The organism is Paenibacillus sp. SZ31, assembly GCF_012912005.1.
Classification (GTDB): domain Bacteria; phylum Bacillota; class Bacilli; order Paenibacillales; family Paenibacillaceae; genus Paenibacillus.
The window spans coordinates 1-57,671 of sequence record NZ_JABBEA010000011.1 but is presented as its reverse complement, the minus strand read 5'-3'; the positions used below and the strand labels follow the sequence as shown (position 1 = coordinate 57,671).

The 57,671-nt window shown below is 46.3% G+C and carries 43 protein-coding genes (1 of these 43 running past the window's edge); 18 read left to right on the top strand and 25 right to left on the bottom strand.

Going from position 1 to position 57,671, the window contains the following annotated elements:
- The 3 genes from desA to HF638_RS19795 form a co-directional block, all read left to right on the top strand.
- A protein-coding gene (gene desA, locus HF638_RS19805; protein WP_169481704.1) for a Delta(5) desaturase DesA crosses the window boundary here: on the top strand, positions 1–7 show its end. 1,052 nt of this gene lie to the left of the window's left edge; 7 of the gene's 1,059 nt are visible here — the last part of the coding sequence; its start codon lies off the left edge, out of view; the stop codon is at positions 5–7.
- A 92-nt stretch (positions 8–99) separates the two neighbouring features.
- Positions 100–1,248, top strand: a complete 1,149-nt coding sequence (locus tag HF638_RS19800; protein WP_169481795.1) for a histidine kinase — start codon at positions 100–102, stop codon at positions 1,246–1,248.
- A complete protein-coding gene (locus HF638_RS19795) occupies positions 1,245–1,844 on the top strand; it encodes a response regulator transcription factor (RefSeq protein WP_169481703.1) in 600 nt (199 codons plus the stop codon). Before HF638_RS19800 ends, HF638_RS19795 begins: the two co-directional genes overlap by 4 nt.
- Positions 1,845–2,026: 182 nt before the next feature.
- Here HF638_RS19795 and HF638_RS19790 read toward each other — a convergent pair whose 3' ends face one another.
- From HF638_RS19790 to HF638_RS19760, 7 genes are all read right to left on the bottom strand, one after another.
- Positions 2,027–2,938 carry a hypothetical protein gene (locus HF638_RS19790; protein WP_169481702.1) on the bottom strand — a complete coding sequence of 304 codons (912 nt, stop codon included), beginning with the start codon at positions 2,936–2,938 and terminating at the stop codon, positions 2,027–2,029.
- 78 nt (positions 2,939–3,016) lie between these two features.
- Positions 3,017–3,757, bottom strand: a complete 741-nt coding sequence (locus HF638_RS19785) for a polysaccharide deacetylase family protein (RefSeq protein WP_169481701.1) — start codon at positions 3,755–3,757, stop codon at positions 3,017–3,019.
- A 418-nt stretch (positions 3,758–4,175) separates the two neighbouring features.
- On the bottom strand, positions 4,176–4,679 hold the full coding sequence (locus HF638_RS19780; RefSeq protein WP_062834066.1) for a ferritin: 504 nt from the start codon (positions 4,677–4,679) through the stop codon (positions 4,176–4,178).
- A 157-nt stretch (positions 4,680–4,836) separates the two neighbouring features.
- Entirely contained in the window at positions 4,837–4,956 is a 120-nt protein-coding gene (locus tag HF638_RS19775; RefSeq protein WP_024631887.1) for a hypothetical protein, read from the bottom strand.
- Positions 4,957–5,056: 100 nt separating this feature from the next.
- The gene (locus tag HF638_RS19770) at positions 5,057–5,314 is read right to left on the bottom strand and encodes a YolD-like family protein (protein WP_036608707.1); all 258 of its coding nucleotides are present in this window, start codon (positions 5,312–5,314) and stop codon (positions 5,057–5,059) included.
- A 154-nt stretch (positions 5,315–5,468) separates the two neighbouring features.
- Positions 5,469–7,160, bottom strand: a complete 1,692-nt coding sequence (locus HF638_RS19765; protein WP_169481700.1) for a DUF11 domain-containing protein — start codon at positions 7,158–7,160, stop codon at positions 5,469–5,471.
- Positions 7,157–13,870, bottom strand: coding sequence for a DUF7507 domain-containing protein (locus HF638_RS19760; RefSeq protein ID WP_169481699.1), 6,714 nt, complete (start codon positions 13,868–13,870; stop codon positions 7,157–7,159). The genes HF638_RS19765 and HF638_RS19760 overlap by 4 nt, the downstream gene beginning before the upstream one ends.
- Positions 13,871–14,103: 233 nt before the next feature.
- On the opposite strand from HF638_RS19760, the gene HF638_RS19755 reads away from it, so the two are divergent.
- On the top strand, positions 14,104–15,234 hold the full coding sequence (locus HF638_RS19755) for a GGDEF domain-containing protein (protein WP_169481698.1): 1,131 nt from the start codon (positions 14,104–14,106) through the stop codon (positions 15,232–15,234).
- A gap of 124 nt (positions 15,235–15,358) precedes the next feature.
- Here the strand turns inward: HF638_RS19755 and HF638_RS19750 are convergent, their stop codons facing one another.
- Positions 15,359–15,880, bottom strand: a complete 522-nt coding sequence (locus tag HF638_RS19750; RefSeq protein WP_169481697.1) for a hypothetical protein — start codon at positions 15,878–15,880, stop codon at positions 15,359–15,361.
- 70 nt (positions 15,881–15,950) lie between these two features.
- Positions 15,951–17,591: a sensor domain-containing diguanylate cyclase gene (locus HF638_RS19745; RefSeq protein ID WP_169481696.1), complete on the bottom strand. Its 1,641-nt coding sequence runs from the start codon at positions 17,589–17,591 to the stop codon at positions 15,951–15,953.
- Between the two features lie 300 nt (positions 17,592–17,891).
- On the opposite strand from HF638_RS19745, the gene HF638_RS19740 reads away from it, so the two are divergent.
- Genes HF638_RS19740 through mnhG form a run of 6 tightly spaced genes read left to right on the top strand, consistent with a single transcriptional unit; the run spans position 17,892 to position 23,800 of the window.
- A complete protein-coding gene (locus HF638_RS19740) occupies positions 17,892–20,846 on the top strand; it encodes a Na+/H+ antiporter subunit A (protein WP_169481695.1) in 2,955 nt (984 codons plus the stop codon).
- A gap of 1 nt (position 20,847) precedes the next feature.
- Positions 20,848–21,186 carry a Na(+)/H(+) antiporter subunit C gene (locus HF638_RS19735; protein ID WP_062834059.1) on the top strand — a complete coding sequence of 113 codons (339 nt, stop codon included), beginning with the start codon at positions 20,848–20,850 and terminating at the stop codon, positions 21,184–21,186.
- Positions 21,179–22,657, top strand: coding sequence for a Na+/H+ antiporter subunit D (locus HF638_RS19730; RefSeq protein WP_062834058.1), 1,479 nt, complete (start codon positions 21,179–21,181; stop codon positions 22,655–22,657). The genes HF638_RS19735 and HF638_RS19730 overlap by 8 nt, the downstream gene beginning before the upstream one ends.
- 6 nt (positions 22,658–22,663) lie before the next feature.
- Entirely contained in the window at positions 22,664–23,140 is a 477-nt protein-coding gene (locus HF638_RS19725; RefSeq protein ID WP_062834057.1) for a Na+/H+ antiporter subunit E, read from the top strand.
- A complete protein-coding gene (locus HF638_RS19720) occupies positions 23,140–23,424 on the top strand; it encodes a Na(+)/H(+) antiporter subunit F1 (RefSeq protein WP_017688855.1) in 285 nt (94 codons plus the stop codon). The genes HF638_RS19725 and HF638_RS19720 overlap by 1 nt, the downstream gene beginning before the upstream one ends.
- Positions 23,408–23,800, top strand: a complete 393-nt coding sequence (mnhG, locus tag HF638_RS19715) for a monovalent cation/H(+) antiporter subunit G (protein ID WP_169481694.1) — start codon at positions 23,408–23,410, stop codon at positions 23,798–23,800. The genes HF638_RS19720 and mnhG overlap by 17 nt, the downstream gene beginning before the upstream one ends.
- 133 nt (positions 23,801–23,933) lie before the next feature.
- On the opposite strand, the gene HF638_RS19710 is transcribed toward mnhG, so the two are convergent.
- The 6 genes from HF638_RS19710 to HF638_RS19685 all read right to left on the bottom strand — a co-directional run bounded on the left by HF638_RS19710 (position 23,934) and on the right by HF638_RS19685 (position 32,056).
- Positions 23,934–25,106, bottom strand: a complete 1,173-nt coding sequence (locus HF638_RS19710; protein ID WP_169481693.1) for a rhamnogalacturonan acetylesterase — start codon at positions 25,104–25,106, stop codon at positions 23,934–23,936.
- A gap of 200 nt (positions 25,107–25,306) precedes the next feature.
- On the bottom strand, positions 25,307–26,326 hold the full coding sequence (locus tag HF638_RS19705) for a dienelactone hydrolase family protein (protein WP_169481692.1): 1,020 nt from the start codon (positions 26,324–26,326) through the stop codon (positions 25,307–25,309).
- Positions 26,327–26,516: 190 nt separating this feature from the next.
- A complete protein-coding gene (locus HF638_RS19700) occupies positions 26,517–28,769 on the bottom strand; it encodes an MMPL family transporter (RefSeq protein ID WP_169481691.1) in 2,253 nt (750 codons plus the stop codon).
- Between the two features lie 108 nt (positions 28,770–28,877).
- Complete coding sequence (locus HF638_RS19695; RefSeq protein ID WP_169481690.1) at positions 28,878–30,032, bottom strand: type III polyketide synthase; 1,155 nt, start codon at positions 30,030–30,032, stop codon at positions 28,878–28,880.
- A gap of 241 nt (positions 30,033–30,273) precedes the next feature.
- Positions 30,274–30,894, bottom strand: coding sequence for a flavin reductase family protein (locus HF638_RS19690; RefSeq protein ID WP_169481689.1), 621 nt, complete (start codon positions 30,892–30,894; stop codon positions 30,274–30,276).
- Between the two features lie 169 nt (positions 30,895–31,063).
- Positions 31,064–32,056 carry an iron-hydroxamate ABC transporter substrate-binding protein gene (locus HF638_RS19685; RefSeq protein WP_348982121.1) on the bottom strand — a complete coding sequence of 331 codons (993 nt, stop codon included), beginning with the start codon at positions 32,054–32,056 and terminating at the stop codon, positions 31,064–31,066.
- Between the two features lie 503 nt (positions 32,057–32,559).
- On the opposite strand from HF638_RS19685, the gene HF638_RS19680 reads away from it, so the two are divergent.
- Positions 32,560–33,168 (top strand): hypothetical protein, encoded by a 609-nt coding sequence (locus HF638_RS19680; RefSeq protein WP_169481688.1) that lies wholly within the window; start codon positions 32,560–32,562, stop codon positions 33,166–33,168.
- Positions 33,169–33,303: 135 nt separating this feature from the next.
- Here HF638_RS19680 and HF638_RS19675 read toward each other — a convergent pair whose 3' ends face one another.
- Positions 33,304–34,539, bottom strand: coding sequence for a multidrug effflux MFS transporter (locus tag HF638_RS19675; RefSeq protein WP_169481687.1), 1,236 nt, complete (start codon positions 34,537–34,539; stop codon positions 33,304–33,306).
- A gap of 6 nt (positions 34,540–34,545) precedes the next feature.
- Positions 34,546–35,289, bottom strand: a complete 744-nt coding sequence (locus HF638_RS19670) for a GTP pyrophosphokinase (protein ID WP_124114270.1) — start codon at positions 35,287–35,289, stop codon at positions 34,546–34,548.
- 244 nt (positions 35,290–35,533) lie between these two features.
- Here HF638_RS19670 and HF638_RS19665 point away from each other — a divergent pair, with 244 nt between their 5' ends.
- Together HF638_RS19665 and HF638_RS19660 are read left to right on the top strand one after the other, a co-directional pair.
- On the top strand, positions 35,534–36,412 hold the full coding sequence (locus tag HF638_RS19665) for a prolyl oligopeptidase family serine peptidase (RefSeq protein ID WP_169481686.1): 879 nt from the start codon (positions 35,534–35,536) through the stop codon (positions 36,410–36,412).
- An 85-nt stretch (positions 36,413–36,497) separates the two neighbouring features.
- Positions 36,498–37,214, top strand: a complete 717-nt coding sequence (locus tag HF638_RS19660) for a YoaK family protein (protein ID WP_169481685.1) — start codon at positions 36,498–36,500, stop codon at positions 37,212–37,214.
- A gap of 51 nt (positions 37,215–37,265) precedes the next feature.
- Here HF638_RS19660 and HF638_RS19655 read toward each other — a convergent pair whose 3' ends face one another.
- A complete protein-coding gene (locus HF638_RS19655; RefSeq protein WP_169481684.1) occupies positions 37,266–38,162 on the bottom strand; it encodes a LysR family transcriptional regulator in 897 nt (298 codons plus the stop codon).
- 139 nt (positions 38,163–38,301) lie between these two features.
- Between HF638_RS19655 and HF638_RS19650 the strand changes: the two genes are divergently transcribed.
- The 3 genes from HF638_RS19650 to HF638_RS19640 all read left to right on the top strand — a co-directional run bounded on the left by HF638_RS19650 (position 38,302) and on the right by HF638_RS19640 (position 41,659).
- Positions 38,302–39,006 carry an O-methyltransferase gene (locus HF638_RS19650; RefSeq protein ID WP_248278206.1) on the top strand — a complete coding sequence of 235 codons (705 nt, stop codon included), beginning with the start codon at positions 38,302–38,304 and terminating at the stop codon, positions 39,004–39,006.
- 77 nt (positions 39,007–39,083) lie between these two features.
- Positions 39,084–40,394, top strand: coding sequence for an MFS transporter (locus HF638_RS19645; protein ID WP_169481683.1), 1,311 nt, complete (start codon positions 39,084–39,086; stop codon positions 40,392–40,394).
- Positions 40,395–40,543: 149 nt separating this feature from the next.
- Positions 40,544–41,659 (top strand): AbrB family transcriptional regulator, encoded by a 1,116-nt coding sequence (locus tag HF638_RS19640; protein ID WP_248278205.1) that lies wholly within the window; start codon positions 40,544–40,546, stop codon positions 41,657–41,659.
- Positions 41,660–41,758: 99 nt separating this feature from the next.
- Here HF638_RS19640 and HF638_RS19635 read toward each other — a convergent pair whose 3' ends face one another.
- Positions 41,759–42,022 carry a YkgJ family cysteine cluster protein gene (locus tag HF638_RS19635; RefSeq protein WP_169481682.1) on the bottom strand — a complete coding sequence of 88 codons (264 nt, stop codon included), beginning with the start codon at positions 42,020–42,022 and terminating at the stop codon, positions 41,759–41,761.
- Positions 42,023–42,124: 102 nt separating this feature from the next.
- The gene (locus HF638_RS19630) at positions 42,125–42,973 is read right to left on the bottom strand and encodes a chemotaxis protein (RefSeq protein WP_169481681.1); all 849 of its coding nucleotides are present in this window, start codon (positions 42,971–42,973) and stop codon (positions 42,125–42,127) included.
- A 918-nt stretch (positions 42,974–43,891) separates the two neighbouring features.
- Here HF638_RS19630 and HF638_RS19625 point away from each other — a divergent pair.
- Positions 43,892–44,446 (top strand): hypothetical protein, encoded by a 555-nt coding sequence (locus tag HF638_RS19625; RefSeq protein WP_169481680.1) that lies wholly within the window; start codon positions 43,892–43,894, stop codon positions 44,444–44,446.
- 832 nt (positions 44,447–45,278) lie between these two features.
- Entirely contained in the window at positions 45,279–46,409 is a 1,131-nt protein-coding gene (locus HF638_RS19620; RefSeq protein WP_169481679.1) for an IS4 family transposase, read from the top strand.
- Here the strand turns inward: HF638_RS19620 and HF638_RS29070 are convergent.
- The 5 genes from HF638_RS29070 to HF638_RS19595 all read right to left on the bottom strand — a co-directional run bounded on the left by HF638_RS29070 (position 46,406) and on the right by HF638_RS19595 (position 57,507).
- The gene (locus HF638_RS29070) at positions 46,406–46,537 is read right to left on the bottom strand and encodes a polymorphic toxin-type HINT domain-containing protein (protein ID WP_169481678.1); all 132 of its coding nucleotides are present in this window, start codon (positions 46,535–46,537) and stop codon (positions 46,406–46,408) included. The genes HF638_RS19620 and HF638_RS29070 overlap by 4 nt on opposite strands.
- The gene (locus tag HF638_RS19610; protein WP_348982120.1) at positions 46,498–47,784 is read right to left on the bottom strand and encodes an RHS repeat-associated core domain-containing protein; all 1,287 of its coding nucleotides are present in this window, start codon (positions 47,782–47,784) and stop codon (positions 46,498–46,500) included. The genes HF638_RS29070 and HF638_RS19610 overlap by 40 nt, the downstream gene beginning before the upstream one ends.
- 926 nt (positions 47,785–48,710) lie before the next feature.
- Complete coding sequence (locus HF638_RS19605; protein WP_169481676.1) at positions 48,711–49,148, bottom strand: Imm8 family immunity protein; 438 nt, start codon at positions 49,146–49,148, stop codon at positions 48,711–48,713.
- A gap of 22 nt (positions 49,149–49,170) precedes the next feature.
- Positions 49,171–55,968 (bottom strand): polymorphic toxin-type HINT domain-containing protein, encoded by a 6,798-nt coding sequence (locus HF638_RS19600; RefSeq protein WP_169481675.1) that lies wholly within the window; start codon positions 55,966–55,968, stop codon positions 49,171–49,173.
- A 48-nt stretch (positions 55,969–56,016) separates the two neighbouring features.
- Positions 56,017–57,507: a fibronectin type III domain-containing protein gene (locus tag HF638_RS19595; RefSeq protein WP_169481674.1), complete on the bottom strand. Its 1,491-nt coding sequence runs from the start codon at positions 57,505–57,507 to the stop codon at positions 56,017–56,019.
- Positions 57,508–57,671: the final 164 nt, after the last annotated feature.

The window sequence follows — 57,671 nt, the reverse complement described above, 5'->3', positions numbered from 1 at the left end:
GCCTTAACTCTGTCGGATTCGTTTTCTTGTATTCAGGCTAAAGTCGTGCTACAGTCAGGCTAAGTTTGAGTACATTGCAAGTTGAGGAGGAGAATTTCCATTCAAAAGTGGATGCAGATTTTTTATAAAAATACAGGGTTGAACCCTTATGTATGGCTTGTCTTTTTCATCCTGCCCTTCTATTACATTTCACAATATTCCAAATTATGGACAATGGTAACTGGCATTGTAATCATTCTCGTCTTTTTCGTCTGTTATTTGCTCGCCTTCATCACCAAGGGTTGGCAAGTGTACATGTGGATTGGACTGCTCATTGCGATATCCATTACGATGACGATCGCCTATGATTATGCCTATTTCTCATTGTTTCTTGCTTTTTTTATTGGCAATATTAAAAATAAAGCCGGTTTCTTCACCCTCTATTCGGTGAATTTGGGAGCCAGCTTCCTAACCATTAATTATGGTTTTATCAATCAGAGTTCATTGCTCGTGAGTCAGTTCCCGTTTGTATTCATCAGCTTAATGGCGTCCATCCTGCTTCCAATCAGTACGTATAATAAAAATAAGACTGAGCAATTGGAAGGCCAATTGGAGAATGCCAACAAACGACTCGATGATCTCGTAAAAATGGAAGAACGTCAACGTATTGCTCGTGACCTGCACGATACGCTTGGACAGAAACTCTCTCTAATCGGGCTCAAAACCGATCTCGCAAAGCGGCTGCTCCGCAGTAATCCCGATCAAGCCGAGATCGAATTGAACGACCTCAGACAAACGGCAAGCACAGCTCTGAAGGAAGTACGCGAAATGGTAACGACCATGCGTGGTACGCAATTGGTCGATGAACTGTTCCGAGCGGAGCAGATTCTGAAGGCCGCTTCGATTGAATTTGCGCTGGAAGGCAATCCTAAGCTGCAAGACACGTCACAATTGAATGAAAATGTGCTCGGCATGTGTTTGAAAGAAGCCGTCACCAATGTCGTTAAACACAGTCAGGCAACAACATGTACCATCATAATTGAAGAGACACCCGCCGATAATGTCCTAACTGTACAGGATAATGGCGTTGGGATAGAACGAACTCGTAAACAAGAACGACGTGGAACGGGAATCTTGGGAATGAAAGAACGACTTGAATTCGTCAATGGTTGTCTGGATATTCGATCTAATACAAACATCGAGGGTACAGCCATCATTATTCATGTTCCCAAGCTCGTCCGCAAACCGATAAAGGAGGCAGAATCATGATTAGAATTGTAATCGCAGAAGATCAGCGCATGATGCTCGGTGCCTTGTCTTCCCTGCTTAATCTGGAGGAAGATATGGAAGTTGTCGGACGTGCCAGCAATGGCCAGGAAGCCCTTTCCCTTGTCCAAGAGCTTACACCCGACATCTGTCTGATGGATATAGAAATGCCCGTGAAGAGCGGCCTCGAAGCGGCAGAAGAACTCAAAGGAATGAGCTGCAAGGTCATTATTCTGACCACTTTTGCCCGGACCGGTTATTTTGAACGTGCCCTGAAGGGTGGTGTCCGTGGCTACCTGCTTAAAGACAGTCCTATTGAAGAACTTGCCGAGGCGATCCGCCAAGTCATGAATGGCAGACGCATCTTCGCTCCCGACTTGGTCGATGAGGCTTATGTCGAAGAGAATCCGCTGACTGAACGGGAGAACGCCGTACTCGGCCTCATGGCAGACGGGAAGAACACAAAGGAAATTGCCGGACATCTGTTCATCACAACGGGTACGGTGCGTAACTACATCTCCATCATTCTCAACAAGTTAAATGCCAGTAACCGCATTGAAGCCATCACGCGTTCCAAGGAAAAAGGGTGGTTCAAATGAAAGTACCGCTTTAACCCATTGAAACATAAATAAGCATGTAGCTCGGCTGCACAAGTCAGTCGTAATAACATGCTCGAAATAAAAGCTTGGCCCAGGAAAACACTTCTTGGGCCAAGCTTTTTATGTTTATTATAATAATCTGATATTCACTTCTTGTATATTTCAGAATATCAATGAGATGCTCAAGATTTCACAGATACAGCCATACCAAGGGCTTCTAGTGGCACTTGATCGGTCTTGAGCTGGTGAATTTGATGACCGTCCTGCCATGAGATCGTTACACGAACAGACTTTCCTCCACTTGGGTATTCCACGTTGATATACCCTTTATCTTTCGGTACAGGCAATGTATGTGACTCCAGATACTCCACTATTTTCTTCGCAATACCTGGATTATTCATTTTATCTTCGGAAACCGAGCGAATCTGTAATGTCCATCTTCCTTCTTGCCAAGTCAGATATTTACTGCCTGCCGCACCTTCACTCATGCCTTTAATCCCATGTCCCAGATCCACAGCCATGTCTGTTCGAATATCTTTCAGGTCCGTCTCAGGGAAAATTTCTGTCTGATTCGGGTCCTTGTAGGTCTTCACTTCATAGGAAGCTAGTACAGGTATCTTACTGTCGGATGCAGTTAAAGATTGATCATTAATGGCAACAGACTGAGTGGTAGCGTAAAAGTTCACCTTAAATGCATCAGCAGTGTTGGACGGTATTACCGCACCCAAATATTCGCCCTTCTCTAACGTAAAAGATGTGGGTAAAGATACATTCTTCATCGTCAACTGGTTACGAACTTGCTGGATTACCTCATTCACACCCACCTGACCATTGGTAGCTTGGTTGTCATTCGCCTTAGATCCTGATGTTTCTTCACCATCTGTTGTGCTCGTGTTTTCTTTGCTTCCCCCTTCATTTTCGTTAGAAAAATCAGCACCACCGCTTCCGGTCTGGGTCTGTTCACCCACTGTCGTTGTTGGAGAAGAGCCATTATCTGATGATGCATTATTCGAATCCGGTTCGCCACACCCTGCTAGAGCGAGTAACAAGGCTGTCGTTACCGGAATGGTGATCCACAATGGTTGTTTCTTCATGATGTGTACCTCCTTGGTTGTAGCCAATCTGTAGTCTGGGTCTTTCTATCGACTGATTGAATTGGAAAATTAAAAAGATTAACGCTTGTCATTCCAGAAGTTAACCGGCTGTACTTTCTTGTTTAATACTTCAAAACGATACCCTTCTGCCTTCAATGTTTTCAACACTTGTGGCAGGACTTTCAACGTCGCTTCCTGGTCGTGCATAAGCACAACAGGCGTTGTTCCACTCTTTTGTACATTGTGAATCTGCTTCATAACACTGTTATAGACTTTCTGGTGATCCTTCTTGTATTTCCAATCTTCCGAATCCACATTCCAATCCCACAGATGGAATCCACCCTGACCCAGCAACACATTGCGGAATGCCGGCTTGAGGTATGGTTTACTACCGTATGGCGTACGAACGAGACTTGTTTTAACTCCGGCAACCTTGTTCAGACTCACATTGGCCTGTTGCATCTCTTTCAATCCGCTGTAGGCAGATTTATAGAATTTACTTGGAACGTGAGTCACACCATGCAGACCCAATCCATGCCCGTCAGCTACGATGCGTTTGGTAGCCTTCTGAAATTGCTCCATCTGTGGACCCAGCATGAAGAACGTTGCCTTCGCATTATATTGATCCAGAATATCCAGTAACTGACCCGTGTGAGCGGTTGGCCCATCATCAAACGTCAGGTATATGATTTTGGAACTCGCTTTGCTTGCGCTATCCTTCGATGTAGCTGATTTGGCAGATACCGAATGCGGCAATAGTAGTGGAATGATTAGTAAAATAGCAAGTGTAGCCATGATAGATTTGCGAATATGTAACATAATTAAAAGTCTCCCTTGTGTGTTATATTTCCCCGGGTGTCCATGTTGTTCTACCTTCATCCCTTGGCGATTAATCCTAATACTATCAAAGATAGCGGCTCTTGTTCTCGCTTCAAAGGCTACGGTAGAGTTACACTTTTGTCAGATAAACCTAAAATTTAATACGAATTTGATAGATTTGCGCAAAAAAAGAGATCCCGCCAGGATAGATCAATTGTGACATATCCTCTATTACCCATATTCAGGGTTTTGATAGACTTTTCTCCGATTCAAGCATATCGATAAAATAAGGAAATATCTTTGCATACAAAAAAAGCCTGCACAAAGTGCAAGCTTCTTCGTCTTCAATCAGCATAAGGGATCATGCTGTATGTAGATGATCTTTTGTCGCTGGAATCTTCTCGACTCCCACGTACAGTTATTCAGCAGGGGCAGTGAACGAACGTTTGCCAAACTCTGCATCCAGCATGTAGAAGGCATTGCTGTCTTTTTCGATGCGGCGCAGCTTCTGAATAATGTTGTCAAACAATGCTTCCTCTTCAACCTGCTCATCAATGAACCATTTCAGGAAATACATCGTCGCATGTTCACGTTCATTCAGGGCGATGTCAGCCAGATTGTAGAATTTTTTCGTGTTTTGTTGCTCGTGAGCATAACCATGCTCAAATACATCCAGCATCGAAGCATATTCATTCTTCGGTTCTGGCAATGCCGCAAGTGTAGCACGTTGTCCACGATCATTCAGGAATTTGTATATTTTCATGCCATGGAATCGCTCTTCTTCCGCTTGCACGATGAAGAAGTTCGCAAATCCATCCAGACTTTTGCTCGAACAATAGGCTGCCATAGCCAGATATACATGAGCGGAATAAAACTCAAAGTTCATCTGTTCATTTAAAGATTCTGTTAACTCTTTGCTCATTATCAAAACACCTCTTTCTTTCTCTAGGGATGGTTATATTCTAACATAACGTAAGCATGACTTACACCGATTTTCTACAAAATTCGCCAATGACTGAACGATCAAAAAAAGCTCTGCCGCGATGGCAGAGCTTCTTTCATTCTTAAGAGATATGCAATTATACCAAGAACGCTTTGGAGATGATAACCAACAGGATGAACAGAACCAGAATGGCACCTACAGAAGTGAAACCTCCGTATCCGTAGCCTCTTGCTTCTCCACCTAATACTTCGCTCATTGACCGTACCTCCTCTGCAACAGGTATGGGTTATCTTATGCAGGAAGAACGACTTTGACAGGGCGGATGCCCTAATTATTCAAATGCTGTTTTTTTTCGTTCAGTACCGGGGAGATTGCACTCGCATGATGTCCAGAAAAGGTACCTTCGCCGTAAACTCTTCCTCTGTATACTCTACATGCACGAGTCGTGTGCGGGAGTCCATTTTGACGATAACTCCTTGCACCTGATCTTCTTTGCCCCATACCGTCAACAGTACTTCCGAACGTTCACGAAAGGCTTCAACCAGCTGATTTCCCAACTCTTCAAGTTCAAACTCATCCCGTGTAGGTCTTTTTGCTACTTTTGCTTTTGCCAATGTGGCTGCCTCCTCTACTCCGACGTCCCGATTCCACGGGTTGATTGCCGAGTTCGTATTCAATTAGTATACCATTCATTTACGTCCGTGTAATGTCATAGCACCCAAGATTGAACAAATTCCTCAGGCAAGTTACCGTTAACCGTGTTACCCCCTATTCTTCACCATACTCTACAATGATGCTGTACTCATTCGATCGGGATTCACCTGCCCGTTTTTGTCCATTCCATTCATATGTGTACATGACGGTCAGGGCCCCTTGCAGCGTACCTGTCGGTTCGGAAGATAACTGCGCTACATAGGAGATGATCCTTTCCGTTCCAGGCTCAATTTCCCCCACATGCAGAATCCTTGGCGTGGAATATTCCGGAATGCTCCATTGAATCTGACCCGCAGCTTGCCCAAGCCATTTAGCACCCTCAGGTAAAATGCCCCCCAATTGTACGCGTGCCGGCAAATTGCCCGTATTCGCCACACGTACCTCGAACATGACCGTGCCTCCCTGCTCAACCAATGTCGGTTCCACTTGAACATAGGCCTGGATTATCGGCGTTTTCAACTCGACGACAGCTTCATTGGATCGAATCATCCGCTGCACTGACCGTGAATCGGGCAAGCGAAATGTATACATCAGGCTAGCATGATTCACATATCGGTATTGATCAGGGATCAATTCACCACGTTCTGCAAGTTTCGCCTCGAACTGAATATTAAGAACAGACCGGACAGTCAACGTCCCCAGATTAAGCCCTTTGGCCAGATTGGTGCCAGGACGTTTAACCCCATTCCAACCCAGACTGCCTTCGACAAATGTCATACCTGTTGGCAATACATCCAGCAGGGTTCCATCCACCGCATAGCTGCTTGCATTGGAGATGGTAATATTATATCGGACGGCATCATCCCATGTGGCCGTCACCGGGAGTACACTTTTGACAACAGAGATCTGGGGTTGAATCAATTCCAGGATTACCTGATTGGAGTAGACCATTTCCTGCTGACCTGCCGAGATATACGTTAGTACAGCTACGCTTGATATTTCGTTCGTATCACTTCCCCCCACGACCTGAACGCGGTATTGTATCCGAACGGAACTTCCGGGCTCAATCTCCCCAAGCTCTATTCCAGTATCAGGCGTGACTTGTGGCGCGAACATCTCATTGACAATCACACTGGCAGGAATAAAAACAACCCCTTGAGGCAAAGCAATCGTTACCTGAGCACCCGTAGCTATAATAAAACCAGGATTGCTCACGATGACGGTGTACATAACAATGTCTCCTGAGAAAGTCTGGCCCCGCTCGGCTTGAAGGCTGACCTCAAGCCGGGAAGAAACCATGCTCACCTCCACCGTGTTGGATTTCTCCACACCTCTGACGGTCCTGCCCTCGGATGTTCCAAACTCATAGTTAACCTGAGCTTGATTGAGCAGCTTTAAGCCTGAGGGTATCCGCATGACCACGACCTGAAAGTGATATCGTAGAGTTGCCCCAGGTACGATCTCTGCAGGAGGAAGCCCACGCTCCGGTGATGCCCCAGGTAGGGGAATCCCGTCACGCAGTACACTATTTGGAAGAAGTGATGTTTCTGGAGATAAAGAATCCACCACATGAACGATAGCTGTACAATTGCCTGTGTTCACAATCTCGATCAGGTAGGTCAGGGACTGCCCCAGTGTAGCCACAGCTACGTTGCATTGTTTTTTCACTTCCAGCCTGGGCCCGACCCATGGAGTAATGACTGTATTGGAATACGCCACCTGTTCCAGTTCAGTCGTACCCGAGCTGAATCGAACCAACGACTGATTCTGAAGCCAGTGGGACAACGGACCGGAAGTCTGGCTCATAACACAACGACCTCTACTCGGAATGTAACGGTAACGGAAGCACCGGCAGCAATGGAACCGAGCGTTATTCCTGTATTCGGATTTCCAGTAGGTCTTGCCACGCCATCGACGATCACACTTCCGGTTACAAATACCGTTCCTGCCGGCACAGGGTCAACCATGACAACATTATTCACCACTTCAATACCGCTATTGGTTACGACAACCGTATAGGTGATTACATCGCCAACCACAGCATCAATGGCACTAGTGCTTTTGACAACAACAACATTTGGTGCGGATACAGGAATCACCAGCACGTTAGAAGATACGGTTCCTGTCAACAGACGGCCATCCGGAGGACTAAAGGTATAGTTGGCAGTGGCCTGATTGATCAGTTGCTGATTCTGAGGCAACGAATCCACGGTAACTTCAAGCGTAACCGTTACGTTCACCGATCCACCAGGCGGTATCGTACCAACAACAATGCCTGATTCCGGGTTCGCTCCTGGTTGTGGGACACCATCAATCAGAACACTGTTGGGAAGCAGTACAGCGCCATCTGGAATATTGTCCGTTAATGTTAAATCAGCTGCAAGATTTCCACTGTTGTTGATGGTAAAGGAATAAATGATGGTATCACCGATCGTTGCATTGGAGGTACTGGCTGTCTTCGTTAATGCAACGATTGGCTGATAGATCGGTGTGATAACGGTATTGGAATAGGCTGCTCCCGAAAAAACGCCGGACGTGAAACTTACGGAAGACTGACTACTCACTTGTGGTGGCGTTGGAAGTGAATTGACCCGAACCACATACGATACAGCTACAGATGCTCCCGGTGCCAGCGTACCAAGAGCAATACCAAGCGCCGGATTAGCTAAGGCACGCGGGACGCCGTCCACCAGAACACTACCTGTAACAAATGTCGTGGCTGGGCTAATCGGATCGGTGATCACAATGTTGTTGACAGGGTCAATTCCGTTATTGCTCACAACCATCTCGTATATGATCGTATCGCCTACCACAGCATCAATGACAGGAGTGGTCTTCACTACGCTGACATTCGGAGCAGATACCTGAATGTTGAGTGCGTTGGACGTAATGCTGCCTCCCAGTGTTCTTCCATCAGGCAATGTGTAGGAGAAGGTGGCAGAAGCCTGATTGGTTATGGACTGGCTCAGAGGCAGCGTCACGATCACAACGGAGAACAGAACCGTAGTTGTTGTGGATACAACACCCAATGGGATACCCGAAGCCGGATCAGCACCAGGTGCTGAAGCGCCATTAATAATGACACTATTCGGTACAAGCTCCGTTCCAGCAGGGATGGTATCCGTCAATGTGACAGATGCTCCGTAGTTTCCGGTATTGGTAATGGCAATACTGTAGACCACCGTATCTCCCACAGTTGCAATGGCCTGATCTCCTGTTTTGACTGCTGCCAGAATGGGTTGGTACACCGGTGTTGTAATGGTATTGGAAAATGTGGTAGCAGAGAATGCACCGGATGTGAAACTCACGGTTGACTGGTTGTTCAAAACTGCACTTGCCGGAAGAGATGTGATCTGTACGCTAAACACAACCGTCACGGTTACGCCTGGTGCAATGGAACCGAGTGTTATTCCGGTTGATGGATTCGCACCTGGGCGAAGAACACCATCAACATACACACTGCCTGCGGTAAGAATTGTACTTGCCGGCACCGCATCTGTAAAAATCACATTGCTAACACTCGCAATTCCGTTATTGGTTACGGCGATGCTGTAGGTTACGATGTCCCCGACGGAAACCGCTGTAGATGTCGTGGATTTGACCACAGCCACATCCGGTGCCGAAACCGAAATCGTAAGCACATTGGATATCACTGTCCCAGTAATATTCCGACCGTCTGGCAATGTAAAGGATAACGCAACGGAAGCCTGATTTACGAGTTGCTGCGGGGTTGGTAACGTATCAATAACAACGGAAAACGTAATCGTGGTTGTAGCCCCGGCAGCCACATTGCCTGCGGGAATGCCCGTTGCCGGACTTGCAGCTGGTAACGGTTGACCGTTCACAATGACACTATTTGGAACAAGAATAGTACCGGCTGGCAGGTTATCCGTCAGATTGATTTGGGCTCCGTAGTTCCCCTGATTACTCACGTTTATCGTATAGCTAACCGTATCCCCGACGGTGGCATTTTGTGTACTTGCTGTCTTTTGAGCTGTAAGAATCGGTTGGTACACCGGAGTGACCACTGTATTGGAAAATGTCGTGCTTGAGAACGCTCCAGAGGTAAAACTGACCGTAGAACGATTGCTCAACTGTCCCGCCGGTGGAATCTCATTGACCCTGACACTGAACGTCACAGTCGCGGATGCACCAGGTCCCAGTGTAGCAAGTGATATCCCACCTGCCGGATTGGAACCGGGTTGAGCCACCCCATTCACGGTAACACTGCCTGTGTTGAAAGTTGCTCCAGCAGGAATCGGATCGGAAAATTGAATATTGCTTACCGGCGCTATACCGCTGTTCGTAATTAGAATGGAATAACTGACTGTATCGCCCACGGCTGCAGCAGTCGATGAAGTGCTTTTGACCACGGCAACGTTGGGTGACGAGACGGGAAATGTCAGTGTATTTGAAGTGGCTGTTCCTGTTAATATCCTTCCATCCGGAGGTGTAAATGTAAAGGATGACGTTGCAAAATTGCTGAGTTGCTGAGGCGATGGAAGTGAATTCACGACCACAGCGAATGTGACGACAACTGTCGCTCCCGCTGCTACAATACCGACCGGAATACCTGCACTTGGTGTTGCTCCCGGCTGTGGCACACCGGATACCACCACGCTGTTTGGAACAATAGTGGTTGCAGCTGGAATGGTGTCGGTCACCGTTACATTGGCCTCCAGGTTACCGGCATTGCTCACCGTCACGGTATATACCACCGTATCACCTACGGTTGCATTAGCTGTATTCGCCGTTTTGACAAGTGAAATCTGTGGCTGTATGACCGGAGTCTGTGTGGTATTGGACGATGATGACCCCGAAAATGAACCGGATGTGAAACTGACCGTCGACTGATTGTTAATCTGCGAAGGGATCGGCATAGTTATCCTCACCTCAAAAGTTACGGTTACTTCAGCCCCTGGGGCCAATGTACCGATTGGAATGCCGGCGGTCGGATTGGAGAGCGGGAATGAAGTCCCGTTCACAATGACACTTCCGGGTATAAATGGGGTGTTCGAAGGAAGAGGGTTCGCGTATACCACGTTGTTCACTGCTACTGTTCCGTTGTTACGAATGACTGAAGTATATCGAACAACATCTCCAGATACGGCGTAATCTAGATTATCACTGTTTACAATGCTTACATTCGGCAGGGATACGGGAATGGTGATTGTATTTGATGAAACAAAACCTGAAATATTCCTTCCACTCGGAAGAGCGTAGCTATAGGATACGATGGCCTGATTAATCAGCTGTCTTGCATCTGGTAGGCTTGTGACCGTTGCAAGGAAAGTGACTGTCGCAGTTGCGCCCGCGGCGAGTGCTCCCAGACTGATTCCAGCGTTTGGGCTGACTCCGGGTACAGGTGAGCCATTAATGATAACACTGTTGGTATTGAATATGGCTCCGGCAGGAACTGGATCTGTTAAAGTAACCGTCGCTGCAATATTGCCCGTGTTCGTAATCTGGATGGCGTAATTAAAGGTATCTCCCACGGTCAGACTCGTTGTGCTGGCCGATTTCACCACTTGAATGACGGGTTGAAAGATCGGCGTATTCACTGTCACAGATGAGGAAACACCATTAAAACTGCCTGACGTAAAAGCTGTGCTCGCCCGGTTGCTGACCGAACCTGAAGCAGGAATGGCGGTCACTCTTGTCTGGTAGGTTACGGTTACGCTGCTGGAGCTATTCAATGTCCCCAAAGCAATACCCGAAACCGGGCTTGCATTTCTGGCAGCAACTCCATTGATTGTGACACTCCCGGATACAAATTCAGACCCCGCAGAAGGCGTATCCGATAGAACCAGATTCTGAACTGCCCCACTGCCTGAATTCGTCGTTACAACCGTATAGGTAAGCACATCTCCTACAGTTGCATCTGCTGTATTGACTGTTTTGCCAATCGTTATATTCGGAGCGGAAGCGGGTATGCGAACGATGTTGGACAACGTGCTTCCTGACAGATTACGTCCACTCGGAAGCTGGTACGTATAACTTCCTGTTGCCTGATTCTCCAATGTTGGCGGGGACGGGAGCGTCGTCAGTGACGTGCGAAATACCACCGTTGCGGACCCGCCGGGCGGGAGACTACCCACCGTGATCCCGGTTAAAGGGCTGACTCCCGGTCGCGCTGTCCCATTTACAGTAACTGAATTGGGAATGAACGTAAGCCCTGCCGGAATCGTATCCGTCACGTTCACCTGTGCTGCTATGTTTCCGCTATTCGACACGAGCAGGGTATACGCAATTTGATCTCCCAAAGTCGCGTTGCTCTGACTCGCAGACTTGTTAATTGTAATTACAGGTTGATATACAGGCGTTGTGATGGAATTCGAGTTAGAGATCCCCGTGAATGTCCCTGAGCTATAAGATACGACAGCCCGGTTGACGAGCGTAGCCGTGCTAGGCAAAGACTGCACATTGACCTGAAATGTTACGGTTGCTGAGCTTCCTGCCGTTAATGTACCAAGGGCTATACCACTGGCCGGATTAGCTGCCGGTACACTCGCCCCCCTGACAACCACACTTCCAGGCACAAAATTCAGACCCGTTGGTAGACTGTCGGTTAGGACTACGTTACTAATCGTTTGTATGCCGCCATTCGTTGTAACCACCGAATAGGTAAAGGTCTCTCCAACAGCAACATCTGTTACTGTTGCATTTTTCACAACGGATACATTCGGCAAAGTTACCGGAATCGTCAGTGTGTTGGACGCCACCGTACCCGTTATGGTGCGTCCGTCAGCCGAAATAAATGAATATGGAGCCGTAGCCTGATCCACCAACGTAGGCGGTGTAGGCAGGTTTGTGACCAGCACTTGAAAGGTTACCGTGGTTGTGCTTCCTGCTGCAAGACTTCCCAAATTAACCCCTGTAGCCGGATTGGCTCCTGCAATAACCGTTCCGTTCACGCGAAAACTTCCGGCAACATAGGTGCTGCCGCTTGGAATATTATCGGATATCGTAGCGTTAGCCGCCACGTTTCCTCCATTAACGACTTGAAGTGTATACGTTACCTGATCTCCGACCGTAGCGTTTGTTGTATTTGCCGATTTCACAATGGACAGGTTAGGTGAATACACAGGAAGTGTAGAGTTATTCGACGGAATGACTCCTGTGATGACTGCACCACCTGCAACGCTTTGAAAGGTAAATGCTGCATTTGCCGAATTGACGAGTTGAAGGATACTTGCATCACTAGCGATTAATGCGCGATAAGTAACGACAATACTAGTGCTTAAATTTAATGAACCCAGTGGTATGCCTGCGGTTACATCCAGCGTTGGACGGGACACCCCGCCCACTGTGACACTGCCTGGAATGAAAGTTAGACCCGGTGGCAAAGTATCTGACAATACTACACTGGCAGCACTGGCTGTACCTCCATTACTAATCGTTGCCGTGTACAGGACGCTGTCTCCCGCGACCGCTCCAGTCGCCACAGAACCCTTGGCCACTGTAATTCTGGGTGCGTTGATATCAACTTGTATCGCATTCGCGTTCACAATGTACGCGTCACCCGAAGTGGTTAGCGTCAGGACTGCGGAGGATTGATTGTTAATCAGTCTTGCAGACACATCCACATTGGTAATATCCCAACCTTGACGACCGCCAACAATGTTCGAGCCTGGAGCTCCATTGGTCTGATTTCGTGTGCCAAACGTGCCTGTTGTGTTAAGTGCTCCCGTATCTCCATTGATTTGGGAGGCAAAAAAGTTCGCTGCCAGATTGTTCGGTCCCGATAAGGCCACTGATGTCGCCGAGGTGGGTCCGAATAACGCCTGATCTCCTGTCCGATTCGCGTCACCCTCCTGGGCACTGAACAGTGCCCTTCCTCCAAGTGCACCGGAGAGGGGGGTTGCGAATCCTGTCAATGTTGTTACTACCGGCGGTGAAGTAGATTGCACCAGTACGCCGCCTGCACGCAAAGACATGTTGCGAAAAGGGAGATTGGGATTCTGATAAATAACCCCAAGTGTCCACCCCGCATGATTGGCTGTGGAATCACTCGGAATAACAATAGTCCCTACCACTGCTCCGGTGATATATGTACCGGCTCCCCCGCCTTGTACAAGTGTAGTCACATTGGCGGAACGTACATAGCCAGCACCACCGCCCCCCAGATCAAATTGATTGTAGGTCGCCGGGTCGGGTGTAACACTGAATGAACCTGCAGGGGTGATGAACGTTACCGGATTGTTGATCGCCGCGCTCAGATTGACAGTTCCATTGATATAACTTCCGCCCCAGATTAATTCCGCATACAGAATCGTGCTCCCTGCAGGAAGCACAAGACTCGCGGCGGAACTATTGCTCTGGTACAAACTTGTAGTTCCCAGCGGATACGTTCCGAAACGCACGTCTGCGTTGGTCGTCGAGAACGCCCCGATGCTGTCCTGCGTACCAGGCACCCCTACCGTATCGGAACGGCTCAGGCCCAGCGTATTGCCCGTAAACGTAATTGCCCCCGTAGCGTTGACGGTTGAACGAACGACAAGAGGAATGGAAGTCACCTCCCCTTCAGCAAGAATTACAATCCTATGAAACGGAGCCTATTATTAGTCTATGATGCTCCCTCCGAAATTTGTATGTCCCTTTTCGGAAAGTTTCTGTTCTCTCTGTAATATAATGTAAGCTTAGTTCTCATGCTCTAAATATAATGATTTGCGTTTTGTTCATTGTGATTTATAATTATCATATACGAGAGAATTCTGTCGTACCATTATGATGCAGTCAGCGGTGATATATGAAGAGTTTCCATACGCACAATAGCCACATTCCAACAGAATACGAGTTCAAGCATTCCAAATGGATTAAAAAAATGCTCCATGCCTACTGGGTTGTCATCAGTGCACATTTCGCCATTCAAGTGGGCTGTTTCCTGTTTCTGGAGTATGATCGCGCACCTGCAGATTTCATGATGAATGTCCTGTTCTGGCCTACGGCCATTAGCAGTTCTTGCATTTTGATCGCAAGTTGGGTTGATCGGCGCTTCAGTTCATACTCCTTCTATGCCATGTCTGTAGCAAGCACAGTTATCGCCTGGACGATTATTCATGTCAATTATGACATTCGGATTATATTAGCGATCTGCCTGTTACCTATCTTCGCTTCGGTTCTGTTCTTCAGCAAAAAGAGAGTCTGGATAGTCTTCCTGATGCAGATGATGGGTTATCTTCTGGTTCTGTTCGACCCAGCCTATCGATCCTACCTGTCTTCATTTGACATGGTATCCATTCCGGCTTTTCTAATCCTTGGTACATATGTAGCACAGGTTATCGTAACCAGCGGAGTCGAAGTGCTGGACGACCTTCAGGCAAGCATGCTTGCCAAACAGGACCTTATTGTGCGAAACGCCATTATGACCAAACAGTCCAAAACAGACGGTTTAACCAACCTCTACAACCAAAGCTCATTCAAGGATTATTATGAAAAAGCATTTGAGTACGCCAACAGTGGCATGAGTATGCATCTGGCTCTAATCGATATTGATGATTTCAAATCCATTAATGACACGTACGGTCATCGGGTTGGAGACATCATTCTGGAGAAAGTGTCATTGATCATTCAGGAGACGATTACCTCAAGTGATATTGCAGCACGCTACGGTGGCGAAGAGTTCGCCTTATTGATGTTTGAGCAATCCTTCGAGCAGGCTTACGCCCTGGTGGAACAGATTCGTCAGAAGATTGCCCTGATGGGTCATCTGGAACTTGAAGGAGCTTTCATTACGGTAAGTATCGGTCTCAAAAGCTACAGTCCCAATCTGAGCAAAGACAAATTGTTCGAGGAAGTGGATGCCTGTCTGTATCTCGCCAAACGAACAGGTAAAAATAAAACCGTAACGTCACTTGATCTGACTTCGTCCTTCGTTTGAAAATCATAATAAAAAAAGTTGTGCTGTACACCGGAATTACGGTTGTACAACACAACTTTTTTTGGTTTTCTTATGATCACCGAACTGATCCTTTTAACTACATCTACATTTTAATTCTATGTCTTCATTCCGACCATTCCCAGCGATGACGATTTTGCTCCAACCTAGGATGCAGATCTCCGGACGATCCGTCAATGATGAGACGCAGCTCTTTGATCCAATCTTTGAAGGAATCAAACGAAGCAAACATATTCGCCATCTCTACCGTCAAATAAAGAAAGTGAGGGGCAGGGTATTCCGCAGTGATATGGCGCAGCGCGCTATCCACAGGCGTATATTTCTTTCTCTTGCCCTCCAGTCCCTCTACACGTATACGTGAGGTAGGATGTTCCCGCCTCCAATCATGCAGGCGGTCTTCTCTTTTGTAATAGGCTTGTATCGTATCCTTGCTCATTCGCTTAAACGTACTTTCGTGTAAAGGATACAGCACGAGCTGTACGAATGAACGGGTATCCACTGTTGCAGCGGCGTGTTCGAGTTGCTCATCGGTAACATGTTCGAACGAGTCATAAAAAGTCAGTGTGCCTTTGCGACTGGCCGCAGGTGGCTCATAACCGTAAGGTACCGATGTATATTTTCCAGACATGTCACCCCTCCTAGTCTATATACAGAATCGTACAAAGGTGATTGGATATCTCAGCTAATATTATTATACGCTAATGCCCCTGCTTCAAATCGGAATAAAATGTCATTCTATTTTTACCTGCACGTTTGGATTCATATAAAGCTTCGTCCGCCATTCGGATAATCTCACTTGGGTTGTTGCTGTTGGTCGGATATTCGGCACCTCCGATGCTACATCCAATCCGAATTCGCTCGTATTCAATAATAAACGGCTTGTTCAGACTTTGAATGATGGCTTCTGCATACGCGCTGGCTTCTTCCCTCGGATGGCTTCCAACAGACCGAAGTACAATCAGGAATTCATCTCCACCCAACCGGACCGTTATGCCCTTCTCCTGACCAAGAGCAGATAGACGTTGGGCCACCTTCTGAAGGAGTACATCTCCAGTCTGATGTCCAAGTGTATCGTTGACACGTTTGAATCCATCGAGATCCAGATAGAGGAACGTCAGGGTATGATTTTCACTTTCGGTCTCCAGTGACTCTTCCAGATACGCTTCCAGGGCAGTACGATTCGGAAGACTAGTCAACTGATCAAAATGGGCCAGATTCTGCATCACGACCAGCTCCGAGTCTTTATTCGTAAGAGAGGTCACCATATCCCGTAGCGAACGGGACAACACTTCAATCTCCTTAATCCCTTTATTCTCGGGAATCTCAAGAGCGTCTCCTACTCGCAGTCGATTGGCTACCCTGGTAAGACGTACAATTGGGGCAGAAATCAGACGAGAGACATACCAGCCAATAAGTGCAAACAGCACGGTAACGGCAAGTCCTGCCCACACATTAAACCACATGAGGTCAAAGACAGAAGCAAACGCAGTGGACTTGACTTGACGAATAACTACGGTCCATCCTAATCCGGGATAATCCAGATGACCCTGACTGTAAGCAAACCCTGTCACATAGTCATTCCCATCAGGCCATTCTTCAATCGACCAACTGCTTTCGTTACGCTGGGCCTCTGCGATACCCGGTAATATCAGCGGTTTACCGATCCATTCCTTAGGCCCCAGCAGTACAGTATGTTCATTTTTGCTCACGATAAAGAATTCAATGTCCTTTTCCTCCCGCTTCAGCGGAGCAAGCACCGATTCCTCGACTTCCTTCGCCCAGGCCCAGCTTAAATGTGCAGCGAGCACACCTTGAATATGACCTTTGCTATCCTTCAGAGGAAAACTGATATCGACAAATTGTAACGGCTCTCCCGTTGGATTCGGAAGCAGCTTGGCAAGAAGTACTGCATTATGCACATCTCCAATAAACTTACCCTTGATTCCCTCCTGATACACAGGTCGCTCGGATAAATTTTCACCAAGCAAGATGCCATCCGTCGCAGCTAATACTTTTCCCTTCGGGTCCATGAATCCAACCCATGAGAATGAGGGAAAGCTATCTTGTAGCTGATCCAGCAACATCTGAATTTCAGCTGGTTTAAATCCATCTTCCAGCGCAGCCATGCGGCCCAGCAGGTCCAGTTCACCCGCGCGAGCGGACATAAACCGATCCAGCTTGTCCGATGCCTGGGAGGCCGTGCCTGTAAGGGAGTGACCAATCTCAGTCTCTACAGCAACAAATGACTTTTGGCTAAAAATAGATCCAATCGTCAGGGTAACCAGCAAGGATAAAACAGCGAAGATAACTGTAAGCACGGTTCTGATCTTGAATGACATTATTTCCTCCATTACACGGTGAAACCATCTTGCTTCTCAACATAACTATGCTGCAAAGGGTACACGGGATGTCACCTAATCGTTTTCATATTTATCGGATCTTTTGTGTTTTTTCATTATACATGCCCATACAATATTATACTGAAATCTTCACCGTGTTTCTTCCATTCAAAGAATAGACACGATTCTGTATATACATACTTGGGTTATGAATATAGAGAGCAAGCATATCCTTTGAGGATCATGCGCCTGTATGTCACAGAGAGAGTCGTCGAAATACTAAACATTGGGGGTGTAATGTTGAGCCTGCTTCATGTTGCTGTTATTCTGCCTTTTGCCGCTGGCATTCTTCTTGCCACGCTGCATCGTTTCTTCCGTAAATTACATTTGGGATGGCCGGTTCTCTTTGTCCCGGCACTATTATTTGTAACCTTTGCGAGCCTCATACCCGCTGTGTCCCAGCGCAACACCGTATCCGGAAATATCCCATGGATTCCTTCACTGGACATTGGATTTAACTTATATCTGGACGGTCTAAGCCTGATGCTGACACTGCTAATCACCGGAATCGGTGTGCTCGTTGTGCTCTACTCCATCTTCTACATGGATATGAAAGAAGCCCTGAACCGCTTCTACCTGTATCTGTTGATGTTCATGGGAGCCATGTTGGGCGTAGTGCTGTCTGATAATATGATCGTGCTATACGGATTCTGGGAATTGACCAGTATTACGTCATTCCTGTTGATTGCATTTCATTACAAACGTAAAGCCTCGACTTCAGGAGCACAAAAATCATTCCTGATTACGGTATTTGGCGGTTTCGCCATGCTTACCGGATTCATGATGATGTATCTCATTACAGGAACGTTCAGTATTCGTGCAACCATTGCAGGGTTGGGACAGTTTCAGGAAAGCGCACTATTTCTGCCAGCGCTTGTCTTGATCCTGATTGGAGCTTTCACCAAATCGGCCCAATTCCCGTTCCATATCTGGTTACCGGATGCCATGGAAGCTCCTACACCAGTGAGTGCCTATCTGCACTCAGCCACGATGGTTAAGGCCGGACTGTACGTTGTGGCCAGGTTCACACCGATCTTCGGTGGACAGGGACTCTGGTTCTGGCTGGTCACCGGCGTTGGTCTTCTGACTTTGTGTTATGGATCATTCCTGGCGGTGAAAAAAAACGATCTCAAAGCGATTCTCGCCTATTCGACCATCTCTCAACTTGGTCTGATCATGTCCCTATTCGGGGTTGGATCTGCTGCTCTCTACTTCGGATATGGCGAGTCCTCTGCGATGTACACCGTGGCGATAACCGCTGCGCTGCTTCACCTGTTTAATCATGCGACCTTCAAGGCCGCTCTGTTCATGGTCGTAGGCATCGTCGATCATGAAACGGGTACACGTGACATTCGGAAGCTCGGTGGACTTGCTTCATTCATGCCAATTACATTCACCGTAGCACTGATCGGCTCACTTGCCATGGCGGGGATCCCGCCGTTCAACGGATTCCTGAGCAAGGAGCTATTCTTCCAGGCGATGGTCGAAGTCACGCATCTGCGAATCTTTGGACTTGGTTCCTGGAGTGTTCTACTGCCGGTATTCGCTTGGCTTGCAAGTGTGTTTACCCTGATCTATGCGCTTATTATCGTGTTCAAAACATTCCTCGGTCGTAGCCAAAGCGAGATCCCTGCCGAGAAGCTGCACGAAGCGCCCGCCGGTATGCTCATTCCGCCCATTGTTCTCGGTATTCTTGTCATCATCTTCGGACTCTTTCCGAACCTGCTGGCCGGATCACTGATCGAACCGGCAATGGCCGCTGTGCTTCCTTCCCTACTGAATGGGAACGAGCGCTTTGATGTACATTTCTCTCTGTGGCATGGATGGACTCCGGAACTAATTATGACCATCGGAGTCGTGATTCTGGGAATCACTCTCTACAAGCTGTTGCCACGATGGAGGAATATTTATGAGCATTATCCACAAGGATTAACAATTAACAATATGTACCATGTCGTACTCGATAATCTTCAGCATTATGCACGTAAATGGACGGAAGCCTATATGAATGGCTCAGTTCGTAGTTATCTCGTTTATATTTTCTCATTCACAGTTGCCTTACTGGTCTATGCCTTCTTCCGTTCAGGCGAAAATATTACGTGGAATCTGCAGGGCAATGCGCCCTTCTCATTCTATGAAGTCGTCCTGCTAGTCACCCTAATCGGTGCCGCGGTTTCGATTCCTTTTGCCAAGAACAGACTGTCGGCAGTCATTATGACCGGAGCGGTTGGTTACCTCGTAACCCTGCTGTTCGTACTCTTCCGGGCCCCGGATCTGGCACTAACACAGATGATTGTCGAGACCGTATCTGTTGCACTGTTCCTGCTCTGCTTCTACCATCTGCCTGAACTGCAACGTGGTAAATCAAGCCGCAGTTATCTCACAGTGAATATGATCGTAGCGATTGCAGTCGGGGTCGTGATGACTTTCGTTGCATTAGCTGCAAGCGGAACCGCATCACTGGAGAGCATTTCTACCTTTTTCCTTCAGGAAGCGTATGACTCAGCCGGTGGTAAAAATGTCGTGAATGTATTACTGGTAGATTTCCGTGGCTTCGATACGTTATTGGAGATCATGGTGCTTGGTGTTGCTTCATTGTCCATCTATTCCATGATTAATCTAAACCTCGAAGCGAAGGATCTTGGAGCCCGATTGAAGTTCCGCAAGAAGGAAGAAAATCAGGATTCCGAGTCTGATCTGGATGATGAAACGGACAATACGAAAAAGTATGGTAACCGGGAACGCAGCTCATCCTCGTGGGATACTGTACCCTTGCAGAGTAATGATGTATTGCTGCAAACGACCACCAAGGTCGTTGTGTTCATCATATTGACGTTTGCCATGCACCTGTTCTTCGCAGGACATCACAATCCGGGCGGAGGCTTCATCGGCGGCCTGGTCACAGCGGCAGCGCTCGTATTGATTGCTCTGGCATTCAGTACAGATACGATACGCAAAGCGTTACCCGTTGACTTCCGTATTCTAACAGGAATCGGCTTGGGTATAGCCTTACTTACGGGCGCGGGTTCATTTATATTCGGAGTACCGTTCCTCAGTCAAACCTTCGGCTATTTCGAACTTCCTTTGCTGGGAGAGACAGAACTCGCCACGGCCATGCTGTTCGATCTTGGCGTGTATCTCGCTGTCCTGGGTGTCACCATGACCATCATTCTACAGATCGGGGAGGATCGCTGATATGGAAATATTGATGTGTGTAGCCGTTGGCATTCTGTTTGCGGTTGCCGTCTTTTTAATCTTGTCGCGGAGCCTGCTCCGAATCGTACTTGGTATGTCCATACTAACCCATGGCGTGCATCTGTTGTTGATCACCATGTCACGTCTCAAAACCGGGTCACCACCACTGCTTGGGGAGATGGCTGAACGTTATGTCGATCCACTTCCACAGGCGCTGATATTAACATCCATTGTTATTAATTTCGGCCTCACTGCGTTCTTCTTCGTTCTCTCGTATCGCTCCTATCTGAAGCTGAGAACAGACGATATGGAAGAAGTAAGGGGGCGCCCATATGAATAATCTCGTCGTCCTGCCAATTCTGTTGCCATTGATTACAGGTGTTCTGGCTCTTCTGTTTTTCCGGAAAACGAACATCCAACGGATCATTAGTGTCATCGGACTTTTGTTCACCGCAGCAGTCTCCACGATACTCATTACACGTGTGGCTCAAACTGGAGTTCTAACGCTTAATATGGGTGGATGGGCCCCTCCCTATGGTATTGTGCTTGTTGCGGACATGGTATCGGCGTTGCTTGTCGTTGCCGCTTCCATCATCGCACTGGCATGTCTGCTGTATGCGTTCCGCAGTGTGAACAAGGAGCGGGAAGAGCATCACTTCTATCCGTTCTTTCATTTCCTGATTGCGGGCGTTAACGGTTCATTCCTAACCGGAGATTTGTTCAATTTGTTTGTCAGCTTTGAACTGATGCTCATCTCTTCTTATGCACTGATCGTATTGGGAGGCACCGAAAGACAACTGCGAGAAACGATCAAATATGTCTTGATTAACATCGTCTCTTCAGCACTGTTTGTCGCTTCCATCGGCTTCCTCTACTCCATTACTGGCACACTGAACATGGCGGACTTGTCCGTCAAAATTGCTGAGGTGGGACAGAGCGGGGTCGTTACCCTGATTGCCGTACTCTTCCTGATCGTATTTAGCATCAAAGCCGGGCTGTTCCTGTTCTTCTGGTTGTCCGGCTCTTATGCGGCACCACCTGCAGTCGTCACTGCGTTGTTCGCAGGATTGCTCACGAAGGTTGGCCTGTACGCGATTGTGCGAACATTCACACTGATCTTCTATCACGATCCGGATTTCTTCCATGCACTGATCGGATGGATGGCTGGTGCAACGATGGTCCTTGGTGTCATCGGTGCGATCTCATACCGCGATGTAAACAAGATTCTCATCTACAACGTGGTCGCAGGTGTAGGGTTTGTCGCTTTCGGTATGGCCTCGGCCAGTCGTCCTGCACTGGAAGGTCTGCTCTTCTACATGCTGCATGATATGTTGATCAAAACATTGCTCTTCCTGCTCGGCGGTGCCTTGATCGCTGTTGCCGGAACATCAAAGCTCGACAACATGGGTGGGCTAATCCATCGTTATCCGTTGCTTGGTTGGATGTTCTTCATCAGCGCACTTGCCTTGGCAGGCTTGCCTCCATTCAGTGGTTTTCCGGGTAAGTTACTTCTCTTCGAAGGTGGCTTACAGGCAGGCTTGTATGGTCTCACCGGTATAGCGGTGCTCTCCAGCTTGTTGATGTTATATTCGGTACTGCGCATCTTCATACAAGCGTTCTGGGGCGAACCGCCTGCGGGGGTTACAAGACGCCCTTACGCGGTGAACGGCCTGCTGATTCCTGCCGGAATTCTGTTTGTATTCATCATCGTAATGGGTGTGGGGGCTGAAGGCATGTTCCAGTTGACCTCTCGCGCAGGCGATATTCTACTGCATCCCAATATTTATATTGATGCCGTATTGAAGGAGTAGATGTCTATGGCCTTTCAGATTGTACTGAATCTTATCATTGCCTTTGTATGGATGTTTCTGAACAATGCCTGGAATGGTGTTGGTTTTCTCATAGGTTACCTGCTCGGACTGCTTCTCATCGGGGGGATGCGCCGATTCTTCCCCCAGCGCTTCTATATTGTGAGAGTCTGGGCCATCATCAAACTGATTAATTTGCTGTTCAAGGAATTGGTGCGTGCCAGCATTGAGGTTATACGCCAGATTATCAAGCCTAAGCTCGATATACGTCCAGGTATTTTCACATATAAGACTGAACTGTCCTCGGATTGGGAGGTTACCCTGCTCTGTCTGCTCATCTCATTGACACCAGGTTCCCTGCCGCTTGAAATCTCGGGCAATCAACGCAAACTATTTATTCACGCACTGGATATTAAGGATGAACAGAAACTGAGAGATGATATCCAAAACACATTCGAAAAAGCAATTATGGAGGTGACGCGTTAATGTTATCCTCACTGTTGTTCATCTCATTGCTCATTCTCTCCTTAGCCATTCTGGGTTGCTTGTACAGGGTGCTTCGGGGACCATCCATGGCTGACCGGATCACGGCACTGGATACGATCGGTATCAATGTGATTGCCATCGTTGCCGTTCTGTCGATGATGCTGCAAACCCAGGCCTATCTGGATATCATCTTGCTGATTGGTATTTTAGCTTTTCTAAGTACCGTGGCATTTGCACGTTATATTGAACGGGGGGCGGTATTCAAAAATGATGGAGATCGTTAATGTAGCTGCTGAAACAGCCATAGGTCTACTCGTACTGCTCGGTGCATTGCTTAGTGCACTCAGTGCGTTCGGACTTATTCGACTGCCTGACGTATATCTGCGAGCCCATGCCGCAACCAAAAGTATGACGCTTGGTGTGTTCTGTGTACTAAGCGCTACGTTTTTCTTCTTTTGGTACTTCGACAACTATATCAGTGCACGCTTGTTGCTAGGTATCCTGTTCGTATTCATCACGGCTCCCGTCGCCGGACACCTGAACGGACGGGCCGCCTATCGCACAGATGTGCCACTGTGGGAGCAAAGCGTTCAAGATGAACTGGAACCTTTGTTAAAAGGTAAAAAGGTGAACCATGAGGCCAAAGATATGATGGAATAATCCTAAGCCTAGGTATAACAAATCCCCCGAGGATCAACCGCTCGTTTTGCGGTGTGTTCCTCGGGGTATTTTTTTATTTTTCATACACGGATCATATCAAACCTGGATCATGCAGGCAGATTTAATTGCATCGTCAGAAGCCATTCAGTCCCTGTCTTCTCAGATCCTCGGCAACAATGCGCGCAAGCTGTGCAGCACCTTGACGATTCGGATGCAAACTATCTCCTGTCATATACAGAGCGAGTGTTGCCGCCGGACCAATGGACGTGAAATAAGCGGAACTTAACTTATTCAGTTCAACAAGTGTGACTCCTTCTTCCTGAGCGAGTGCACGGGTGGATTGATTGTACCAGCGGTTCTCCGCTTGATGCACATTGGCGGAATTGAAGTCCGTTGCCCGCCCCTGAGGCGTGGAGAGGATAACCGTCGCTCCTTTATTCTTCACCTGGCGTACCATATCCCGCATAATCTCTTTGAACTGAGTCTCCGTTGTATTGTTCTTGGCATTGGTATCGTTAATTCCAAATTGCAAAATGAAATAATCTCCTGGCTTGATATACTTCAGAATCGCTTCCATCTGACCATCATCGCGGAAACCTCTCGCAAATTGACCACTTGATGCCATATTTCGAACCTGGAAGGTGGCATTGTTCACATAGGATGGAAATAGCTGTCCCCAACCTCCCTGTACACTGCTGCCAAGCGGATAGTAATTGCACACCGTTGAGTCGCCACCAATGTAGATCGTGCGATTGGTCACGGCCTGATTGGATATTTTTCGGATTTCGAGAGCACTAAGTGTGAATGCCGTACCTGTCTTCCCTTCCGTAACCAGCAGGTTTAATTGCCCGTCAGTCACCGGAATTTGAAATTGGTCCGTCGCCCCGTTGCCCGTCATATTGATGATCTGGTATACACCTTCTGCAGCCACACTCGCTCTGGCTGTATTGCCCAGAACCACTTTGACCTCATAGAGACCATTGGACAGATCCACATTGAAGGTATTAGTGCTCTTCGTGCCAAATGTCAGAAACTGTACAGCATCACTCATAACTCCGCTTCCAGAGGCAGACACATTTCTCATATTAGCAGGTGTGTTGAAACCATATCCTTTCGTCGCAGTAAAGCCGTCTCCTGCGGACACGCCTGTGTAACCGCTCTCAACTGAACCCGAGCCAAAATCAAATCTGTAATTGTCCGTTGCCGCTTCGGCGATGTGCCCTCCACTGCTTCCCAGACCAATGCCGATCGTACTTGCAAACAGAACAAGAGATAGTAGATATTTTACGGATGTTGACCATTTCATCACTGAATTCTCCTCTCGAATGCACTACGAAGACAGAATAACCTTCCAATCGCTGTTATCCCCAGATTTTTCGATTCCCTTTTCTCAAGGGAAAATCCGGTGATAAAGGCGAACGCTTCGCTTTTTCAGATTTTTTCTATCTTCTCCGTTATCATGTAAATGATTAGTTCAACTTATATAGATGGTAATAACCCTCAGTTTCACAGAACTTGGTCAAGCCAGTCATAGGCTTTCGCTCCGCTAATCTCATGTCCACCTATAAAGAAATCTGCATCTAGCGATTCTTCTGCTCCGGCTTGTTCATAGATATGTGTCAAACGCGCATACGCCTCTCTTGCTGTATGAATTGGGAACACCTGGTCATCACTACCAGCTTCTATCAAGAGTGGCCTAGGCACAATCAGACCGATGATATCCGGCAACTCCGCTTCACGCAGGATACCTGGCATATAGTTGTCCAGACAATGGTTCCGATTCAGTATACTACCCTGGAATGAACTTGCATAACCACTCACGACAGCTGCACGGAAACGTTCATCCAGTGCGGCTGTAAATGCGGTCACCAGTCCACCGCCCGAAATGCCCATACTTCCGATTCGCTCAGAATCCACTTCAGCCCGACTCGATACATAATCCAGTACACGCGTTGTTTCGTATACTCTATGCCCAGCTAGAGTCTTCCCCACCATGAGCAGATGCGCAGCGATTTTCGTACAGGAACTTGTCCCTGGTGGCGCATCGCGGTCCTCTTCCAATCTTCGATCACCAAATCCGAGCAGCTCTGGAGCCGCAACCACATAACCACGCTTCACAAGAGCTACAGCAAAGTCCTTGTGTAATCCGGGCTCTCCTGTCCGTAGTGACCCATCCGGTTCCATGCCCGATATCTCTCGGCTACCATAGCCATGCCCATGACAAGCAACGATAGCAGGTCTCTTTGTATCAGTAACGCTTCCATCACCAGGAATTAATAAATATACAGGCATGCGAAGTCCTGCATAGGTCGTGATCTCCACCCGCTCGCGGATATAGCCGTCACATGTAGTACGCTCCAGTAATACAGGATTGAGTGCTGCTGGCATCGTTGGAAAACCGCCCAGTCGTTCTTTCACGCGTGTACGCAACTGACTACGCCATAATTCCATAGGTTGATCTGCATGATATGCAGAACGACCACGAAGATTCGTTTGTTGCTGCAGATAGGCTTCTATATCCGACATTGTCCTGTGTCCCTCCTGTTTTTCGTAGGATAACGTAGATGAAAGACCGTCTTAAGGAATTGATCCCATCCATTATAGGACTATAACTCGCCCAAAAATTGAACATGTTTGCCTGTTTTGAATGGAATCACACGATTTCTAGCCAAAAAAGGGATATCTCCAACCTGAAGACAGGTTACGGAAATACCCTTCATTTCATCTGACCTGGCAGCCACCAGTTCCACCTGCCCATTAATTTCATCAATGCAGGTACCAGTATTAGACGGATTAATGTAACGTCAATCAACACCGCTGCCGTGATTCCGATCCCTAATTGCCTCACACCTGCAACTTCAGCAAAAGCAAACGGTACGGTCACCGCAAGCAGAATGGCCGCTGCGGATGTAACCAGACGCCCCGTTGAAGCCAATCCCTGTTGGACGGCCACATCACTGTCTCTGGTTCGTCTATAGACTTCCTGAATACGGCTCAGCATAAACACTCCATAATCCATGGATATGCCGAACACCAATCCTGCAATGAATACCGGAATCATAATGGCAATGGCTGACGGTTCCATCCCCAGATGGCCCTCATTAAACACCCACACCAATATGCCAAAGGAAGCGGCTAAGCTGAGCAGATTCATCAGAATCGCCTTGATTGGAATGAGCAGAGATCGGAATGCTGCCAGTAGCACAAGATAATTGGATACCACTACAAATACCAATACTTTGGGCAGTTGACTTGTGACTTCCTGCATAATTTCATGTTGCTTGGCAGCTTCCCCACCATAGCGTAGTTTTACGTCGTTGAAACCCAGGGCATGATCGCTCTTACTCATTCGTTCCAGCCAATCTGCGATCTGTTCCGAGCCAGGCTCCCCATGTACGGTGGCTATCAATCGGATCGAATGATCAGAAACTGTTGAACGCAGCCATTCCGTCCTTGTTGACTCCTTGCCTTCTAAGGAAGAAGTGAGCGACGATGGTGGATTTCGAAAAAGATTTTGGCTTTGCAAGCTATTTTGATCCGGCTGTAACAGTCCCCACGGTGAAATAATGTTCAATACATCAGAGTCCTTCATAAGTTGAAGTGTTTTGTTGTGGGCCATCTGCCAGTGCGAAGCAGTCAACAGCTCCTGCTGTCCGCCAATCACCATCTCGATGGTGGAGGTATTCTTTTGACCAAAATCATGCTGAAACTGCTCTGCTGCCTGGCGAGACTCCATTCTCTCCGGCAGTGAAGAGGCATCCGGGATGGACAGTTCCAGCCGGGTCACTGGATAGACACACAGGAGCAGCAACACCGTACCTCCGATTGCCATTCTGATTGGTCGTTTCATGACCATCGCTGACCACTTATGCCAGATCGAACCTCTGGGTAACGAATGGACTGACTTTCGCCTGAAGACCCGATCCGCAGACAGTGACAACAGGGCAGGAAGCAGCGTTACGTTCAACAGTAGTGATAGGAGCAGAACGATGATGGCCCCCAAGGAGACACTCAGAAACATCGGTAGTCTGATCCAGAGCAGACCCAGCAGTCCAAGTAGTACGCAAGCTGCCGAGAATAACACCGCCCTGCCTGCTGTACGCAATGTCCGCTGAAGAATCTCGCTTTGTAGAACCCCGTTCTGCATAATCAGACTGCTGCCCAGAACATGAGCTTGGCCTCCATCTTCATAGACCCGCTGAAGTTCTTCCCTGTACCTGCTCAGGATGATCAGGGCAAAGTCTATACTAAGTGCCATGCCCACCATGGGAATCACGTTAATGATAAAGTTGGACAGTTCCAGCTGATAACCAAGGAGAGACGTGACTCCCATCGCCGTAATGACAGCACTGATTCCCATCATGACGGCGATCAATGCTGCGTATAGCCCCCTGAATGCAAAACACAGAACGATCAGAGCAATCGGAATTCCCACCATCTCTGCTCGTTCCAGGTCACGAAAGCTCAGACGATTCACGTCCTGCTGCACGACCGTCTTTCCCGTCAACTGAACCGTACCTGGACCGTCTGTTGCCAGCACGGCGCGCAGTTGCTTCAGCGGAGGACCCATCTGATGCGCCGGCACATCCATTTTCACAAGGGCATATGCCCTTTGGTCTTGCAGCATCATCCCTTCCCCAGCATCAAGAGGGGATGTAATAGCGGTTACCGCAGGCAGCGCTTGGACCTGTGTCAGACGATCCCTGATCCACTGTCGGAACTCTAACGGCGAGGTATTTTCCTTTTTCTCAAAAACCAGAATGACCGGATCAGCAGGAGAACCGAATTCATTCTCCAGAACAAGCTCAACCGCTTGCGCATCCCCGTGAACCCGTTTCAATCCATGATCCTGAACAATGTCAGGTAACTTCCACGCCCAGACCGCTGACATCCCGATGATAAACACCCAGCAGAGAATAATGAACCACGGATATCGGCTGATGAGGACAGCAAGTCTGCGATAACCCATACCTTAGCTCCTCTGCGATCAGATTAGTCATTCGATTACGTTCATCCGTAAGATCGTAGGCACGCTCATACATTATCCGATCTGGTCCCCCTCAGCCGGGTTCGCGATCTATTGGATGCCATGATTCACAGGAGTTCTATTCGCAATGGGGGCAGGGATATATGTAAAAGGAAGTAACTCTGCCGTCAGTCCCGGGCCAAAAGCCAGCGCTATCCCACTGGAATGCTCTTCCTTCTGTCTGTAATCCTCACGGATGGCTTGAAGAACAAAAAGAATCGTCACGGACGACAGGTTGCCATAATCCCGCAGGATGTTTCGGCTGTAGGAGACCTGCTCATCTGTCAACTGATACAGCTTCTGAACGGCATCCACGATGCCTCTGCCTCCCGGATGGATCGCCCATATTTCCGGTAAACCGCTACCCTCCAGCAACCGCTCTACCTCTGGACCGAGATGCAAACCAAGCAGCTTCGGAATCTGAGGTGACAGGTAGAGATCAAAGCCTGTATTGCCCACTTCCCAGATCATCTCTTCTGCACAGTCCGGGAGCAGCGTCGAGTGCCCAAGGCCCAGTCGAAAACATTCATAACGGCCTGTTCCGGACGCACCAATGACGCAGGCAGAGGCACCGTCTCCGAAGAACGATGCAGCATACAGGTCGTCCCGTTTGGCAGATGGCTGAAAGTGAAGTGTACATAGTTCCACACACACGATGAGAACCGTAGCCTTCTGATCTGTCGTTACGATTGAATTCGCCAATTGGATCGCCTTCAGACCGGCTGCACATCCTTGAAACACCAATGGAATTCGGTTGATCTGCGGTGACAGTTCAAGCTGCTGAATCAGCCGAACATCAAGCCCAGGCAGGAATTGCCCCGTGCAGCTAACCGTAATGAGATGCGTAATTTCCTCTGAGGATACGTCTGCATCCTGAAGAGCCTGTCCTGCCGCCTCGAGACCAAGTGGTACAGCAGCAGCTTTGTATTTGGCCATACGCTCGACTGTAGTCGGGACTTCCTCCGCAGAAGTAAAGGGTAAATATCGGCAAGCATCCACAGGCTCAAGCAGATTCGGTTCACATGTATAACGAGTCTCCACACCGCACTGATTGAAAATTCGCTTGGCCCATCTTCTCGCATCCGGCTCATGTTCCAGCGCTTGCGCGAGACGGGCAGACACATCCTTTTGCTCAATACGGTGGGCTGGCCACGCCGTCCCTATTCCCATAATACTTGCGCCTGTAGCTCCCTCAAGCTGGTTCATCGGCTTAACCTCCCTATATAGTACGTGCCCTTCGTAATCAAAAGTGGGCTTTTTAAACAACCTATATATAAAATAGGTTCATATGACATCTGCAGGATATAGTACAAGTCTATTCACTACCTGTCCCGTTTATGTTCATATCACAAGCAAAGGCGGACAACCTATGCGTGTTACGCATGTGCTGTCCGCCTTTGATACAGGGTTACACCCATTCCTATATTACATATACGATCTGTCAGAACTATTCAGGCCGAATTATCGTGAATCTCTCCCCAAGTTTGGCATAATCATTACCCGCCAGCCGGCTGACCGGTTTCAAATGAGCCATCAAGATATAGCCCTTATCAGGATTATAGACTTGCTCGCTGAAATGGTACTGTACAATGCGTACTAGCAGCAGATCGCTCGCGGGTTTTCCCTCATCATTCGTAATGGGAATGTGCTGATACAGCTCGCACTCCATCCGAATGAGTGCTTCCTGAATTCCCGGAACTGAAACTTTGGAACTTGCCACTGTAGTGAGTTTCGTCCGCTCAAGCTCACTTTCATGGGGTTCAAGTATGGCTGCTGTCTCATTCACTTCGGCTATGATTGCTTCATCACAGATATGCACGACCAGCTCCTTATGAGCAAGCACATTGCGTGCAGTATCTTTCATGATCCCGTCTTTACGTGCAATGGATATGGATAACAGCGGTGGGTCCGAACTAACCACATTGAAGAAACTGAAAGGCGCTGCATTAATCACACCATTCTCATCTGAACGTGTCGTCACAAAAGCGATCGGACGTGGCACCACCGAACCACTCATGAGTTTATAGTTGTCTCTTCCCGTTATTTCACGTGGATCCAATGTATACATATGTAAATATCCCCTTCCTTACTCGTGAAGCAAATGACAACTCTATTTCATGACACCACAATGATTCTACTTCTTTATTATATATCGTGAAATGCTGAATTAACAAAAAAACTCCCTGGTGCCCACTGCACCAAGGAGTTTGAACATGCCATTTCGTATTGGCTATTTCTTATTTAACGATGCTGTTCTGAATGTCTTCCATAATTTGAAGGTTCGCTTGAACTCCACTATACAGCCAGCTGCTAGAACGGGTAAATTCGAACAAATTACCATTTTTCACAGCCGGGATGCTTTGCCATACCGGATCTTTCAGTGCTTCTGACCCTGTACCTTCATCACTATTCACAAAGAACAAGTAGTCTACATCCATTTCCGCCAATTTCTCCATAGAGATCGAAGACCAGTTACCAGTCGCATTGGCAGAGATTTCTTTTACAACTTCAGGCTCTACAAGTCCAAGCTCTTTGTACATCACTTCTCCACTCGATACATTGTCACTTACGATGAAGAACTTGCCGCTAACCAACCAAATGGCCGCTGCTGATTTCGTTCCACCTGTAACCGTGTTGATCTTTTCCTTGATTTCTGTAGCTTTAACTTCGTAATCATCCAGCGCTTTTTGTGCTTCGGCACTCTTATTCAAAATTTCACCGATTTTCAGCTGCGTTTTGCGCCAGTCGCTATTAATCTCATCGCCGAGTACGTAAGTCGGTGCAATCTTACTGTACTGTTCGTATTTCTCACCTTCAACCACACTTTCGGAACCGATAATAATCAGATCCGGGTTAAAACTTGTTACCGCTTCGAAAGGCAGATCGAAGGCAATCGTTGGAATACCATTCAGATCTTTTTGTAAATATTCCTGAATTCCGTTGGCTACAGACCATTGGGCAACTGGCTTAACACCTAGTGTTACCAGATGGTCTTCCAGATAAGAAGCGATGATGCGCTCCGGATTTGCGGGAATTGTTACTTTGTGTCCCATTGCATCTGTTAATGTGCGTTCTGTCGGGGCTTCTGTTTGTGTCTCTGTCTCCGTTGTTGTATCGTTCTCTCCTGCTGCTCCGTTCTCTGCAGGCTTCGCTCCACACGCGGCCAACCAGATGGACATAACCAGCACCGTAATTAGAAGCATAATCATTTTTCTATTTCTCTTAAACACTTGATTTATCCCCTTTCAATTCATTATGAAAACCTTATTCGGCGCTATTGTGACAGATATCAACGTTCAAAAATATTGACACTATTATTGATACATATAATATCCGTATGTACATTTGTCCGATTCCATTGACAATGATAATTGTTATCAGTTCAGTTGTCAATTCGATTATATTCTGCGCTATACAGTTGAACTAAAATTTATTTACACTGACACTACGATGATAGAACAACCTTCCAATCGCTGTTATCCCCAGATTTTTTTCGATTCTCCTTTCTCTAAGGGAAAATCCGGTGATAGCGTATGCTTCCGATGCAGCTTTCTTTCAGAAAGCTTTTAGGCGAGCGCTTCGCTTTTTCAGGTTTTTTCTATCTTCTCCGTTTGGTGTAAATGATTAGTTCAACTATATAGATCATATAAAATCTTCTTGGCGGCATTCACCTATGGGCGGATGCCGCCATATGCTGATTGCAGACTACGACGACAGGAAGGATGTTCTGTACATGAGTTACGTATATAACCCTTATATAAGTTATGGAGAAGACCGTTCATTTCAATTGCCCCCACTGTTCCCAGGTGGTGGAGGTGGCGGCACACCGGGTGGTCCGACGTTTCCTGGCCTACCTGGCGGCCAAGGCTCCTATCCTCCATTCATTCCAGGCGGCGGAACAGGTCCTTATATCCCTGGGGGCATTCCGGGTACAATCCCAGGTACAGCACCGGGCGTACCTGCTCAACTGGCTCAAGGCAATCTGCCTACGCTACTTAGTGCCTATCCTCGTCCGGTCGGTCAGCCTCCGGCAGAAATGCTTTTTCTGTATAATCTGATCAAAAGCAGCCCGGGGCTGCTTCCGCTCTTCCTACAGCAACAGCCACAAAGCCTCACTCAAGCGGTGCAATTCGCACAGACAGGTGTAGCGGCACCTCGGGATAATGAAGAACGTGCACTGCCCAACTTTTGCTATAACCGATGGTCTCTTGTATTCACTTACAATGATGTCTACCTGATGTGGCCTGCCATTAATCTGTTTGGTTTTGTGGTGGGATACTTCTATCCATTCCAGACGCCAGGCATTCTGTTGAATACACAAATTTTATTTGCGCTCTGCTAATCTCCTTACTTACAGCAAGAGCCCCACGTGGAAGGATGAATCCTTCCACGTGGGGCTCCTTTTTCTTTCTTTTAACAATAAGTCAGCCTTACACAACTAAACTCCACAAAAGCAAGGCTTACCGATTCAGTACCTTTAACTCAACGCCTGATCGTTCTGACGTTTCCTGCCTCTACTGACCATTAGGAAATAAATCACCAAGGCACCGAGATCAGCACACGCGATAACGATTCCCATTGGCACAGCTGTTCCTTCTCCCCCGAGACCTACGAGCGGAGCGACAATACCTCCAAACAGGAACGTCATCACTCCAATAAGCGCAGACGCACTGCCTGCCGACTTCTCCTGATTAGCCATTGCAAGGGCGAAGGACGCGGTATTGACCAGCCCGACACTGGATACCACCAGAAATAACGGGATCAGTACAGAGATCAGATTGCCTCCAGCCAGAATGGCGATGAGCAGTGAAGTTCCTCCCAGCGCCGCGGTTAGCAGCCCTGCGATTAACAGGCGAGTCTCTGATACCTTTCCTGCAAGTCTGCCGGCAATCTGACTGGCCAGAATAATGCCTAACCCGTTAATGGCGAAGCAAACACTGAACATTTGCGGGGATACCCCGTATATCTTCTGAAGCACAAACGGTGAACCTGATATGTAGGCAAACATGCCAGCAGCTACAAACCCTTGGGTTAACGCATAACCCATAAACTGACGATCCCCTGCAATTTGGCGAAACGTAATCAAGGTCTGCCTCAATCCCCCGCTTGATCTGCGGTTGGCAGGCAGTGTCTCTCCTAGGCCAAAAATGACTGCAAACAGCGTTAGTATACCGATGAGACTCAGTAAAATAAACACGCCGCGCCACGACGTATACGTCAACAATTGTCCACCAATGATCGGTGCCGCAATCGGTGCTACACCGTTAATCAGCATTAACAGGGAGAAGAACCGTGTCAGTTCCGGGCCCGAATATACGTCTCTGACAATTGCTCGTGAGATGACAATCCCGGCCGCTCCGGCCACCCCCTGAATGAATCGTAGCACAACAAAAGAGCCCATCGTAGGGCTGACCAAACAGAGTATGGATGCGATAGTATAGAGCACAAGCCCTGCTATGAGCGGTGTTCGCCGACCACGTACATCACTTAGAGGTCCTGCAAGCAACTGACCAACCGCAAGTCCAATCATACACGCCGTCAGACTGAGCTGAGCATACGAGGTAGATGAGCCGAACTCATCAGCCAGCGTGGGCAATGCGGGCAAATACATATCCAGGGACAACGGCCCGAAGGCCGACAGTGTCCCCAGAATTAATGCCATTCGCACACGAGATGTGGAATTCGTGTTCAATGAAGATGTTTTACTATTCATCGAGTACTACTCCCCGCTACCCAGCAGTTTGAGCAAGTTAGACGGCAGTGTGAACTGTTGGTTGTTAATAATAATACGGCGTAGTTCTTCTTCATCCCGCTCGTTCTCGGCGTCCTTGATCTCCTGAATTTCCCGGTGAAGTCGTTCCATCTGCTGATCCAGTGCATTCGCAGAATCTGCTGCACTTTTGAGCTCCTTGGTCAAATGCTCGGGAACATCCTTATTGTATTTATAAAAAATCTTATGCTCCAGACTCGCCCAGAAATCCATCGCGATCGTACGGATCTGGATCTCCACACAAGCTCGTTCCTCACCATTGGACATGTACACAGGCACTTCCACCAGAAGGTGAAGGCTTTGGTAGCCGTTTGGCTTCGGATTTTCGATGTAGTCTTTGACCTCTAATACACGCAAGTCACTCTGGTTGCACAGCATATCCTTAATGCGATAGATGTCCGAGATAAAGGAACATGTAATCCGCACCCCGGCGATATCCTTGATATTTTGCTTGATGCTCTCAAACGTTAACTCATGATTTTTGCGGAACATCTTGTTCATAATGCTCTCAGGTGATTTCAGTCTGGACTTTGTATGTTCAATTGGACTGTAATCATGCAAAGACTGGAATTCTTCCTTCAGGACTTCAATCTTGGTCTCCATTTGATCCAGAGCAAATTTATAGATCATCATAAATCTGGTAATTTCATATTTGAATTTCTTGAATTGATCGATTGGATGTGGAGCGTTCATCATAGCTTTCTCCCTTTCTTTCTGCACACTAAAGTTAGTTTTATAAATATGAGGACAGCGGTCAATCCACATGTCTCCTGAACCATTATAAATCATATGGAGCCAATAAACGAATTTCTTACATTCGGGCTGCCGATTCAGCCTGGAAGGTATGGCAACTTATTTTACGTGCATCCTATAGAAGTATCCCCGTCATTTGGCACGATATTACGAATAAAAGAGGTGGATTTCCCTGCTCTATCAAGTGACGTATTCGTCCGATACGCTTCGGGTTAAAGCTTATTTATTCCTGCCACGAGATTGTTCGTTATCTGCTCTCACAGCATATGAAACTTCTCATCCCGGCTCTGTCTCCTCTACCTTTCCGGAATTCACTTCCATACATACATCTCTACATCTGCAACCACTCGCCAGCCACTACCCTTCTGCAACAATGCAAGATACGGATAACACACCGGAACAGTGGCCTGTGCTGATCTATTGTCGCGGCGGACTTGGCAGCTATGGCGGGGTTAATACCGTTTGGCTTGAGCAATTTGTACAGAAAGGTTATATCGTGTTCGCTCCATCCTATCGTGGTAACGAAGGCGGTGAGGGCCGTGACGAGTATGGCGGAAGAGATGCCGAAGATGTGCATGCCGCTTACCGGCTGGTGCAACGTTTGCCTTTTGCCGACTCGACCCGGATATCGTTAATGGGCTTCTCTCGTGGAGCCATTAATGCCGTACATACCGCAACTGCCTACAATGAGGGACCTGATCAAGTACATAAGCTAGTTCTCTGGAGCGGTGTCGCCGATGTCGAACGCACTTACCATGAACGAACCGACCTGAGACGCACTTTGAAACGGGTTCTGGGTGGTTCCCCACGCGCAATTCCCGAAGCTTATCTCGCCCGTTCTCCCCTGTCGAATGCAAATAAACTCTCTTGTCCTGTGCTGATCATGCATGGTACATCAGATACACAGGTGAACTATAGCCACGGAACCCGTATGTACCACTGGCTGAAGCGTGGAGGCGCTAACGTTACGTTTCACGCCTATGGCGGACAGGATCATCATTTTCACGAGAGAATACATGAGGCAGCGGTGAACAATATGTTCAATTGGCTTACAGCACCATAGTCCCGCGCCATGAATTTCATTTTGAAGAATCATGCTCTATGGCTGTATACTGGAGGGGTTACGTTTTTTTGAAAGGATGGATCTAATGAATCAAAGTACCCTCCAAAAATACGCCATGCTCCTACTCTGTATGTCTGCGGGAATGGTGGACCTGATCGGATATCTGGGACTAGGGCATGTGCTCACAGCCAATATGACGGGAAATATTGTACTGCTCGGTATTGCCATCGCCCGTGCGCAGGAATTTGTCGTGTTGCGGTCACTGCTAGCCCTCATCGGTTTTATTGCCGGAAATGCCATTGCAGCACATATGGTTGGACATGTGCAGACCAAAAATGGCTGGTCCTATAGGGTTACAGCCGTATTTACTGTTGAAAGCATATTGCTCCTGCTGTTCGCGATCGCCATGATTAGTCCATTTTCAGAACAACTGTCTTATCTGTTAATTGTCATACTAGCCGTTGCGATGGGGATGCAAACGACTGCGGCACGCCGAATTGGAATTGCCGGCATCTCAACAACCGTGCTCACCAATAATCTCGCCGCTGTGGTTGAGGACACCGTAAGCATCCTTAAGAGGCTGCGACATGCCAATATCCGATCACTGGTCAAAGCCTTATCTACAGACTCCTACCTTCGTGCGGGTGCTGTTGCTATCTATTTGGTCGGCGTCATTGCAGCCGCATTGCTGTTCCACCGTGTGCCAATGATCGCAGTCTGGATTCCTGTCCTGATCATTGGCGGCGTAACCCTTTACGCCCGATTACATGCATGGGGAACTTCACAGCAAAGCGAAGGCTAATGCTAATAGCCGAAAAAGCAACCTATTCATTTTCAAGAACAATCGCACTTTTTATTTCATCAAAGCAGCTTCTTGGCGGATAAGATTGACCAGATGCTGTGCAGCAGGTGATAAAACCTCCCCGGCTCGTGTACATATGGCAACCGTATTTCTCAGCTGTACACCTCGAACAAACACACGTGCCAGCCTGCCTTGCTGCACATCTTCGTTCACAACCAAAGAAGATATGAAGTTGGCTCCATAACCTGCCTTCACTGCACTGATCGTTTCGTTCAGCCCGTTGAACTGAAGCGCAATGCGAGGAGCGGTCAGGTTATTTGTCGTGCAAAGGGAAACCAGTCGCTCACGGGTGGCACTGCCTTCTTCGCGCATGATAAACGGTTCTGCCACTATCTCATGCAGCTCAATTTCTTTGCCCGCATACGGGTGGTCTGGATGCACAACAAACCACATCTCGTCCTCAAACAATTCATCCCATTGGACACCCGCATGTGTAATCCCACTCCCACCATACACTGCAATCTCTGCCTCGTAGCGAAGTAACTGGTCAAACGCCATTCGGGTGTTGGTTGTGGTCACAACCAGCTCTACATCCTCATGCATCTGCTTGAACCGGGCAATCCAGGCCGGTAGTAGAAAATTCGAAGGCAAGTAGGTTGCTGTAAGACGGATCATTCCTTTCTTTCCCTCCCGAAAATCCTGCACAAAATTCTCGACATCCTGCTCCAGCATGAACAGACGCTCGGCATAACCTGTTAACTGCATCCCGGCATCCGTAAGCACCAATCTTCTTCCCTCGGAAGCAAAAAGTCGGATACCCAGCTCACGTTCAAACTTCTTCACTTGGGAAGATACCGCAGGCTGACTAATATTAAGTTCCTCTGCGGCACGAGTGACCCCACCATATCTCACGATGGCATGAAATAATCGTAATCCATGCAGATTCATGTGCTACACCTCTTCCATGTCAAATACATAATCTAAAGTTATATTAACATACATATTATATATTTTATTTATATATCGACTCCATTTATAGTTTAGTTATGAAATCCAATACAAGAGACAAGGAAAGGAACATGTGAAGATGAAAAATATAAATATGACCGACCCACAGCATACCTGGACCCAAGTCGACGACTACATGAATAATCTGCTGATTCCCTCGGATACCTTGTTGGAGCAAACACTGCAAACCAATGCCGAAGCTGGACTGCCCGCTCATGACGTAACACCGAATCAAGGAAAGTTACTCCAGCTCCTGCTTCAAATCCAAGGTGCATCCCGTGTACTTGAAATCGGCACACTGGGTGGGTACAGTACCATCTGGATGGCAAGAGCGCTACCTGAACATGGACACATCGTCTCACTGGAATCCGAACCACACCATGCGGACTTGGCACGTGCCAATCTCACACGTGCAGGACTGATGCACAAGGTCGACCTGAGAGTTGGTCCTGCCCTGACCACCCTTCCCGATGTTCAGGAAGAATACAGGGAACCGTTTGATATGATCTTCATCGATGCGGACAAACCGAGTAATCCCGATTATCTGAGATGGGCCCTACGACTGACTCGGCCGGGGAGTCTTATTATTGGTGATAATATCGTCAGGGACGGTGAAGTGATCCGTGCAGACAGCACGGACCCCAGAGTTCAGGGCGTTCGATCCTTCCTGCAGTTGATTGCCAGTAACCCCCGGCTTGAAGCTACAGCACTGCAAACCGTCGGTAGCAAAGGTTACGATGGTTTCGTCATCGCTCGTGTGATTGATACCCCTATACCAAAATAAACAGTGGTCAATTCTTCCGCAAATTCTCCTTTCCTGTTAAACTGGAATCACTGCACAGGCAGACTGGAGGGAACCACTTGAGAGTTTTACGACATATTCATGATGAAATTCGCGGCTGGTCCCGCAATATTCAACTGTTTTTCCTGGCAAGCATTCTGTATCAGATCGGAAATGGCATGTTCTCTGTCTTGTACAATCTGTACATTCAGGGTCTGGGCTATAATGATACAATGAACGGCCAGATTGTAAGTATTCAATCACTCGCAACAGCCATTATGTTTGTTCCTATCGGTCTATGCGGTGATCTGTTCAGCCGCAAGCGATTACTCATTACCGGGGCGTTATTCAGCGGAATCTTTCTGATCGGACGCTCCTTCGATTATTCGGCTACAGGACTGATCTGGTTCGCGGTATTCTCTGGCCTTTTCGCTGGGGTGTTCCAAGTACTGGCCATTCCTTATCTGGCGGAAAACGTCAAAAAAAGCCAGCGGCTGAAAATGTTCAGTTATTATTCATCTCTTGTGCTCGCTTCCCAGGTTCTTGGTAGCCTGGGTGGCGGTGTATTCGCAGATTTGTTACATACGGCAGGACTCGCCAAAGTGACCGGATTGCAGACGGTTTTATTTGTTGGTGGTGCAGCAACACTGGCTGCGTTTATTCCACTGTTATTTGTAACTGAAGGCAAGGCTGCTCCGCAGACAACAATTCCGGCGCAACCCGTTCTTCAACCCAATGCGGATCTAAAAGAAAGTTCAACGAATACCCCAAGCACGGACGATTCGATCACGAAGAAAAAAGATTCCCGACTGATTAGTCAGTTTATAGTGACTCAGTTGTTAATTGGATTAGGTTCCGGACTGGTTGTACCGTATCTGAATCTGTATTTCACCAATCGATTCTCGGTTTCTCTAAGCGGCATGAGCCTGTTGATTGCACTCGGTCAGATTATGACGATTGTCTCTATGCTGATTGGTCCTACCCTGGCGGCAAAGGTCGGGAGCGTACGAGCCGTTGTCATTTTCCAGGTCATGTCGCTGCCCTTCCTTCTATTAACAGGCTTCACCAATCTATTGTTCATCGCTTCGCTCAGTTTCCTATTCAGACAAGCATTGATGAACGCAGCCAATCCCATTCATTCAGCCATACTGGTGGATCGGATCTCGGACAAACGCCGCGGCATTGCCAATTCACTGATGCAGACCTCGTTCATGATTGGTTGGGCGACCATGGGACCTGTTCAATCCTATCTGGTCACCACGTACGGAACGTATTGGGGTTACGCGATCACATTCAGCATCACAGGCTGTCTATACGTTATTTCATCACTGATGTACTTTGTAATGTTCAGAGAACCCAAACCTTCCGCTACGGCTCTCGCAGGATCTTAATGAGTTAGACAGAAGCAGCCTGGGTTGTTCCGCAGATAACGCAACGTATCTCATCATCAGGAGTGATCACATATGAACATGAATCCTTCATTAAACCTGAATGCATACCTGAATCTCATACCACCTCATTCAACCGGTAGGCTAAACGGATGGAACTGATGCGCAAGCTTGGTTCCCACGTTGTCTTTCGGTTTTTTCTTAGTCTGGGTGTCTCTGTTCTTGGCGGATTGCTGTTCACAGCCATTCATACACCGATCCCGTGGTTGCTCGGGCCAATGGTATTTATGCTGCTTGGCTCCCAAGTCGCCAAATGGCCCCTCATGTGGCCTGCCTCCATTCGGGACTATGGCATTCTGATCGTTGGCTATTCGATTGGACTCACCTTAACAGAAGAGGCACTGCACGGCATTCTGCAACAACTTCCCATGATGCTGCTGATGACCCTGCTTTTAATCGGATTGTGTGTAATTACGGCCTACATCGCTTCAAGGGTGACTGATTTTGACTTTCCTTCTCTGCTGGTTGGCAGCATTCCAGGAGGACTCTCCCAGATGGTGTCCCTTGCAGAAGAGATGAAATCCATCAATCTGACGCTGGTTACCTTTTTGCAGGTGACTCGGCTAATCATGATCGTCTTCTGTGTTCCGTTCTTGCTGTTCAGTCCGTGGATTGGAGGTACCGCAGGTGGCGGTTCAGGTCAGCCGCTCATTGATATAGCAACGTGGGGTGCTCTTTTCCCCGAGATTCTCCTCTATGCCCCGCTCTGTGTAGCGGGTGCGTGGATTGCACGCAAACTCCGGTTTCCGACGGCCTTTATGCTGGGTCCCATGATCGTCATGTGTGTCATTCAAATAAGCACAACGCTGCACACGCCAAGTCTGCCAACATCCCTGCTGAACGTATCGCAATTGATGATTGGCAGTCACGTTGGACTGATGCTCAAGCCGGAACAGTTGCAACGTAAAGCGCAGACGGTGACCCTAGCGGTGATTAGCAGTGTGCTGCTCATTGCTGGTGCGCTTGGATTGAGTTATCTGTTAATGAATGTGTTCTCTCTCTCGGCGGCTACCTCACTACTCAGTATGGCCCCTGGCGGCATGGATCAGATGAGTATCATGGCACATGAAGTGAATGCCGATCTTTCGGTTGTATCCGGATATCAATTGTTTCGCATTCTCTTTATTTTCTTCATCGTCTCTTCCGTACTGAAGATGATTCTCGTACATATGTTGAAAAGAAAGAAAGCAGATCCCTCACTTCAATGACTATTTTTTGCCCCGATTCCATGACAAAGAGAGTATCCACTTGATATCACATCCTGCGGATACTCTCTTTTATTTGTACAGACTCATCTTCAGCAATACTCACATTACCTTTGGTGCGGTTTCTTGCTCCAACCAGGTTAGAATATCAAAGGCTTCCTGATCGGTGCTACCACACATCTCTTCCTCAGCCTGCAATCCACTGCATACAGCAGGACGATCTTTTTGGCCAAAAATTCCGCAGCGATTATCATCGGTAAGCTGCACACAGCGTACACCTGCCGGCTTGCCATGAGCCATGCCCGGTATCGGTGATGATATGGAAATCGCGATACAACATGCGGCACAGCCTGTCCTGCATTCCATATTTGTTTCCTCCTAATTTTAATACTTATAGTACTTACAATAGTGTTCAAAAAGATCGATTTTCAGTACCAAGAAGATGGGATGAAGATAGAACCTCTTATATTATGAACGATTTACCCAGGTCCACGTTCGAGCGAGCCCCTGCGCGATTCTTCGATTCATGCTTGCATTGGAGAAATAACCTCCATGACTTAGTGGATTCCAACTCATTGCCACGCCGCCAGAGTTCACTTCAATATCTTCTTTGACGGCTTTCTCATAAGCCGGATCAATGGGACGCAGCGGATAACCCAGGATATCATCCCGATCATAGAAGTTCACCCATTCCCCTTCCAGCCCGGCATAATAGTGATTCACATGGGAGGAGGGCACCTGAATCGGGCGACTAAAGTCATGATAACGCAAACTCCATAAGGGCAGGGTTGTACCGAACGAGTAAAAATTGGTCAGGGTGTCCCCCCGTTCCAAAGCCGAGTTCACATCCACAATCTCAGGAACACGACTGGACGGATATTGCAGATCGTAGAAGAAGTTACTTGCGATTACGGCACCCAAACTATGAGCAACCACACAGAGCGGAGCTTCCGGTCCATTACGCTGTGCAAGGGTATGCAGTGCCTGATTCAACGTTCGATGTACAGCATCATAGTTATGGCCTTGATTCTCCACCGGTTGATAAGCAACCGCATCAGCCAGGTAGTGGATGACAAATCGGCGCAACGCCTGAAAGTTCAATCCCGGAGAGCTGACGAGCTGTTGAAAGAGCGCCTCTTCCCGCTCCTCAAATACATCCGCCCAATATACAGGCTCGATATCCAGCATCTGTTTGGAGGCTCCAGGCAAGACCATCACCTTGTCCAATTCCTTATGCAAACAAGCAATCAGCTTGTCCGCGTACCCATCCTTCCGCATACCCAGCCCATGAATGACCATCACCGCAATACGTGTCATGGCTCTCCTCCTCATCGATTGACTAGGATCTCTTTCTCCACCATATGAATGCCACGACTCGAACATGCCTGAAGCTTGTTTTGTCAGAAGAACCTTTCCAACCACCATTATTTTAAAAATGTGATTCTTCCATTTTATACACAGTTTACCATTATTGTCATGAAAATAACGATCTTACTAGAGTACAGGGTTGGATTCAAACCAGCCCTCCTCATCAAACCGTACGTGAGGTTTTCCCTCACACGACTTTCCGATGTTTGTCATTCATCGGCATGCGGATCACAATAACGTTTTTACTCCATACATATTGGCAATATATTTGAATTCAGCTCCTGTGCTATCTCTTCTTCGCATAGCACAGGGTTAATCGGTTTCAATGCATTATCTTTCAATCCATGCCATTCCCTTTACGCCGGAGGGTTCTTCGCTGTTGTCCCAAGTTCTGCACAGCTTCCTCGGCCTTCGTCCATTGTCACAAGACTCGGCTCCCTCTTTTCCCCTTCGTAGGGCCCTTTTGACGACGTGGCAGGATTCACTTGATGTTGCGGCCTGGCTTGTCGCTCGCCCGGGATCTGACCGATTCTTTTGTCGATGCGCTTTTACACACAGATCTCGTCATGTGCAAGCGTCCTGGCTACAAAGGTGGCATGGCCCCTCCTTTGATTGGACTTTCACCAAATAGATAATGCGTGCCTCTGGGTACGTACATAATAAGTATCACAAAAGGTAAATATAAAGAGAGCCAACTTAAATTATATAATTGAGTCTTTTTTGTTTAAAATGCTGGAAACAAGGAGATGTATGTATATGTAACTAAAGATAGCAGTCATTGTTATACACGGCTTAGGTAAACAACATGAGGATTTCGCAACAATATTCAGTGATAATCTACATAAGACCTTTACTACAGTTAGTGGAATGAAAAATCCTGAGTTATGTATAGAAATTAGACCGGTGTGGTGGGCATCTGTTTTTGCTGAGCGCGAGGAAGAGTTAAAAAGGAAGTTAGTAGGAGCACCATATAATCTCCGATACGAAGAACTTAGAGAATTCATGATTCATTATTTGGCAGATGCTGTTGCATACCAGCCTTTAAGGGACGGTGGAGAACAAAACTACGACGCTGTGCATCATACGATAAGCAAGCAACTGAATCGCATAAGTATCGAAGTTGGGCCGGATACTCCTCTCTGTGTGGTTTCACATAGCTTAGGTAGCGTGATCGCTAGTAATTACTTTTACGATCTGCAAAACGCTAAGGAAAAAACAAAAATAATTGATCCTAGTTCTGCTTTAGAACGAGGAGAAACCTTATCGCTTTTCTATACTTGTGGAACTACCCTCCCTTTATGGAGTCTGCGTTATACTTCCTTTGATCATCCAATCCAAGTACCAAGCAAGGATTTTTCAGCCATGTATCCGAATATAGCTGGGGAATGGACTTTGAATAAATCCAAGTACATTACCTTCTGAAGGGATCTCTTTCAATCAATCCACCTAAAAAACAACCCCAATCTAATATATAACGGTTGGGGCTTGTCTAAACTAAAAATCCTCTTCAATTTATCAATCCAAATTAGTAATCATAAGATATTGGCATTCCTGCTGGGAATGAATTGCGAGCTGCTTCCCGAACTTGCACAACATCATCAGATTTAATGGGTACTACTTGATCCACAAATTAATAATATAGCTAAAAATAACATAAATCTAATCATAAGTGCTCGCAAAAGCAATCCCAGCAATTTGAAACTGTTCACACTCTGTAAATTCAGGTTGTGTTTCAATCAATCCGTAGACAACATTGGCTGCCCGTTGTGATAATGATCTTCATCAACTTGATGTCAGAATTAACCCTCACATTTCTATGTATTCTTCTTTACCAACCTTACGAGTAAACAAATTGACGATGACCGTGTATGAGAAGCGATAATTTTTACTTTGTTCTCTCACAGCCGCCTTATTCATAGGGTAATAATGCAATCTATTGTCTCCTCCCTCCTATATAATTGCTATTATAAATTCAAAAAAACCGAAAAATATCCCTTTTAATTCAAAAAACTTCTCACTAGTTTTAGCCAGTGAGAAGTTTTTTCATTCAACGTTTTGTAGAAAGCTACTCAATAAGAGTAAAAAAGTTACCCTCACCGAACAGCCACAGTTAAACATGCGTTTGAACTTTTTTTAATCCTCTAATACCAGGCCTGTTGATTATCCAGTAACAGGGAATAAAATTTGAAAAGAGGTCTTGCCTTTAGTAGAATCGATAGTTACCATACCAAGGATTCGAAAAAGGAGACCTCTCATGAAAAAGATTACCCCATTTATGAATATTGTGCAAACATTACTTAGCGAAGAAGAAGTGGAAGCCGTTGTGCAAGCTGTCGGGTACCACGACAAAGGAAAGAAATTTACGGTGTATACCTTGTTTCAATTTCTAACCCATGCTGCGGCCAGAGAGTGGGAAAGTTATCGTGCCGGTGTGGACAGAGCGATACTTTGCGGATTGCCTTCCGTGAATTATTCGACGTTCTCCAAGAAGGCTGCGGATGTCCCTTATGAAGTGTTCAAACGTTTGTTTGAAATCGTAGCTGCCCAATGCAACCGCTCAACCCGGCGGAAACTGCGGATTCCTTCCGCCCTACTGCTCGTCGATTCGACAACCATCACCGTAGGCCAAACGAGATTGCCTTGGGCCGTATTCCATGGCAAACGCTCGGGCGTCAAGCTTCATGTGGCTTACGACGCTTCAGCCAACCTGCCCGCAAAAGTCGTGGAAACGGTCGCGACCAAGCATGATGGACCGATGGGGGAAAAGCTTGCAAACCCCGACTTTATTATGGTGGAGAACCGTGCCTACGGAAAGATTGAGCGTTTTGATACGTACGCCACACAGCAACAATATTTCGTGATTCGCATCAAAGAAAACATGACAATGACAACGCATCGTTCGCTGCAGCGTCAAGTCGTGGAACATTCGAATGTGACGCGGGACATCACGTGCAGACTTGGCACCGAACAATGTCGATCCGAAAAACGCCATCGGGTCGTATTTTTTCAAGATGATCATGGCAACGAGATTCGTGTCGTCACCAATCTCTTGCATCTGTCGGCTGAACAAATCGCGGCGATCTACAAGGCCAGGTGGGGCATCGAAGTATTCTTTCGATGGATCAAGCAACATCTGAATGTATCTAGGTTATTCGGCACAACGGAAAATGCCGTATATGGACAATTATTCGCTGCTTTAATTGCTGATGTCCTTCTCCAATGGCTGTACAACAGCACTCAGCCGTTCATCATGAAGTGCAAATCACTGGCGCTCGTTTCTTTCGTGCGCTTGTTCCTTCTTGGACAACTTTCTCCCGAATGGCGAGTCGCTATTTCCTTATTGCTAGACCGTTGCAAGCTTAGTATTAACCCAATTATTGGTTAATCAACACGCCTGGTATGGAAGTCCTGAACTGTAAAGTTATATACCGTTACTGGGTTATCGTGCTTAACAAACTCAACCTTATCAATCGTTAAGTTGCTTCCACCAGCTTTTTGAAGTTTATCGCCCACTTGAAGTTCATCAGCGAAGACCCATCCATTTCCCTCAAATTGTCAGTCGTCTCGATGATTTGCTCCCCAACGTGCAATTTAATAATATCATCACGTTGGTTGCGATATAAAGCAGATACTTCTTTATAAGCTAATTCGCCATTAGAATCATATTCAGACTTCGCAAGAACCTGATCTCCGACTTCAACGTCTTCGATATTTTTATCTCCTTCGGCAGTCAATATTTTGGTTCCTGCAATAAAGCAGTTACAAGACTTGAATTTTCCGCTAAGAACGTTGGAGGAAGCACCTTTTATCGATCCTACAAAAAATAGCGCTGCTAGATTGCCCATATCGACTTGTCCGTAAGTTCGAGCTTCATTATCGGCTCCATATACCGCCAATTTAGCCATTCTACAATACAAATCTCGAGTATTTGCATCAAAAATTAAACCCGCTTTTTTCTGCTCAATATGAATTGTCAGCGTACCAATATCGTAAGCAAATTGATCCACATTATTGTACGAACCATTTTGAAGTTTGTTGTAAATAAAATTTCGCAACTTCGTTTCGACCGGATCGCCATCACACGTCGTTGCACCTTCGCATTGTTTGTTCCCTGTTGGATCAACATAGCGTAACGGATTGTTGAGCACATACGTATACAAATTTTGAGTCAGCGGATCATCGAGTTCGCCATTATAAGCATCCTCATTCAGGAACCGCCCCTCAGCAGGGTTATACCACCGTGCTCTCAAATATTGCAGTCCAGTTGTGTCATCCCATAGCTCACCAGCATATCGGAAAGGGTTGTGTACTTTCTCTTCTTGGGACTGAGTATTTCCCCAAATATCGTACACATAGCGGTTGAGAACCTCTCCGTTTACATCACGAAGCTCTGTCACATCCCCATGTCCGTTCACTTGCACATATGCTTTACTGCCATCTGCATACTGGATTGCTTCCAGTTTCTCTCCCCGGATATAGCTGGCTTTCAGTGTTGGGGTACCACTGTTTACTTCGGCTTCCGCAATAATTTGTGCACGATCGTCGTAGTAATAACGCGTAGTTTTGCCATTTTCCAATCGTTCAACTAATAGATTATCGCCATTATACGTGTAACCAACCTGCTTGTCGCCTTTTTGCACGTTCGTTAAGCGATTCCTTAAATCATACGTATATGAAGCATCAGTGATGTTAGATTCCGCTTCGGAATCAAGAGTCAAGCGGTTACCCTGTTTGTCGTACTGATAGGCCTCGTTATTCACGCTTGAGGTAAAAACCCGATCCAAATTGTCGTACGTAAACGAATCCTTTTCAGAGGAACTGTCGCACTTGGCTTGACAACCCGTCATAATAAAAACCTTTACCTGATTCCATTACGTGCTCCTGATAGTCAAAATCTAAATCAACATAGGATTTTTTGATAAATGGATCATACACACCCCAGCTTAGATAGGTGCTTCCTATCGCAACAGTCTTCGGCTCATCCATTACCCAGTTTGTTTTTTAGCACTTATTCATGTCTTCTACGATACGCGAGACTCCAATCTCTAAAATCCCTTTAACGAATTCTAAGCGTTCCTGGTAGGCAGACTCAATTTCATTTAGTGATATACAATTCATATTAACTGTTTTGTCATTTATCTTGTTTCCCTTCGCTCGATCCCTTGTTGTATCCGCAGCATTATAGATCATCCTTGGATGAACTTCTTTCAGTTCACTCCTTTATTATTGAACGCAAAAAAGCGAGACTCCACGGAGGAATTTCGCTTTAGGCATACAATGACATATTTATTTGGGGTACTGTAGTAACAATGAAACTCTTAGTGCCTCTAGCAGTGTAGCAAGATACTTTGTAAAACACTGATTAGGAGGCATTAACGTCTTCTCGCTCGATAGAGTGGGTACACGTTGTTTTTCATTGTTCCATGATTAATGATGCGTGTCATGTCCAATGTTCATAAGATGGCATCTTCTCTTAATGAGTACATGCCTAAATACAATCATTATGAAGTATATACATTAACATTGCTCTTATCATACAGGATATTTTGTATCCTCTCAACCTACTCTTCAAAAAAATTTGCTTTATTATTCTAAACAATAATGTGGAATTAAAAGGACCTTGAGAATTAATACTCTCAAGGTCACTTTTTACTCTAGTCGATCGTCAAATGTTTAGAACTATAGTCTAATCTTGACTCTCTTCTTTATGTTTTCTAATCATCTCAAGAAGCTCTTCCTCGCTATTTATGCGTACTGAATCCGTATATTCCCAATCGAAATAAGGTGCGAGATTTACCGCAATATCCTCCCACGTATCTCCATCGTTATTCAGAAGAATTTGCTTTATTTTGTTAGTAATTAATTCAAAATCTAGCCGACTAACGATAAAATACCTCGCACCTGCTATAATATCTGAGCCATCTTTAAGTTCTCTTTCCAGCGCTTTTGGAGATATTATTCCAAAGTCAAAATTATACGCACCTGTATCATCTTTAGTTCCGATGCAAGCAGTGCCTGACAGATAAAAATCATCTCCAATGTCCTCTGTTTCTGTAAACTGTAATTTGCCATGAATATTAGGGTTCCCTGTAATGATGAGATCTTTCAATACTGGTTTGATCATATTAGTACACCTCTTATAGTAACTATTTTATTTGAACATGATAGTTTGTAAGCTTGTCATCTTTTAGCCATTTAAAAGGTTGAGTAAACGTCTCGAAATTAGCCTCAAGTATATTATCTTTTCCTGGTTTATTCATGACTCTAACTCGTTTCGTACCACTCTGACTATAATACCACTTATATCCATACTGAGTAGCAATGCTAAAATTAGGACCTACAAAACTTTTTGCTCCTTCGTGAACGATACCTAAAGAAGCTGTACCTGAAAGTCCATCATTTTTCTTAGAATTGTTGGCCAATTTAGCCAAATCAGCGCCTGTACCAGTGAAACAATTTGTATTATGAACCCAAATCCCTAAATCCGTCACATAATAGGTATGGAAGTCTTTAACCGTAAAGTTATATACCGTTACTGGTTTGTCGAGCTTAATAAACTCCACTTTTTCAATCGTTCGATTAGTTCCATCAGCCTTTTGAAGCTTGTCACCAACGTGAAGTTCATCAGCAAAAACCCAACCTCTGCCTTCTACCCAAAACGGATGATTGTTCGTTGTCTCAATGAGTTGTTCTCCCACATGCAATTTAATAATATCATCACGTTGGTTGCGATATAAAGCAGATACTTCTTTATAAGCTAATTCGCCATTAGAATCATATTCAGACTTCGCAAGAACCTGATCTCCGACTTCAACGTCTTCGATATTTTTCTCCCCGTCATTAGTTTGAACCTTAGTCCCGGCAACAAAGCAATTGCAACCTTTTGATGCAGGAGCTTTCGTTTTACCGGTAGTTTTCCCACTGCTCTTAGAAGCCGTACCTGTAGCAGTACCCATTGCAAGTATTGCAACATATTCTGCTGCTTTCCCTTTAATCAATTCATCTACTAACTGTTCAGTGGCCCAGCTAATACTACCCGCAGATTTAGAATAAGTGCTCTTGCCCAATGCCATGTCATACAAGTAATTAAATTGATTTCTGCTAAGAAACGAATCAAAGTTATAACGATCTCGAATGGTATTCTTATGCAGGCTAAATAATGAAATATTGATTCTAGCTTCCTTCAGCAGATATCTGAGCTCTGTAGCGTAGGAAGGCTCTGCCATATGACCACTTGGATCCACATATGATAATGGATTGTTCTTCACATACGCATACAAATTCAAACTCAACGGATCGTCCAATTCGCCCTCAAACGTATCCTCATTAATAAATCTACCTGTATCCGGATCATACCATCGCGCTCGTAAATACTGTAACTGAGTGGTATCATCCCATAGCTCGCCAGAATACAGGAAAGGATTGTGAACCTTTTCCTCTTTCGATTCCAGATTGCCCCACACGTCATACTGATACTTGTTCAGTAATGCGCCATTGACATCCCGCAGCTCGGTAATATCTCCGTGCCCGTTGGTCTGAACATACGCTTTGCTGCCATCTGCATAGGCGATCGCTTCCAGCTTGGCACCGCGAATATAGTTCGCTTTCAATTCTGGCGTATCGTTGCGTACTTCCGCTTCTGCAATAATCTGAGCGCCATCATCGTAATAGTAACGCGTAGTGACACCATTCTCTGTACGCTCGACAAGCAGATTGTCACCGTTGTACTGATATCCCACTTTTGCCGTATCTGTGGTGACTTGAGTCAAACGATCTCGAGTATCGTACTGATACTGGCTGGTCACCGCGTTAACTTCTTTGTCGGATTGCATCGTCAGACGGTTGCCTTGTTTATCATAGGTGTACCGCTCGTTATTACCACTTGCCGTGGTAATGCGATCCAGTTGATCATACGTAAAGTCATCCTGCACACCCTGCTGCACACGCTTCGTTATATTTTTGTTGCTATCATAACTGTAGTTGTACACGCTCAGTGTAGTTTGATCCCGCACTTGCTCAAGAGCTACCAGATCCAGACCGTTATACGTATTGCGATCATTCACACCATTTTGAGACTGAGACGTCTTAAACAATCCGTTCAGATAATAGACGTACTGTGCATCCGGTGAATCTTTCACCGTACCGACCGATGTCATGCGGTTCATCGCATCATACGTATAGTAAACTGTATTGCTAAATGGCCCTTTCATCTCGGTACGATTTCCACTGAGATCATAAGTGAACTCGGTGGTCATTCCATCCGGATAGGTTATTTTTGTCAAATGCTCCGTCGCTGGATCATATTGATAGCCCGTCGTACCAGTGCGGTCTGTCATGCTGGTACGTTTCCCTACGGCATCGACAGCATAGCTAATCGTTTCGTCCGAGCTCACTTTACGGATAAGGTTGCCACGCTGGTCATACTCATACGTAAACATATTTGCATTACGATCCACATATTTAGTAAGGTTGCCGCCAAGTGTATAGTAGCTTTTCGTGCTATTGCCCGACTTGTCCTTCGTCTGGATACGTCGATTCAACTGATCATACGTGTTCTCTTTAATGTTACCCGCTGGATCAATCGTCTTGAGCAGATTACCAGCTAGGTCGTAGCTGTATTGTGTCTGTTCTCCATTGGCGCTGGTCACTTGGCGGAGCTGACCCATGACATCGTAACTGAACGCAGTCACGTTCCCATTGCCATCCGTTTGCTCCAGCGCTTGACCGCTAATGGTATCGTATTTATTTTTTTGCAGTGTTCGGAGAACCTGATCCAGCTGCGTTTTTTCCTCGGTTTTGATGCCTTTGCCCCACTTATCATAAGTAGCAATTTGCATGTATCCTTCGGCATCCGTGCTTGTTGCTGTGCGAGCTACATCATCGTATTTCATGGATATGGACGTACCGTCGGCTCCGGTATTCGTCACCACACGGTTCCAGTTATCGTACGTATTGCGCGTGCGGTTACCCAGTGCATCGTCTGTCCAGGCAGCCCGTCCATAGGGATCATATCCGGTACGTTGAGAGACTACATAGTTGTTTCCTGAGAAATAACCATTCTCGATGGCCTGCCCCAGTGAATTCCACTTCTGTAACCGTTGCTGACCAGACTCATCCGTCACTTTGATCGTATTATTGATATCATCGTAGTCCGCACGGAGCTTTGTTCCATCCGTTTGTGTTACCTCAATGGTACGACCAATCGCATCCACACGATACTTGGTAGTACGTTGCTCTGCATCTGTAGAGGAGATTAAGTCACCTGTAGACATATCATATTCCGATGATGTACTTATAGGTGAAGTTTGCCCGTCCACATTGATCACTGACATGCTTAGACGCGTTGGAAATGCATTTTGATAACGACCATCATATTCGAGTGTAGCATTTCGTTCCTGTTTACCGTCCGATACCCGCTGAGTTAATAGGTTACCATAGGCATCATAGGTGTAATCTGCCTGTGTCAAGAGTTCCCCACTGGTACTGTCTTTACGGTTCACGATTTGCTTGATGTTACCCAGGTTATCGCGTGTAAGAGCCGTATATTTCTTGTTCGTTGCGTCCACCATGTCGATTACACTCGTCATCCAGTGTCTGGTGTCATCATACGTGCTGGTGGTGGTGCGTCCCGTTGCATCCGTCACTGAAGTAATGTTTCCATAATCATCCAACTGTATAGTGGTGGTTAAGACGTCTTTAGCCTGGTTATCCGTTAAGGTAGTTACCGTTGGTGTTGGTGCAGCATAACTACGTCCTTTGACAGTTTTACCATAGGTATTGGTTGTTGTTTGGGTCTTACCCTCTGCACTAACAATGCTTCCGTCCAGATAGAACTGGGATGGTGTGTCATTGTTAATAAAATCCTTACGGTAGTTATATAGCGTATTGGTTAATCCATTACTTACCGAGACAGCAAAGGTTGTGTCCTTTGAAAAGGTTGCCCCTATATCTGAGGTGTAGCTATACGTCTGGCGGTTGAAATCCTCTGTTGATCCATTTTCATACGTAATCTGATCTTTACGAGAAAGCACACGATAGGCATCATTGAACGAATCTTCACCAATGTAACGCTTAACTGTTCCATTCTCATATTCATAGAACGTTTTGGCACCCGTGTTATGTTGTACAGATGTCAGCAATGCATATGGATTAAGCGCCGCACGTTCAGGGCTAAATCCAGGCAGGTTAAACTTGGCATCAGCCAGTTTGTAAGAATACGTCGTTTTTCTTCCTAGCGGATCAATGACAGAATCAAGCAACTCTATACCATTTTTCGTCTGTTTGTTATAGGTGACTGTACGATTCCCCTGCACAATTGTTACGGCTGAAGATGTATAACTAATGCTTATCGTATTACCTATAGCATCCTTCACTTGGGTTAACAGTTTGCTGTTATATACCGAGTTATTCTCATAGAAAAATTGAACATCATTTTTCTGCCCATCGGCGATCTGGAGTAGACGTCCATCCGCAGAAAAATATTGCTTGGTTAATCCGTCTGAAGAAGTCACGACAAGAGATGAGGTTTCTCCATTTACCGTTGCCGAGGTATCCGATTTCACTGCAATACCTTCCCAGTCGTACCCTTTAAGCATATTACCTGCAATTTCATAGCGGCCACCATCTGCCATGTTCATATACGACTTGCCATTCTCAGTTTCAATGTAAGGCAGTTTCCAAGACCATCCCTTACCAAGTGGTGCTTGTTTGTCTGCAGCGGCAGGAACCGTTTTGTTGTAGTAGGTGACATCAAAGTTACTACCTACTTGATAAGCTCGTATCTCAGCAGATGGACTAGAAGCCAGATAATAGTTGTAACTACTATCCATTGAAGTAGAGATCCCTTTTCCAGCATTACTATTTACGTTGTTTTTCAAATCGTTAACTGTTGACCAATCGGGTGTACCATCCGTGTATAAAGTGATGGCTTCAGCCGGACCTTCTGTTACTTCTTGCTCTACCCAAGGCTGCTCTCGCACGGAATAAGCATAACGATACTGATATGGAGCCTTACCTGCAATCCAAGAATCATAACGTTGTTGAGAGTATTGCCCAGGCTTAACGACACTTCCGACATAAGATTGAGAATATACTCGGGTGTCTGATTCTGGAATTGAAACTGAACCGTTATAACGTGCTTCCCATGTTTTAGTACACACATAATTCGCTACCGATTTATCTGGTGATGGGCAAGCTTTCGTAGCCGTCACCGAGGAACGGGTAAGCGTAATCGTTTTGCCCTCGACTGTCGCTGTTTTCGTATCTGGACATGGGCTACCTGAACCTGTCTGAGTCCAGACACCTTTAGAGTCATATTTTCCTGGAATGGAGTTCGTGCACGTCTGCGTTGGTGCAGTAATTGTACGTGCAGGCTGATATTGTCCAGAAATGACCTGAGCACTACCTGATTTGTTTAGAGTACCGCTAAATCCACCCTGATTGTAACTTATACTCGAAGGTAAAGTACTCAGACTTCCACTACGGGTTTGTTGCTCGGTACGGCTTTCCGATGGATTCCAAAATGCGATTTGTGTACTTGCCGCTTTTCGAGCATCTGCTTCGGTCGTATACGTACCTTGCAGGATGGTCGGTGTTTCCACCACGATCGTGTCATTATCTTTTATACCATCGCCATTGTAATCTTCTTGAACCCACTTGTTAAGTTTGTATTTCACATGATATTTGGTAATAATTTTTTTCTTCACTGCCTGGTAGGTGAGAAAATAATTGTAGACCGGATACTCATATGTATTCGTTCCCACTGCTGGATCATAAAACTGGGCTGAATTCGAGTTATATTGCCTTTCCAATGAAAAGGACATCCCTGCACGTCCAGGCAAAGACGCATCAACATGCTCCAACATAAGGCCACCACTCATCGTTGAAATGGTTTCTCCGTTTTCACCCACGGTATAAGGAGCCTCGTTAAACGAATTTTTACTATAGACTGGTGCTTTTTCAGCGATATGTTTTCCCGGATCTGGAATACTCGTTTGTCCTGCAAGTGGTTTCACATCTGATTTTGACTTTTGCTTCGATGGGGATGATGACTCGGATTGCTTTTTATTCGCATTTGAAGCATCATTATTCTCCTTAACCTGTCCCTTGTCAGGCACAGATTTTGATACTTTTTCCGAGATATTCTTCGGTTCTGACTTCGATTCCATCGACGTAGAAGGTGTGCTTACTGCACCCCCTTGTGATGATGATGTTTCCTTAGTCTCAGCAGCCGGCTTTCCTTCAAGGGTAGAAGTGTTTTCGCTTGAAGGTGCTGTCGGTTCTTGACCTACATCCTGATTCGTTTGAGGTGCGGTGTCATCATCAGTTGTAGTTTCTGTCGGTGGTGCTGTTTCTTCAGTTCCTTCAGACTCTTTTTCACCTTCCGATTGATCATCTGGATCAACCTGTTCTTTTTCCTCATCCTCAGCGCTTTTGTCTTCCTCTTCTTTCGGTTCGTTTTCTTTCTCAAGGTCTGTATCTGGCGGGGCAGTCAGTTCCTCTTCAACTGTGAACGTTTCATACCGCTGTATAATGCTGGATTGATCGGCTTCCACACCTGTGATTGGTGCTATCTCAGCGACAATAGAGTCCGTATAGACGTCACTCGTGACCGTAGCGGATTCATTCACTTCCTGCGGACGTACTGCCTGCAAGGCTTCGTCAAATCCAATCTGTTCGTCTCTAGCTTTATAAAGAGCTGAAATCACTTCATTCAACGTATAACCTTGATCCAGATAGCCCTGGATAAAACCTTCTGTCCTGTCAAACTGCTCTGCAATAAGAGAAAGGGACTCCAATGGAGAAGGATTTTGGCCTGTAGAAACATCTTGGTCTTTCTGCTCTTCTGCATATGTAGTAGCCGGTATCCAATTTCCGAAAAGATTTAGCACTACTGAAAAGATAAGAATAATATTTATTAACTTCTTCATTTTAGAATGTTTCAACTAGATTTCGCTCCGTTCAATAATTAGTAGCTGCAAAGTGCTTATAGTCTATGGATTAACTACTGTTGTCTTTTTCAGATTCCCATTTTTATCGTATTCATAAGTTATTTTCTTACCCGATTCATACAAGATACTCGTGAGTTGACCTGAAGAATTATAGATGTAAGAATATTTTTCAATTCCTCTTTTTTTCACCGTGTTACTTGCTTCGGATTCTTGACCTAATATGCCTTTAGTTGTGACATAAAAATTGTATTCTTTATTAGGGTCTAGATTTCCGATGGTTATAGTCTTATCTTTTGTCGTTTGAATCATTTGATTGTTCTGATAAATATTATACCTATCCCAGTCATTCTGGCGTTCATGGTCCCATGATAACTGTACAGAATTGGCACTTGTAACCTTCAGCTTTAGATTGAGAGGCTTCTCAACTGGTAATACCTCACTAGGTTGATCATTAATAGTTATGAGTTTAGGACTGGGTATGGAACCAATGCCGTAAATTTTTCCCCAAATGTAGACATCAGATGAATTACTCACAGCAGCACTATTTTCTGATCCAGCATTAATACTATAAATATCTTTTAATCCTGGTACTGGTTCGGGAGATAGACCTTCAACAGTTTTACCATTTCCAAGTTGTCCCCACGAGTTTTTTCCCCATGCGAGCACCGAACCGTCATTTTTTAGAGCCAGAGCATGTTCTTTCCCTAACGCAAGCTGTTTTACATCTTTTATACTAGGATCCAACACAGGTTCTCCGTAAATTGTTGACTTAACCTCAGACGGGTAACCTTTTCCCCACCACCAAACAGAATTATTCTCATCAATAGCAGCCCCATATTGCTTACCATTACTTTGATAAATATGCTTTATCTTAACCGGTAAACTAATTTTGACTGGAACTGTTGCTTTATCTCCACTTGTACCAAGTTGATAGTTGTTATTTGACCCTATACCCCAAACAGAGCCATCTTTTTTAAGTGCAAAGATTGTGCCGGACAATGCATTACATTCAATTTCTACAACATCATCCAATCCTGGAATTGGTGCTGCTTTAGAGATAGCACTATCACCTACTTGCAACCCTCCCCATGCCCAGACTGTTCCTTCTGCTGTTAAAGCTGCACCAAAATTTAATCCTGTTACAATATCTTTCACGTGCTTATTCGATGTAAGATATTCATATTGATAACCTAATTTCCAACTCAGTACAGCCCCTTCCTTGGTGACACCATAGGTTTCATTAAGATTTGCTGAAGTAGCCACTATACTTTTAGCTAAAGGAATAGTTTTAATCTCACCTTGATTTTTATTCCCACTCCATCCTAATCCTCCATACGGATTAAAACCTGCGCCCCAAATCGAGCCGTCTCTTCCTAAAACATGATAGCTCTCGTATCCGAAAGAAATTTGATTAATTTGATTTATGACTTCACTTTTCTCGTTTTCTTCTTTTGCTGCTACTTTTTCAGGGATAATTGTTCCTAAAAATAAACTTAATAAAATTAATAACACAGTTAATATTCTACTTATCATTTTTCTAATAATTCACCCTTCTGTTTTTATTTAATTTCTCTTTTAAAAATAGACTCCACCTCACACCTATAAGCCTCACTCTTTTTCATATGACGGATTGTCAAACCAAGTGCGACAGTTCTTCTGCGAAAGATTCGTGAGCGGTCTTCCAACCCAAGCATTTT

Coding starts and splice junctions, on each gene's coding strand:
- HF638_RS19795 (WP_169481703.1), top strand. CDS start 1,245: ATGATTAGAATTGTAATCGCAGAAGATCAGCGCATGATGCTCGGTGCC.
- HF638_RS19790 (WP_169481702.1), bottom strand. CDS start 2,938: ATGAAGAAACAACCATTGTGGATCACCATTCCGGTAACGACAGCCTTG.
- HF638_RS19785 (WP_169481701.1), bottom strand. CDS start 3,757: ATGTTACATATTCGCAAATCTATCATGGCTACACTTGCTATTTTACTA.
- HF638_RS19780 (WP_062834066.1), bottom strand. CDS start 4,679: ATGAGCAAAGAGTTAACAGAATCTTTAAATGAACAGATGAACTTTGAG.
- HF638_RS19775 (WP_024631887.1), bottom strand. CDS start 4,956: ATGAGCGAAGTATTAGGTGGAGAAGCAAGAGGCTACGGATACGGAGGT.
- HF638_RS19765 (WP_169481700.1), bottom strand. CDS start 7,160: ATGAGCCAGACTTCCGGTCCGTTGTCCCACTGGCTTCAGAATCAGTCG.
- HF638_RS19755 (WP_169481698.1), top strand. CDS start 14,104: ATGAAGAGTTTCCATACGCACAATAGCCACATTCCAACAGAATACGAG.
- HF638_RS19750 (WP_169481697.1), bottom strand. CDS start 15,880: ATGTCTGGAAAATATACATCGGTACCTTACGGTTATGAGCCACCTGCG.
- HF638_RS19745 (WP_169481696.1), bottom strand. CDS start 17,591: ATGTCATTCAAGATCAGAACCGTGCTTACAGTTATCTTCGCTGTTTTA.
- HF638_RS19735 (WP_062834059.1), top strand. CDS start 20,848: ATGGAAATATTGATGTGTGTAGCCGTTGGCATTCTGTTTGCGGTTGCC.
- HF638_RS19730 (WP_062834058.1), top strand. CDS start 21,179: ATGAATAATCTCGTCGTCCTGCCAATTCTGTTGCCATTGATTACAGGT.
- HF638_RS19725 (WP_062834057.1), top strand. CDS start 22,664: ATGGCCTTTCAGATTGTACTGAATCTTATCATTGCCTTTGTATGGATG.
- HF638_RS19720 (WP_017688855.1), top strand. CDS start 23,140: ATGTTATCCTCACTGTTGTTCATCTCATTGCTCATTCTCTCCTTAGCC.
- mnhG (WP_169481694.1), top strand. CDS start 23,408: ATGATGGAGATCGTTAATGTAGCTGCTGAAACAGCCATAGGTCTACTC.
- HF638_RS19710 (WP_169481693.1), bottom strand. CDS start 25,106: ATGAAATGGTCAACATCCGTAAAATATCTACTATCTCTTGTTCTGTTT.
- HF638_RS19705 (WP_169481692.1), bottom strand. CDS start 26,326: ATGTCGGATATAGAAGCCTATCTGCAGCAACAAACGAATCTTCGTGGT.
- HF638_RS19700 (WP_169481691.1), bottom strand. CDS start 28,769: ATGGGTTATCGCAGACTTGCTGTCCTCATCAGCCGATATCCGTGGTTC.
- HF638_RS19695 (WP_169481690.1), bottom strand. CDS start 30,032: ATGAACCAGCTTGAGGGAGCTACAGGCGCAAGTATTATGGGAATAGGG.
- HF638_RS19690 (WP_169481689.1), bottom strand. CDS start 30,894: ATGTATACATTGGATCCACGTGAAATAACGGGAAGAGACAACTATAAA.
- HF638_RS19680 (WP_169481688.1), top strand. CDS start 32,560: ATGAGTTACGTATATAACCCTTATATAAGTTATGGAGAAGACCGTTCA.
- HF638_RS19675 (WP_169481687.1), bottom strand. CDS start 34,539: ATGAATAGTAAAACATCTTCATTGAACACGAATTCCACATCTCGTGTG.
- HF638_RS19670 (WP_124114270.1), bottom strand. CDS start 35,289: ATGAACGCTCCACATCCAATCGATCAATTCAAGAAATTCAAATATGAA.
- HF638_RS19660 (WP_169481685.1), top strand. CDS start 36,498: ATGAATCAAAGTACCCTCCAAAAATACGCCATGCTCCTACTCTGTATG.
- HF638_RS19655 (WP_169481684.1), bottom strand. CDS start 38,162: ATGAATCTGCATGGATTACGATTATTTCATGCCATCGTGAGATATGGT.
- HF638_RS19650 (WP_248278206.1), top strand. CDS start 38,302: ATGAAAAATATAAATATGACCGACCCACAGCATACCTGGACCCAAGTC.
- HF638_RS19640 (WP_248278205.1), top strand. CDS start 40,544: ATGGAACTGATGCGCAAGCTTGGTTCCCACGTTGTCTTTCGGTTTTTT.
- HF638_RS19635 (WP_169481682.1), bottom strand. CDS start 42,022: ATGGAATGCAGGACAGGCTGTGCCGCATGTTGTATCGCGATTTCCATA.
- HF638_RS19630 (WP_169481681.1), bottom strand. CDS start 42,973: ATGACACGTATTGCGGTGATGGTCATTCATGGGCTGGGTATGCGGAAG.
- HF638_RS19625 (WP_169481680.1), top strand. CDS start 43,892: ATGAAAAATCCTGAGTTATGTATAGAAATTAGACCGGTGTGGTGGGCA.
- HF638_RS19620 (WP_169481679.1), top strand. CDS start 45,279: ATGAAAAAGATTACCCCATTTATGAATATTGTGCAAACATTACTTAGC.
- HF638_RS19605 (WP_169481676.1), bottom strand. CDS start 49,148: ATGATCAAACCAGTATTGAAAGATCTCATCATTACAGGGAACCCTAAT.
- HF638_RS19595 (WP_169481674.1), bottom strand. CDS start 57,507: ATGATAAGTAGAATATTAACTGTGTTATTAATTTTATTAAGTTTATTT.